Source organism: Halpernia sp. GG3 (assembly GCF_052976925.2).
This window is the reverse complement of record NZ_JBRIIR020000006.1, coordinates 57,672-115,342: the sequence shown is the minus strand read 5'-3', so window position 1 is coordinate 115,342 and position 57,671 is coordinate 57,672. Positions and strand designations below refer to the sequence as shown.

Below are 57,671 nucleotides of genomic sequence, written 5' to 3'. Positions count from 1 at the left end.
TTTTGCAATTCATCAATGCTTCGGACTTGAGAATTTGTTAACGTTAAATAAAGAAAATTAAAATCAGAGGAGTAACCGTTTGACTTTATAAAATTAGTTTCATTGAGTGCCGTTTCAATATCTTTGGGGTTTAAGCCCAATCTTGTCATTTTTCCCTGATCTAAAATCGCCCAATATTCTTTGTCTTGGCCGCCAATTATTCTGATATCACTTACACCCTGAACTTGCGAAAGAAATGGTTTGATCGTGTAAAGTGCCAATTGTTTCAGTGCAATCGGTGAGAGCGAAGTAGAATTTAGCGTATAACCCATCACCGGCAAAATAGAAGGATTCATTTTTTCTACAGTGATATTGATGTTGGCTGGAAGTTGATTTTTTATTTCATTAATTTTCGCCTCAATTTGCTGTTGACTTAGATCAATATTAGAATTCCAATCCATAAAAGCAGAAATCTCACAACTACCGCGGCTTGTGGTACTTTTCAGCATTTGCAGATCCGGCACGAGTTTTACGGCATTTTCTAAAGGTCGAGTTACTGCAACTGTCATTTGGTCAACAGGCTGTTCGCCCGCATCTGCAATAATTTTTATTTTTGGGAACGTTATTTCGGGGAAAAGTGAAGATTTAATTTTAGTGTAAGAAAAAACGCCGCCTAATAAAAACAGCAGAATCATCACAAGGAGTGGGTTTTTATATCTTACAAAAAAGGATTTTTTCATTCTATTTTAGTAGATTTACGCAATTTAGGGGGTAACTTTTACTTTCGCATTGTTTTCTAAACCATAATTTCCAGAAGCAATGATCTTATCTTTCAAGGTAACATTTCCCGAAACTATCTGCACAAAATTATTATTTTCCGTGCCTTTTACGATATCAATTTTTACCGCGGTATTATTATTTTTTAATTTCATTACCCAAAACTTAGTTTGAGTTTCATCAGTTAAAACTGCACTTTTCGGCACATATAAGCCGGTTTCATTTTGTTGATGTTTTAAATTAATACTGACAATTAAATTTTCTGGAATAGACACTTGATCATTTGGTTTTACCAAAACTTTTTCTGTTTGAGAAATCGGATCAACCGAAGGCAGTAATTTTGCAATATGACCTTGAATTTTTTTTCCGTCTGGCAAATTAATCTCTAAATTTTTATTATTAACGAGCATCTCGTGGTATTCATACGGCACATTCATTACAAATCCAAAACTGGAAGAATCTGTAATTCCCGCTAAAATTTCACCTTCCTGAACATAATCCCCAACTTGATGATTTAAAGAATTTACATAACCACTTGCCGGACAAGTCACTGTTGTAACACCTGAAAAGCGAAAAGATTTATCTAATTTGTTGATTGTATTTCCCAAAGCGCGCGATTCTTTTGTTTGCACAGAAAACAAAAACTGACCTTTTCTTACCGCGTCGCCGAGATTAATTTTGACGTTGGTGATATAACCTGTCGCGTTGGCTTTTACATCAGATTTTAACAAATAGGTCGCGGTTGCATTAATTGAAATCGCGTTGTCAATCGAAAGTGTATCCGTCGGAAATACCACTGAAACCGGCGTCGCAGAGTTTACTGCGGTTTCTGTAGGAACGGGATCTGCACTTTTTTTACACGAATTAAGTATAATTGCAAATACGAAAACTATAAATATTTTGAATAAGTTCATTAGGGAAGAATTATATTTTCATATTGATTTTCTAATTTTAAAACTTGCATTTTGTACTGTAAAAGTCCACTTTTTAAGTTGGTGAAATTGGTAATTGCTAAAATAAAATCAACCATTTTTACATCGCCAGTTGGTAATTGTTTGAGGTTGGCTTCAATCAAAGTTTTTGAATATTGCATTTGAGTGTTCGCAAGATTTACCATGTTTTTATACTGCGAAATTTGATTTCTAATTTGCGTTTTTTGTTGCTCAAATTGTTTCTGATAAAACGCTGTATAATTTTTTCGCGTGTCCAATTCTATTTTTTTCTGAGAAATAGACAATTCTCTTTGATGACCATCATAAATGGGAATATTTAATGAGAAACCTGCGCTTATTCCAAAATTTTTATAAGGCGTTCCGATCAAAGCAGAAGAATAACCGCCGTCCGTATAAAGAGATATTTTAGGTTGATAACTAAAGTTGATCAGTTGAATATCATTTGCTAATTTCAAACTATCTGTTTTGAAAGTTTGCGCGTAGATACTTTCTTTAAAACCATTCTCACTAACTAAATTGAATGTCGGGATTTTTAAAGGTGAAACTTTTTCCTCATTATTTCCAGAAAGATATTGTAGCAATCCGAAGTTATTTTGCAAATCTGCTAAATGTTGCTTTTGCAGCAATTCGGTTTGTTGCAGCGTTACTTTAAATGTTAAATAATCCGTTTGGCGAAAGACAGATTTTTGGGTTAATTTTTTTAAAATTAAATCTTCTTGCGAGAAAATATTAATAATTTCCTGATCAATTTTAGTCTGTTCCTGGTTTTCGTAAGCCAGAAGATATTGTTCGGTAATCGCTTTGTTTAAATTTAAGACAGATAAATTTTTCTGATTTAGAAGTTGCTGAATCGCCAGTGAAAAAGAATTTAGTTTAGTCGAATAATTCTTATTACTGATAAAGTCCCGGGAAACTCTGCCTACTAGCGTTGCATTTTTTCCATTAATAGTTGTATTTCCATCATAGCCATAACCGTTAAATTGCGGTGAATAAGAAGCGTCTGCAATTCCATTGATTTTAAAACCATAATCACGGCGCGTCTTTACACTGTCTAAACCAACAATGCTGATTTGATTTCTAAAATCTTTTAAATTGGGACTATTTCTCTTAGAAATGTCCAGATAATAATCTAGGGTATTTTCGCTCTGGGCTTTGATGAGTAAGGTATTGATGAGCGCAAATATTAATAATAGAATTGTTTTATATTTTTTAATCATGCGCGTTGACTTTCCTTAGAGAAAAATCAAAATTAAAATTAAATTCTGTATAAAACCTGAATTTTAGAAAGTTTCTTTTTACCAAATTAGTTTTTGTTTAATGTGAAAAAGTGACGGCTATCTTTAAACTGATACTTTAAGTTCAAATTGAAAGAATCAGCTATTTTTTTTGCAATTTCTAAGCCCAACCCGGTTCCATTTTCCTTGCGATTTTGACGATGAAATCTCTTAAATAATTCTTCGTGATTTAATGAATTTTCTTCTGCGGCGTTGGAAAGTTCGATTGTATTTTGATCAATTAAAACTTTTACATTACTTTCCTTTGGCGAATATTTTAAAGAATTAAGTAATAAGTTTCCCATTAAGATTTCCGCTAAATTAAAGTCAATTTCAGATGTAAAAATTTCTTTAAAATCAGTCTCTAGTCTTAAATTCTTAAACTTGATTTGCTCCTGATAATTTGAAATAAATTGATTTGCAATATCATTAAAATTCACTATTTGAGTTTCTGAAAACTGTCTATTTTCAATTTTTGAAAGTAACAATAAAGACTGATTAAGTTTAGTCATTCTAACTGTCGCATTGGAAATATCATCTAAAATTGTTGCCTGAGACGCTGAAATTCCTTCAGTTTGCCAAAATAATTCAACATTATTTTGAATAATTGCAAGAGGAGTCTGCAGTTCATGTGATGCGTTTTCAGTAAATTCCTTCTGAGATTGATAGACCTTTTTATTATTTGCGGCAAGCTCATTTAAAGAAGCATTAAGATCACTTAACTCATTTATTTTACTGCTTTTTAAATTTAAATCTTTAGAATTATCAACTCTAAAATTCTTTAACTGTTCAATAGTTTTATAAAATGGTTTCCAAACTTTTCTCTTGATCTGGTAATTAATAATAAGTAAAGTTCCTGTAAGAATAAGCAAAATTGAAATAAGGAGATAAAGAATTGTTTTCATTAAATCATCACTTTCTACTAAAGATTGTCTCACACGAACGTTGAAATTATTATGAACCGTTTTTACAGAAAACTGTAATATGCGGTAAGATTCCGTTTCCTCATCCTTCTTGTTATAAATATTATCAGTGAAAAGCTTTTCCGGCTGAGTCACCTTTGCACTTCTTTCGATATTAATTCGGTCTTCAAAATTTACAAAATTTTCTGTCGGTAAATTTTGGAGTTTTTCAGTGATCAAAGTTTTTTGATCCTGTAAGCTTTCATCTATATTATTGGTTAAGACGTTTTGAAGCACAAAGTAAAAAATTGGTAAAGAAAAGAGCATCACGAAAACGGTAACACCAATGTAGCGCAGAGAAATATATTGTGTAAGCCTCATTGCTCTTCAATTTTATAACCCATTCCATAAACTGATTTTATGAAATCTTGCGCCCCAATTACAGCTAATTTTTTTTTAATGTTTTTTATATGAGCATAAAGAAAATCAAAATTATCAAAAAAATCAATGTTGTCTTCCGCTATATGTTCTGCAATGGCATTTTTAGAAATAGTCCGATTTTTATTAATAGAAAGATAAAGTAAAATATCAAATTCTTTTCTGGTCAAATCAATCGGTTTTCCTTTAAATGAAATACTTTTCGAAACCGTATCAATTTCTAAATCATTAATTAAAATACTTGAATTTCCTTTAAATTGACGCCTTCTAATGACCGAAGAAATCCGCGCACCTAGTTCCGCAAGATGGAAAGGTTTTGGCAGATAGTCATCAGCGCCCAATTGTAGTCCTTCAATTTTATCATCCAAAGAATTCTTTGCTGAGATAATTATTACGCCGTCTGATTTTTTCTCACTTTTTAAAAATTTAAGTAGATTTAATCCATTCCCGTCGGGTAAAGTAATGTCTAATAAAATGCAGTCGTAATCAAAAAAATCTAATTTTTCTTTTGCAGTTTCAAAATTTTGCGCAAGATCACAAGTGTATTTTTCATTTTTTAGATATTCGATAATACTTTTACTAAGCTGCGTTTCATCTTCAATTAATAAAATCTTCATTGAAATTTTTTAGAAATTTACTTTAAAATTCTGATTAAAAACTGAATTTAAATTTAATTCCACAAATATGAAAAACAGTTACAAAAATTTCGACATTAAAAATAATTTTAGATACCACAAACTTTTTCTTATTTAAAAGAATTATATTTGTTATAACAAAAACAGAACTATAATGAAAAATTTATTGATAATACATTGTTTAATGGCATCTTTTGTAACAGTTGTGGCACAACAAATCAGCAATTTGGATAAATCATTTTACACTATTGAGGGTAATAAACTTTTACAAAGCAGCGTAAGTATTGATGGAACTCCTTACCTATATCCATTTATGAATGCAAATGTAGAAGGGGTGCAGGGAAGTACGAAGATGCGCTACAACGCAAATAATGACGAAGTTGAATATGAGACGGCAAATGGTAATTTAGCACTTCTAAAACAAGCTAAATTTAGTGATATTTATTTTCTGGAACAGAACATGCACTTAAAATTAGTTACTTATAACTACGATAAGGCCACAATTACCGGTTATCTTTATTTACTGGTTGATACGCCAAATCTTAAAATCTTTAAGCGGGAACATATTAATTATTATCCAGAAAAAGTAGCAAAATCTTCATATGATACTTCTTCTCCACCAAGTTTTATTAAGGCTGATGCGGCGTATTTTGTACAAAGAGGAACTTCAGGTATTGTAGAATTACCCTCAAATAAAAAACAATTAATTGAGTTATTTCCTGATAAAAAAGAAGAGATAAAGAATTATTTAAAAGATAATAAATTAAATTACAGCAATAAAAATGATGTTCAAAAATTAGCAGCGATTCTCTAGTTACAAATTTAAATTCTGCGCTAATTAACCAAACAACTAATAAATTATTTAAATTAAATAAGAAGAGCCCGATTTAAAAATTTCTTAGAAAACAGTACCATTATTCTGGCCTAAGCCTTCGGTTTTCTTTTTTCTCACCTAATTTCTTTTTATCATTCAATCTCTTTTGGATTTTTGATTTAGATGGTTTTGTTTTCAACCTTTTTTTGGGGATTATTAAAGCATCATTAACTAAATCCAATATTTTTTGCGTGGCTAATTTTTTATTTTGATATTGGTTTCTCGTTTCGGAAACTGTTAATTGTAAAACGCCTTCCAAATTAATTCTATTAACTAATTTGTCATAAATTCGAGATTTTTGGTATCCCGAGAAATATTGACTTTCTCCCCCTTTCCACATCACTGTAACCGCAGTTTCTACCTTATTTACGTTTTGACCACCTGCACCGCTGCTGCGGGAAGTTTTATAAAATAATTCTGTACTGAAATCCACCATTTTACAGCTTTTCAATTAATTTTTTAATATCGAGGCGCATTATTTTTCCAGTTTCTGTCCGTGGAAAAGATTTTAGAAAATAGAATTCTTTCGGTCTGTGATTTTTAGTGGGAAAGTTTATCAAATCTAGTTTTTCTGAAATCAGATCCTGCTTTTCGCCTTCAATTACCAAAACTAATTTTTCACTTAAAATTTTGTCGAAAATACCTACGAAAATCAGTTCAGAATTAATTTCTTTTTTCACCAGTTTTTCCAGAATTTCCGGGGAAATTTTCAAACCACCGGAATTGATAATAAAATCGGTCCGACCTATAAATTGAAACTGTTTATCGTTTACTAAATCAACAATGTCATTCGTTTGCAATACTTCAGAATTTAACATCGGTGCTGAAATTTGAAGGCAGTTTCGCTCATCAACAGTAATTTTAACCTCATCAAAAGCTGTAAAATAAGTGTCCTCATTCGGGGCGATTTGCCTCAAAGCAATATGCGATAAAGTTTCGCTCATTCCATAGGTTTCATAAACTATAGTTTTCGCTTGCTCTTCGAGTATTTTTTTTTGAATTTTTAATTTTAATTCCGTTGACACTTTAGCACCACCAATTATAAGTTTATCAATTCTTGATATTTTATCTAAAGTATTTTCTACCTGTAAAGGTGTCATTGCACAAAAATCTACCTTTTCGCTAAAATCTTCAAAAGGTTTTAAACTGGAATTTTCAATATTTAAAATTAATTTTCTTTCAATTGCACGAACTATGACCATTTTACCAGAAATATATTCTACAGGCAAACAAAGGACAGCTGAATTCCCTGACTCTAATTTTAAAAAATCACAAGTCATCTTAGCAGAGTTCCTCATTTTTTCCTTTTCAACTCGAATATTCTTGGGTATTCCCGTAGAACCTGAAGTTTGTACGGAAATATATTTTTCATCTGAAAACCAAAACTTAATAAAATCTAAAACTTGCTGCTCAAAATCATTTTTGGCAACAGTTCTGTAAAGATTAAAATCATTAAAATTGAGTCGCATTTTTTTAATTGATAGTTGATAGTTGATAGTTGATAGTTGATAGTTGATAGTTGATAGTAAATTAACTCTCTTACGTTACTAACTCCAAATTAGATGTGACACATTTATAAAAAATTTCTCGCGTGAGAGCAGAATCTAAAATATCGGAATGAAGGCGCGAGCGAAGCGAGCGCCAAAATGAGACATTTTAACTGTAGACCAATCGTTTTCTTGAAAAGGAAAACCAACAGATTTTAGATTTCAAGAAAAGGGATCGGCGCCAATTTTTCTACATTCTATTTACAACGCCAATTCCCAATAGTGCCAAACATTTTTTGATTGTCTTTGCTGTAACCGCTGATAATTTTAGTTTAAATTGTTTTTCATTTTCATTTTCCAAATTTATGATATTATTGTTTTGATAAAATGAATTGTAAGTTTTAACTAAGTCATAAGCATAGTTTGCAATCTGTGCCGGACTTAATGTTTCAGCCGCCTTTGCGACAACTTCTTTATAATTAGAAAGCTGAAGAACCAATTCTTTCTCAAAACTATTTATTTCAATCTCTTTATGAAATTCTGTATTTTCAACATAATCAGCTTTATTTAGTAAAGAAAAAATTCTGGCATAAGTATATTGAATAAAAGGACCTGTATTACCGTTAAAATCAATACTTTCAGCTGGATTAAACAGCATTTTCTTTTTAGGATCAATTTTTAACATGAAATATTTCAGCGCACTCAGGCCTACTTCTTTATAAGAAAATTCTTTTTCTTCACTCGATAAGTGCTCCAATTTACCTAATTCCTCTGCTTTTTCTTTTGCTGTCCGATACATTTCAAGTAATAACTCATCAGCATCTACAACTGTTCCTTCTCGTGATTTCATTTTACCATTTGGTAGCTCCACCATTCCATAGGATAAATGGTACAGATGATCTGCCCAATTGTACCCTAATTTTTTTAAAATTAAAAACAAAACCTGGAAATGATAATCTTGCTCATTTCCAACAGTATAAATTAATTTTTGCAGATGATTTTCTTCAAATCTTTGCACAGCAGTTCCCAAATCCTGAGTCATATAAACCGAAGTGCCGTCTGAACGTAGCAATAATTTTTCATCTAATCCATTTTCTGAAAGATCACACCAAACTGAACCGTCAATCCTTTTATAAAAAACTTTTTTATTTAAACCTTCTTGAATAATATCTTTACCTAAAATGTAAGTTTTGCTTTCATACTGAACTTGATCGAAATTTACACCTAAGCTTTTATAAGTTTCCTCAAATCCTTTGTAGACCCAAGCATTCATTTTCGCCCAAAGTGCTCTTACTTCGGGATCATTTTTCTCCCATTTTAAAAGCATTTCCTGCGCCTCCAAAATTAATGGCGCCTGTTTTTTTGCAGTTTCGTCATCAGTTCCATCTGCAACTAATTGTGCGATTTGGTATTTGTATTCCTGGTCAAATTTTACGTAATAATTGCCGACTAATTTATCGCCTTTTAAATTTTCAGTTTCGGGGGTTTTGCCTCCACCAAATTTTTCCCAAGCCAACATTGATTTACATATATGTATTCCTCGGTCATTTATAACTTGTGTTTTTATTACGTTGTAACCATCTTCTTCTAAAATTTTTGAAATTGAAAATCCTAAAAGATTATTTCTAACATGTCCTAAATGTAGTGGTTTATTAGTATTTGGAGATGAGTACTCCACCATCACGGTTTCTTCTCTATCTTTAACAATGTCTAATTCTGCTGCGATAAAGTTTAGCTGATTTAAGAAAAAAGTTTCTTTAATGTTGACATTTAAAAAACCTTTAACTACCGTAAAACTTTTAATTAAATCTGTTTTAATTAAAAGTTCATTACCTAAAATAATACCGATTTCTTCCGGTTTTTTCTGAGCGATTTTAACCAACGGAAATATAACAATAGTATAATCACCTTCGAAGTTAGTTTTGTTATCCTGCACTTCTAGTTTTACTGACTCTACCTGAAAAACAGAAATGGTAATATCTGCGAGACTTTTCTGCAGGTGTGCTTTAATATTCATAGTTTAAAATTTGCATTGCAAAGATAGGGAAATAAAAAAACCGCCCGAAGGCGGTTTAGAAATATAATTATAAACAAAGTTTAAAATTTATCCCAGAATAATTTTGTTGTTGCTTTATCACCTCCAATTTTAGAAGCTGCAGCATTAACATTTTTCGCGTTAAGAACATATTCCTGATCAGAGTATGGTAACCTAACTGGAACACCGCTGATTCTAGAACTTGTAGGATTAACAAAAACTGGATAATCTAATCTTCTTGAAAAATTCCATTCTGCAAAAGCTCTGTTATGTAATGCAACGTAAACTTCTTCACCAATAGATTTTTTATAGTTAGAAGAATCATAAGGATGTGCTGCTAAATAAGTTGCAGTATCTGCCGCTGCTACTCCATAAAAATTCATAGAGTTTGTAACGGCCATTGTATACAATGTTGCAGCAGTGCCGCCTACATTGTAACCTCTTGCAGCCGCCTCCGCTCTCATAAATAACACTTCTGTATATGTTAAGAGATTAGCTGGTAACGTAGCATCAGTCCAGGTTGCATCTTTATAATGCGAATAATTAGCATAAGGATTAAGTTCTCCAAAAACACCACCTTTATAAACACCACCTACAGTAGTCCAATAAGCAGGTCTTCTAGGGTCCATTTTACCATTCATCAGGTTAACAATCAATTCTGAGGGCACAAAATCTTTTCTACCTGAGGCTACGAAATCATCGTAGAAAGGGTTAGAGAAAATACCACCTGGAAATGAAAGTGAATAATTATCTGAATTAGCAGTCATTACGCCACTTGCGATAGCAGATTCAGCGGCAGCTTTTGAAGTTGCTGGATCGACATCTGCTAAATTAAGCGCCAATCTCAATTTAATTGAATTTGCTACTTTCGCCCACTTCGTCATATCTCCACCATAAACTTGATCAGCCGAATACCCAGCACCAGCTGTGATAGTTGGTATTACTGCATTGATTCTTTTAAATAAATCTGCATAAATTAATTTAGCATCATCATATGCAGGTGCAAATTGACCTGTACTTGCTTGCAATGCATTAAAATACGGCACATCACCAAAAGTATCAACAATAGTTTCCCACATCGTAATTTCGGCGATCTCAATAGAAGCTACTTTATTAGGAGTAGAACCTTCGGTTGCCAAATTTTTCCTAGCTTGTTCATAGTTATTTAAAACGCCATTGTAATATCTATTGAAAGTATTACGTGGTTGGTTTCTAGTAACTATATCATAATTAGTTTCATCTGCATACGTAGTTTCTGCCCACATTTGTGTAAAGTACACATAGTTATTATTATTTACATTACCTGTGTAAGTATAATAAAACTGCTGCTGTTGCCCTCTAACAAATAAGTTAGTAGAAGGCACTGAAGTTGGGTGTTTCGGATCAACGTTGAGCCCTGTAAGATCACTTGTACAAGAAGACAAGGTCATGGCTGCGACTACCGTCCCCAAAAATATTTTTGATATATTTTTCATTTTCTAAATATTAATTATTAAAATTTAACGGTAACATTAACACCAAAATCTCTTGTAGTTGGAAGAGAGCCGATGCTTAAACCTGCATTACCGGTTGAAGTACCGTTCGCAACATTACCACCTACTACAGCTTCTGGATCTGCATAAGGTAAGTTTTTGTGAATGATCCACAAGTTTCTACCCACTAACGATATTTTAGCATCTGTAAGGAATGTTCCACTAATTAAAGACTTTGGTAATGTCCATGAAATACTTGCTTCTCTTAATTTCACATAACCACCATCATACACAAATCTCGATGCAGGCATTCTAGCGTATCCATCTAGGGAACCGAAAGCTGTAGGATTTATAGTATTTGTTTGGTTGACTTGACCATTTGGATTAACACCCGGCCAAACGATACCCTTTTCTCTTACTCCATTAGCAGCCGTTTCTGGATATAAACCTGTGGCTAAACCATAGTATTGATCCACAGAAAATATATCGCCACCTTTTCTTACATCAATCAAGAATGACATTGCAAAACCTTTGTAACTAACAGTATTTCTTACACCTCCCACCCAGTCAGGTGTCGTGTTTCCAATAACGTGTTTATCTGCAGATTTTAAATATCTACCAGTAGTTGCACTAATTACAGGCTGACCATTAATAAATTGGTAATCTTGGCCAACAATTGCACCCCAAGCTTGACCTTCAGTTGCATTAATAGAAACACCACCTTGGAAAGAGTTCAATAGAATGTTAGACACATCTGTCACACCATTATGTAACAATGAAATAACCTTATTTTCATTTTTCGAAAAGTTAGCATCAATAGACCATGTAACATTTTGTGATCTGATTGGAACCAATCCCAACTGAACCTCAATACCTTTATTTTGAATCTCTCCCGCATTTACAGAAGCGGTAGTTAATCCACTGGCTGATGAAATAGGAAGATTAATAATCTGATCAATAGTTTTAGTTCTATAAGCTGCAACATCCAAAGTAATTCTATCTCTCAAGAAATGAATTTCAGTTCCAACCTCAATTTCTTTCGATCTCTGTGGTCTTAAATTAGTATTCGGCTGGTTAGTTTGATTTAAAAATAAACCTGTACCATTAAAGCCACCTGCTGAGGTATAGCTGCTTGATGTTTTGTAAGGATCCGCAGTACCACCCACTTCGGCGTAATTGGCTCTTACTTTCCAGAAATTTAACCAAGAAGGTTTTACTAACTCAGAAAGTATTAATGCACCAGTTATTGAAGGATAACCATAAACATTATTTCCTTTTGGTAAAGTTGAACTTTTATCAACTCTATAAGTTCCATCTAAATAAAATAATTTGTAAAAATCAAAAGATGCTGTTGCGAATAATGAGTTTGTTTCAGTTGTAGATTCATTTTCATTTGGAGCTAAAGTCTGCGCTGCAGAATTACTCAAAGCATATAATCCTGGTAAAATTAAACCTCCTTCCGTAGAATTATAAATTGAACTAACGTAATTTCTTCTCACATTTCCACCCGCTACACCGCTTACATTAATTTTATCTGTAACATCAAACTTATAGTTTAATAGTAAATCATAATTAATCTCATTTGAATCAACATTGGTCCGTGCATACCCAGAAGTTGCAGGATTTTGTGACTGACCAAAAGTTTGTGCAATAGCGCCAACTGCTAATCTGTTCTCAGCATAAAGTTGAGTTTTATCATAAGATACCTTTCCTAATACAGAGATATTTTTTGAAACATCGTAAGTTATTGAGGCATAACTGAAATTTCTTGTTCTATTATCAGTTGTTTGGTTTTCAAGCGCCTGAAAATAAGGATTATTCCAATAAATTGCAGTACCATCATCAAAAGCATTTCTATTCCAAGAAATATTTTGATGCCCACTTTGCTCATAAGCTCTTTTTTGTTGTAAGATGTCAACATTTACCGGCCACCATTGTCTGAAATTACTTAATGTATTATCAGAATAGTTGGTTGTTGCTCTACCTTTAGTATTTTGTAACGTTAAGGTAGTAAATACCGAAGTATGTAATTTATCGGTTAAATCATAATTAATTTTTGTACTGAATGTATTTTTATTAATTTTTGAACCCGGATAAAGACCGTTTTGCTGTAAATTGTCAAAACTAAGACTGATATTCTTACCTTTTGTTCCTTTATCTAACGAAACACTGTTACTGAATGAAAAGGGTGTATCAAAAAATTTGATTGGACCATTTTTCGCAGCTACCCAAGGCGTCGTTTTATTAAAATTTGGTGAAGTTGGATCAAAATAATCCCATGCGTAGGTTTGAAGATTTGGATCAAATTTTGGTCCCCAAGAAGCATCATCGGCATAATTCACGTAAGGAATTCCGCCAGGTCCTGTGTAAGAAAATGAAGGATCGTAACCTCCACCATACTGAGTTTGATATTTGGGGAAAGTTGATTTATCTATTTGTCCACCTTGTATCGCACTCGATAGTGTTACACCCCATGAGCCATCATCTTTTCCTCTACCATTTTTTGTAGTAATAACGATAACGCCATTCAAACCTCTTTCACCATACAAAGCAGATGCTGCTGCACCCTTCAGTACATTGATAGATGCAATATCGTCCTGATTTATATCAGATAATGCATTACCATAATCTACATTAGAATAAGTGCTATAAGTTGTAGTGTTATTAACGGGAGACCCATCAATAACAATTAGAGGATTTCCACCACCTAAACTTTTTACACCTCTAATTAATAAATTAGATGCACCACCAAAGTTATTCGTGGTGTTTACTTGTAAACCGGCAATCTTACCGGATAACTGAGAAGCAATGTTTCCCGTGTTTGTTGTCCCATCAGAAAGCACATCTGCTTTAATTTCCTGAGAGGCGTAACCTAGAGATTTTTTTTCTCTTTTAATACCTAAAGCTGTCACTACAACGCCTTCGATATCTGTTGTAGAAACAGTGTCTTTTTTTTGTTGAGCATTTGTTATTACAAATGTTGAACTCAAAACCACTGCTAATACGCTTGTTGTTAGTTTCTTCATATCAAATTAAATTTTTCATTGTTACAAATTTGCAAAACTTTTATAAGATGACCAAATCTTTTGTTAAATAATCTTAATAAATTTGCAACTTATGGACCTCATAAAATTGAATACTATTTTTAGTCTAAAATTATGGAATTGATAAAAAAACATTCACTGAAACGATTTGAAGCAGGTTGCGATGAAGTTGGCCGTGGTTGTTTGTGCGGTCCAGTAGTCGCAGCCGCAGTAATTTTGCAACCAGATTTTAAACAAAATTTTGTTAAAGACTCAAAATTATTAACATTTAAGAAAAGACTGGAATTGGACTTTTATATAAAAGACAACTGTCTCGCGTTCGCAATTAGTGAGGTTTCAGCAGAAATTATTGACGAAAAAAATATATTAAATGCAAGTATTTTAGCCATGCATAAAGCGCTTGAAAACTTAGATATTACACCAGAATTTATAATCGTTGACGGTAATAAATTTCATCCGTTTAAGACCATTCCTTTTGAATGTATCATAAAAGGCGACGCAAAATATCTAAGTATAGCTGCCGCGTCTATTTTAGCAAAAAATTACAGAGATGAATTAATGATCAACCTTCACGAAGATTTCCCACGATACGGCTGGAATAAAAATATGGGTTATGCCACTAAATTTCACAGAGAGGCGCTTACAGAATTTGGACCTACCGTTCACCATAGAAAATCTTTTCGTCTGATTTACGATTAGTTTATAAATTAAAAAGCGGGTCTATCTTTTAAATTGTTATAATGTTATACTTTTTCTTTTAAATTATCAAATCGCTATCTTCGTCACTTCAAAAAACAAAATTGACCCAAAAAGAACGAGAATTTTCTAAACTGATTGATGATAACCAAGGTTTGATCATCAAGGTTTCTCGGCTTTATACGAATACTTTGGAAGACGAAGAAGATCTATTTCAGGAAATAGTGTTACAATTATGGCGAAGCTACGACACATTTAAGGGTCAATCTAAAATTTCAACATGGATGTATCGCGTAGCATTAAACACAGCGATTACCATTTTTAGAAAGAAAAAAAAATCTCCTGAAACAGACGAGTTACAAGAATTTCATCAGGGGAAAATTTTAGAGGATGATGATGAAAAACAACAACAGATCTCCGCGCTTTACAGAAATATAAAATTATTGCCAAAAATAGAGCGGGCCATTGTCACTATGTATTTAGACGATCTACCTTATAGAGATATCGCAGAAAATTTAGGGATTTCAGAGGTTAATGCAAGAGTTAAAATGAACCGTTTGAAAAAAGTTTTAAAAGAATTAATGGAAAAAAATGTCTGATTTTAATCTTGACGATTTAAAAAAATCTTGGCAGGATCAAGATACGCAATCAAAATATGCTCCATCTGAAATCTCTCAGATGCTGCACAAAAAATCTCGTAATTATGTGAAGTATATCTTCTGGATTTCCGCGGTTGAATTTTTTATATTTTTCAGTTTAAGCGTTTTTTATATTTTTCGAGCAGAAAATGACACTAGTTTTTTAAAAATTCTAAAAAAATTAGGAGTTCAGCAAACCGTTCAGTTGCAGGAAAGCTTTGCGCATCTTTACATAGGATTAAAAATCGTGAGCCTCTTGATAACCGGCTTTTTTGTAGTGCAGTTTTATTTAAATTATAAAAAAATAAAAGTGCAGGATAATCTCAAACTTTTAATTCTTCAGATCGTAAAATTCAGAAAAACGGTGAATGTCTTTATTTTTACTAATATTGCTTTACTTATATTATTTACGGCAGTTTTAACGGTATTTATCTTCAATATATTTACCGCGCAAAATATATCTCTTACGCATCCCACTCTTATTGGTTTCATTGTCGGTTTATCTTTAACTACGCTCTTCAGCGTCGGATTAATCTGGCTTTATTACAAGATTGTCTACGGTATCATCCTAAGAAGATTGGGACAAAATCTCGCCGAATTACAAAAAATAGAAGAAGAATAAATCGCATCTTTTTCATTCTAATTAGGAGCTATTTCCCGCTTTCACTACTCGCTCTTTTTAAAATTTTTGACAAAAATTTTAAAAAGAGCTCAAACAGACCGTTTAATCGGGGCTATTTTATATTTCGTTTTTTATCAGGCATAATAATAATTTTATAAGATGATAATATTTTACTAAATATTAGGGGTGTATTGTTGTTATTTTATATAATTTATTATCATACCCCATAAAATATTGGGGCTTATAATATTTTTTTATATTTTTACGATAAATTACACAAAATTATGAGAAAATATGTTTTATCTTTTGCCTTGGTATCAGTTTTACTTTTAGGTGTTTTTTCACAATTTATTTTCCCCGAAGATTTAATATCAAAAAATAAAATCCCCAATTTTAATAGCGCAGACATTTCCTGGATGCTCGCTGCCTCTGCAATGGTTTTAATTATGACACCCGGACTGGGTTTTTTCTACGGCGGTATGGTTCAGAAAAAAAATGTCATTAGCACCATTTTACAAAGTTTTATCGCAATGGGGATTATTTCTGTTGTTTGGGTCATCGTTGGTTTCAGTTTAGCTTTTGGCAAATCTATCGGCGGCATTATCGGTAATCCACTGGATTATATATTTTTTAAAAACGTGGGAACTCAGTCAGCATGGTCTTTGGCGCCCACCATTCCACTCGCTTTATTTGCAGTGTTTCAAATGAAATTTGCAATTATTACACCTGCTTTAATTTCAGGCGCATTTGCAGAAAGAATTAGATTTTGGGGCTACTTATTATTTATTATCTTATTTTCATTATTCATCTACGCACCTCTAGCACACGCGGTTTGGCATCCAGACGGTCTATTGTTTAAGTTTGGTATTTTAGATTTTGCGGGTGGCGCCGTTGTCCATATGAGCGCCGGCTGGGCCGCTTTGGCAGGCGCATTATTTTTAAAAAAAAGAGTAAAACCCGTTCACGATCCAAGTAGAATTACATACGTAATTTTAGGAACCGCGTTACTTTGGTTTGGTTGGTTTGGCTTTAATGCAGGTTCAGCTTTCAGCAGTGGATCTATTGCTGTACAAGCTTTTGTAAATACAACCACCGCATCTGCCACTGCAGCAATTTCTTGGGGATTTATAGAAAAAATAAAAGGAAAAAGATTATCCGCGATGGGCGTTTGCATCGGCGCAGTAGTTGGTTTAGTAGCCGTAACTCCGGCCGCAGGTTACGTTTCCACAGCGCACGCGCTTGTAATTGGGATTATTGCAGTAGCGGCAAGCAGTTGGGTAGTAGATTTACGGGCAAAAACCAACATTGATGATACTTTAGATGTATTTCCCTGCCACGGAGTAGGCGGAATTGTAGGTATGATTTTAACCGCCGTTTTTGCGGATCCGCATATCAATTCTGCGGTAACTGAACCAGGATTAATGTTTGGCGAAACATCTTTATTTATCAAACACATTGTAGCAATCATCGGAATATCAATGTTCACATTTTTCGGTTCCTACTTTTTATTATTTATTACCAATCTAATTACGCCACTTCGTGTAACGGAAAATTATGAAATGGAAGGTTTAGATAAATCTCAACATGGGGAATCACTTTAATTAAAACTTAAATTTAAGTTTAAGTTTAAGTTTAAGTTTAAGTTTAAAAGTACAATGGATTATTCACAAGGCCCTTTTTACCTTAAACTTTGTTTATCATACTTTTTACATTATTTTTGAAGTATGGAAATTTCAACTTTAGGAATCGGACTCCTGATTGGTGCCATTTTAGGCGCAGTGATTATTTATTTGTTTTTAAAATCTTCTCATATATTAAGGAAGGATTTCGATGAGTTAAATGGCAATTACATAAAATCGAATTCAGATTTAGAAAACGCGAACCAGAAAATAAATGAAATCATTGGTTTTTTAAGTAATGAAAAAGAATCAAACCGTCTGCAATCGTCTGATATTTTAGTACTAAAAGAAAATTTGTCAAAAATTACCGCAGAACATTCTTCACTAAACACGCAATTTTCGGAACATCGACAAGTCCATTCTCAACAGACCCTAAAACTTGAAGATTTAATTAATGAGAATAAAAATATATTTTCTAATAATTCCCAGTTAAGCGCCATCAATGAAAATTTAAAAAAATCTTTAGAAAATCAAAAAGTAGAAATTGAAAAAATGCAGGAAGTGGCTAAAATTGAATTTCAAAATTTAGCAAATAAAATTTTTGAAGAAAAAACCGAAAAATTTACGGCAATCAATTCCGATAAATTAAAATTGATCTTAGATCCTTTTAATGAGAAAATCATTGAACTTAAAAACCAGGTCTATGAAACTTATGACAAAGAGAGCAAAGAACGATTTTCTTTAGCGGACAAAGTAAAAGAATTGGCGTTGCTTAATCAACAAATTTCCGAAGATGCCAAAAAATTAACGAGCGCTTTAAAAGGTGAAAGCAAAACCCAAGGTAATTGGGGTGAAATGATCTTGGAAAATATTTTGGAAAAATCCGGTTTGGTAAAAGGACGAGAATATTTTTTGGAACATGAGCTTCGGGACGAAGACAATAAAGCCCTTTTTTCCGAATTTTCTGGTAAAAAAATGCGTCCAGATGCCGTAATAAAATACCCGGATGCAAGAAATGTCATTATAGATTCTAAAGTTTCTTTAACGGCTTTCGTAGAATTAGTGGACGAGACTGACTCGGAAACGCATCAAATTAAAGTAAAGCAACATTTGGATTCTATTAAGAATCACATCAAACAACTAAGCGATAAAGCCTATGATGATTATGATAAATCTTTAGACTTCGTCATGATGTTTATCCCAAGTGAAGCTGCCTATATTGCCGCGATGCAAGCCGATCAAAATTTATGGAATTTCGCATATGAAAAAAGAATTTTACTTTTAAATCCGAGTAATTTAATCACTTCGTTAAAATTAGTAGCAGATCTTTGGAAGCGAGAGTACCAAAATAAAAATGCCACAGAAATTGCTGAACGCGGTGCAAAACTTTACGACAAATTTGTCGGATTTTTAGAAAATTTGGAAAAAGTCGGTAAAAATATTGATTTAGCAAAAAATGTTTATGAAAATGCTTATAAGCAACTTCATACTGGTAATGATAATTTAATTATGCAGACTCAGAAATTAAAAAATCTCGGTGTTAAAAATAAAAAAGAAATCTCTCAAAGTTTGGTGGGCCAAGCTGAAACTCTAAATCTAAATTATAATGATTGAAAGTTTTCAAAACGAGAAGATAAAATATCTGAACCGACTTTTAACGGACAATCGATTTCGTAAAAAAGAGCGTGTCCTCACTGTTGAAGGAGTTCAAGAAAATGAAAGAGCAGTAAAATATGATTTTAAACCAATTACTTATTTTATCTGTGAACCTATTTTTACTGGAAAACTGCCCACAAATTATGAGACTGTTTCCCTGAAAATTTACGAAAAATTAGCCTATCGAGGCAGTTCTGAAGGAATCATTGGCGTATATAAAACTAATGAAAAAGAGTTGGAAAATTATTTTCCCACAGAAAATGCTGCTGTAATTGTTATTGAAAGTGTAGAAAAACCTGGTAATCTAGGTGCAATATTGCGAAGTTGTGAAGCTTTCGGGATAGAAGCTTTAATTATTACTGATACAAAAGTGGATTTATTTAATCCAAATGTTATTCGGTCTAGCGTAGGTTGTCTTTTTGGGATGACTATTTTTCAAAGCGATAATGAAATGACTTCAAAATTTCTGAACGAAAATAATTTTCAAATTTTCACCACCAACATGCACCATAATGCAGTCGAAATATCCAAAAAGAATTTTACGAAAAAAAGCGCTTTAGTATTTGGAACTGAACACAGCGGACTTTCTGATTTCTGGACGCCAATTGGAGAAAACATTAATATCCCAATGTCCGGCACTATAGATTCACTAAATCTCAGTAATGCAGTAGCAATTTCCTGCTACGAAATTCTTCGGCAAAAAAAAATAAATTAAATTTTTAATTTTAAGCATAAAAAAACCCACTCGAAAGTGGGTTTCAATTTACCTGAGAGATAAATTATTTTTTTACAGCGTCTTTAACAGCTTTGTTAGCGTCAGCAGCAGCTCCTTTAGCAGCATCAGCAGCTCCTTTAGCAGCAGCACCTGCACCTTTAGCAGCATCTTTAGCAGCAGTTGCACCAGCAGCAGTAGTTGCAGAAGCAGCATCTTTAGTAGCATCAACAGTTACTGAAGCAGCAGAATCAACTACAGCAGCAGCAGAATCAGATACCATTGCAGAAGAGTCAGACATTGCAGCAGCAGTAGAATCTGTAGCGTTAGCTGTTTCAACAGTTTCAGTTTTTTTACAAGCAACTAATGAGATAGCAGCGATAGCAGCTACGAATAATGATTTTTTCATAATAAATTAAATTAAATTGTTTTACTTTGTTTTAAATTGTTTTGTTGTACTGACTATTACATCATTTCAACGGTACAAAGATAGAGTGAGCAAAAAAATTTTATTAGCAAATTAATTGTATTATCTTTGTAAAACAGTTTTACAAATTTATATAACTGATAATCAAAACATTAACCGCATTATTGTATTTTGACAGATTTAGATTTATTACATTTTGAGCAACTGAAATCAGAAGTTCAAGCCAAATACATAGAGAATCACTCCCCTTCGTTTGATGAAATTTCAAAATGGAAAGGTATTGACATCATTTACTTTCAGGAAGATCTTCGGAAACTAGCCAAAGGGAACATTAGTGAGAAGTCTTTTTATACCTATTTTAAAAATTCGCCCGTAAGCAAATTACCACGCATTGATATGCTTAACATCCTTGCTGTTTACGCGGGTTACGATACTTGGTATTGTTTTAAAAAAGAGCATCTTTTCGCCAATGAAATTCTTCATGACAACGAAGATGTGGAAACTTTAAATGAAACTGAAGTCGAAGGTTTGGAAGAAAATTTAGGTAAAAATGAATTAATTGCAGTTTCTTCCTATATTACACAAAAAAAAGAGGTAGAAAATTCTATTTTACAAGATTATGATACTGATAAGCAAATAGTTAATGCAAAAGTCTCTTTCAAAAACATTGAAGAAGATCAGGACTCAATATCAAATAATTCTTTTGTAAAAAAATACCTTTGGCTTGGTATTTCAGCGATTTTATTAATTTTAGTCGGTCTGCTTGTTTTCAAAGATGAAATTTTTAGTAGAAAATATTATTACAGTTTTATTGATGCTGACCGAAATTCAAAAATTAACGCAGAATTACAGGTTCAAATTTTGAAAGATAATGAATCCCCTATTCTTTACGTAGCAAAACCCAATGAACCATTCGTTTACACCACTAAATCTAAAACTCTCACGATGGTAGTTTCATCCCCTTATTATAGAACAGATACTATCCAAAGAAATCTTGATACTGCGCCAGACGCCGAAAACATTGAACTAAAACCGAACGACTACGCTCTTATGCTTTTTTACTATTCAAAATCTCTCAAAGATCTGAAAAGAAAAAGAGAGAATTTAAATAATCTGATAAGTGATAATGTTTTAATATATCAAGTTTATGATAATGAAAAATATGGTGTAGAAACAATGGACAAACAACGATACATTAATCTGGTAACAATCCCTTCTACCTCTTTAGAAAAATTAGAAGTGATAGATACACGAACAAACAAAGATGGTAAAATTGATATGATAAAATTTAAAATAGCAAAAGATGAAATTCCTAAATAATTTAATTTTCGCTCTACTTTTAGCAACATTACTTTTTTCCTGTAAAAAAGAAAATTCTTCCGTAAGCGATTTAGAAACTTTGCGAAAAAATAATAACAAAATAAGTTATCCCGTTACAAAAATGGACAGTGCACAGGCAATTTCGTTCATTACGAAACAAAAAATTCAGGAATTATTTGATCTTTCTACGCTTTACACTTCCGGAAATCGCGATACAGAAATAGATTCTGTCATTTATTCACAAATTAATAATTACTTTCTAGTACAGGATTCTCAGAAATTAAAACTAATTTTTCGCCAGTTAGACAGTTTAAAAGTAAAAACGGCAAAAGTTGGAAATATTGAAGTCCGAAAGGAAATGAAAAACAATGACACTTTGGATTTTGCCAAATTTAATGTAGAATATTACGATAGGAATAATAAATTAATAGGGAATTTTGATAAAAATGCGCAGTATATTTTAAAAGCATACCCTGTAAAATTCAAAAAAGAATTTAAGTTTTATTTTGTAAATTTTGATATTCCTACAAAAAAAGATAGTATTTCTGTGGGCGTAACTAAATAGTCCAACTTAATATCTGCATCGGAGACATCTTCAATTTGCTGACTTGGCGCAAATAAATTTAATCCAATCTTTATAGAATCCAAGTTTATTTTTGTGAAAAACTTATCATAGAACCCTTTCCCATAGCCAATTCTATTTCCTTCACTGTCACAATAAACTAAAGGCGTAATAACTAAATCAAAGTGATCTTCGGACTGATCGTCATTAGATTTTGGTTCTAAAATTCCCCAAGAATTCTCCAGCAGTTCTGTAGATCTGTCAAATTTTACAGAGATAATTTCTTCACCAATGATTTTTGGGACAAAAACCTCAATATTTTTTTCCCAGAGATGCTTTATTAACGGTAGTGTTTTTATTTCATTAAACTTCTTGATTGGCAAAAAACAATGGATTTTTTTTACTTCAGATAAATCAAAATGTCTTAAAAAATTTTCAAAAATGGTTTCAGAATATTTCTTAATTTCTTCTTCAGAAAAAGATTTTCGTCCTTCCAAGTAAAACTTTCGAAGTTCTGATTTAATTAAAACTGAAGAATACATTTTTTTTATATTTTATTATTCTAAAATTTTATATAATTTGTCTGACAACCGGATTCTATAAGGTATTTTAAAAGTAATTTGGTCGCCTATTTTTGTAGTGTAACAAAAATTTTCATTCGCGAAAATTTCAGTAATTGTTAATTCCTGTTCACCCGTTGTTGGTCCAGAAATCAACACTTTATCGCCAATTGACAGCTCACTATTTTCAATTAAAAACTGGGCAATTTTTGATTTGGTATAATAATGTTCTGCTTTTCCAATGAAGACTTTTTTAACTTTTATTTTTTTAATAATGTTAGTTATCACTACTTTTGCCGAAGTTGTTTTAGTTAAATCACCCGAATTTTTAAATATCAAATCCTCTGATTTTCCTTTTCTAAACACTTTATTTCCCACATCTTTTCCTTGTCTCAATTGCAACTGTTCCGCTAAAGACAAATGAATTATTTCTAAACATTTCGTAGAACAGCAATTTTCCATACCTGTTTTGCAATCATCACATTGAATAAATAATAAATGACAAGCATCGTTTGCACAATTCGTGTGATTATCACAGGGTTTTCCACATTGGTGACATTTCGAAACAATATCATCTGTAATTCTTTCACCTAATCTTTGGTCGAACACAAAGTTTTTGCCAATGAATTTACTTTCAATATTTTCCTCTTTTATTTGGCGCGTATATTCAATAATTCCTCCTTCCAATTGGAATACATTTTTAAAACCCTGGTGCTTAAAATAAGCGCTTGCTTTTTCACAACGAATTCCGCCGGTGCAATACATTAAAAGGTTTTTATCTTCTTTAAAATCCTGTAATTGCTCTTTAATAATCGGCAAACTTTCCCGAAAGGTTTCTACATCCGGCGTGATTGCACCTTCAAAATGACCAACTTCACTTTCATAATGATTTCTAAAATCAACCACAATTGTATTTGAATCTTCCAGCAACTTGTTAAATTCCTTTGCTTTAAGGTGAATTCCTTTATTGGTCACATCAAAAGTGTCATCATTCAAACCATCGGCAACAATTTTATGCCGCACTTTTATGGTCAATTTTAAAAAAGAATGATCATCTTGCTCTACCGCAACATTCAATCTAATGTCCTTCATAAAATCATAAACTTCCAAAGTTTCCCGAAAAACTTCCAGATTTTCCGCAGGAATACTCATTTGCGCGTTAATGCCTTCATTCGCCACGTAAATTCTACCAAGAGCATCGAGTGCATTCCAAGCTATAAATAATTCGTCGCGAAATTTTTTGGGATCCAGGATTTTGGCGTACGCATAGAAAGACAAAGTGAGCCGCTGTTTTCCGGCTTCATCAATAAGAATCGCTCTTTCTTCTGCGCTTAATTTGTTATACAGTTGCATGCTATCAACGTTTTAAGTGAGAAAAATATTTTTGCAAAGATAAGAAATTCAGAGTTGAAGATAAATGTTTATTGATTTATTTGGGCAGACATTTGACTGCGTCGAATGCTTATTTATTATTTTTTTATGGCAGCATTTCCGCCTTCCGTTCCCAATCTTTTTGCTAAGAAATAGGTTTTTTAAAAGAAATTTTTTCGCAAGCAAAAAGGATTTCCACTCAAGTCGGGCTGCAATTATCGTTGTTCACAAACTAATACTTTTGATAAATGTATTTCAAAATATCCTTATCAACATCTTGTAAAGGCAATTTTCTTCTTTCCATCGCTTTTTCGGCAACTTCATAGGCTTTTTCTAAATTAAATTTTGGATCGCCTTTCATTCCACCCCAAGAAAAATTTTCTATTAAATTCGGTGGAAAACCAGATTTGAAAATATTTGCGCCAACTCCAACTACAGTTCCGGTATTAAACTGTGTATTGATTGCGGCTTTAGAATGGTCGCCCATAATTAAACCACAAAATTGTAAGTCTGTACTTTTAAAATCATTTTCTTTAAAATTCCACAATTTTACTTTTGCATAATTATTTTTCAAATTACTAGAGTTAGTATCTGCGCCGATATTACACCATTCGCCAATCACAGAATTTCCGATGAAACCTTCATGTCCTTTATTAGAAAAACCAAAGATCACAATGTTATTCACTTCACCGCCCACTTTACATTGCGGACCGATCGTGGTTGCGCCATAAATTTTTGCGCCCATATTTATTTTAGAATTGTCGCACAAAGCCAAAGGTCCACGAACGTTTGAACCTTCCATAATTTCTGCATTTTTACCAATATATATTTTTCCGGTTTTGCAATTGATGGTCGTAAATTCTATCTCCGCGCCTTCTTCGATAAATAAATCTTTTTCGTCACCCAAAAATCCGTTGGTTGAAGATAATTTTTGAGATGTTTTATTTTTAGTTAAAAGGTCAAAATCAAAATTGATGGCTTTTTCATTTAAAGAAAATAAATCTGTAGAATTTTTAAAGAAAATTAACTCTTCAGTAATATCCGTCATTTTCTCAATTTGTTTTAGAGAAAAATCTTTCATATTTATTTTCGCTGCTAAAAGTTCATCTTCGTAAACCAATGCTTCACCCAATTTTAATTCTTTAATTTGGTTTAAAATCGTTTTACTTGGTAAAAAATTTGGCACTAAAAATAAAGATTCTACGTTTTCTGGTTTCTGGAATTTCTCCTGCAAATAATCTTCCGTAATAAATGAAACTTCGGAACAATCTAACAGTTTTTGCCATCTTTCATTAAAAGTTAGAATTCCGCATCGCATTTCTGCTGTTGGTTTTGTGAAAGTGAGTGGAAGAAATTCTTCCCAATATTGAGCATCAGAGAAAACGAGTTGCATAGAATTAGACTTTAAGATGATAGATTGATAGACAATAGATTTATAATATATATTTAATAATGTAAATCTTTTCAAAAATACAAAGAAATTTCTTTTTAAAATCTTGAGTCTTGGGTCTTTTCTCTTGATTCTAAAACTAAAAAAAGTCTTCCATTAAAAAATGAAAGACTTTTCTGTATTGTAAAATTCGAAAATTATTTTGCGAATTTTTTGTATTTATTCATGAATTTATCAACTCTACCTGCTGTATCTACCAATTTTACCTTACCTGTGTAAAATGGATGTGAACTAGAAGAAATCTCCATTTTTACCAATGGGTATTCAGTTCCTTCAAATTCGATAGTGTCTTTTGTATCTGCTGTAGATTTACAAATAAACATCTCTTCATTACTCATATCTTTGAAAGCAACAAGTCTGTAATTAGTTGGGTGGATATCTTTTTTCATAAGAAAATTTTTATTGTTTTTTTGTCTTATGTAATCACAAAGTGATTGCATAATCTTAATATTTATTTTGATTTAAACTTTTCTTAAGAACAGTAATGGCTGTTTCTTTGGTAAAATTTTAGACCGCAAAAATAAGAAATTATATTTAATCTGCAAAATCTTGTTTTGTATTTTTTCATTTCTGTATTCAACTATTTTAATTAAATTTGAAATCATATAAATATAGATGAAATATAACGTCATAATTGCCCTCTGTTTTTGGCTTTCACTCTTTGTGATCTCTTGTAATAGGGATACTATTAACTTTGACGCGCCGAGCCAAACCTTAAAATTTTCCGCAGATACCGTTTTTTGTGATACCGTTTATGCTCAAGCCCGGTCTGAAACTTACGCTGTAAAAATTTACAACAAGGAAGATAAAGATATAAAAATCCCTAAAATTTATTTAGCTGGTGGCGCTTCCTCTCTATATAGAATCAATCTAGATGGCAAACCAGGGACTAATTTTACTAATATTCCACTTCGTAAAAAAGACAGTTTGTATATTTTCGTTGAAATAGCACCTGTTGCAAATGCACCACAAGCTATTGCAGAAGATAGGATCCAGATAGAAACACCAGCAGGAAATCAACACATAACTCTATTTTCCGTCGTTCAGGATGCGCAATATTTTATTCAAAATAAAACAAATCCGAATGTTCTAACAGATAACACAACCTGGAAAAATGATAAAGTAAAAGTAATCTTTGGTAATTTAACTTTGGCGGCAGGAAAAACTTTAAATATTGAAAAAGGCACAAAAATATATTTTCATAAAAATAGTGGTTTAACAATTTCAAAGAATTCTACTTTAAATGTAAATGGTGATTTGGGCGCGGAAGTCACTTTTCGTGGCGACAGAAGTGATACAAAGTACGATACAATTCCTGTAAACTGGAAAACAGTTGATTTCCTTGACGGTGCGAAACTAAATATGAATTACAGCAAAGTTTTCGGAGGCACTTCTGGTTTATCATTTAACAATGGAACTGCGACAATTAAAAATTCAATCATTCATACCTTTCAAGATTATGGGATTTATTCCGTAAACTCTAGCATTACCGCAGAAAATCTAGTGATGAATAATTGCGGACAGGCAGATTTTGGTATTTTTAAAGGTGGAGCTTATAATATTTCGCACTCTACTTTTGCGGCTTACAAAAATTTTGATTCAGGCTCTTTGCCGTTTTTGTCAATTTATGCAACTAATGAATTTCAAAATCCTACGGGCGGAACTCAGAGTAGCGCGTTAACTTTAAATATCAAAAATTCCATTTTATATGGTCAAGCTGATAACTCCGTTTTTTTCAAGCCAATTGCCGGACAGACTTTTTCTTACACTATTTTAAATTCTCTGTTAAAATATAAAGACGCTGCTTCGGCCGGTTTTGCATTTGAAGGGAACCCGAGCATTACAAATTCTTTACAAAACCAAGATCCAAAATTTATAAATTATTTTACTCAAAAATTAAATTTAAGAGTTAAACCAGATTCACCGGTTCGAGGCAAAGGAAATCTGGCTGCAGCAGTTTCGGTTCCTTTTGACATTCAAAAAATATCTAGAACTTCTAATCCTACTTTGGGCGCTTATCAATAAATAGTACAGATATTATTTAAAAAGAAAATCTTAACACTAATGAATAAATTTTAAAATCATGAATTTAATAGTTGTAAACCCTGTAGGAATTTTAGTTTCTATCGTAATTTTTGGAATTTTAATCTTTGTTTGGTTACGTTTTCGCCGATTAACAAAAAGTTATGCAAATTACACAGAACAAAGAGGCGAAATGACAAATGAAATCTCAGAATTAAAAGACGAGATAAAAATACTAAATGAAAAATTGAATAAGTTTCAAAAATCCTAAAATTGGAAATCACAAAACTGCAAAAAGAAGTTGATAATTGGATAAAAACCGTTGGTGTTCGTTATTATAATGAACTGACGAATATGGCAATTTTGACGGAGGAAACGGGTGAAGTTGCACGGATAATAGCCAGAAGATACGGCGAACAATCTGAAAAAGAATCAGACAAAAAGAAAGATCTAGGTGAAGAACTAGCAGATGTATTATTTGTCACGTTATGTCTAGCAAACCAAACTGGAGTTAATTTACAGGAATCTTTCGATAAAAAAATGAAACTCAAAACAGAACGCGATTTTGAGCGCCATCAAAATAATAAAAAACTAAAATAACTGAAATTTCATCAATGCTTAATCTTCAAAAGAGAATCTTAAAAGGAAATATAGATGTAAAAATTAGCGGTTCAAAGAGTATCTCGAATCGTTTATTAATTTTAAATCATATTTTTTCTCATTTTAAAATCCATAATCTTTCAAATTCACAAGACACGCAACTTTTACAAAAAGCTTTAGAAAGTGAAAGTGATTTAATAGACATTCACCACGCTGGAACTGCAATGCGTTTTTTAACTTCATATCTCGCAATAAGACCCGACAAAACAACGGTTTTAACAGGCTCTAAGCGAATGAAACAAAGACCGATAAAAGATTTAGTTTCAGCTTTGCAAAGTTTGGGTTGCGACATAGAATATTTAGAACAAGAAGGATTTCCACCTTTAAAAATAACAGGGAAAAAAATTGTGAAAAATTCCGTTTCTATAAATGCGAGAGTTTCAAGTCAATTCATCACTTCTCTGATGCTAATTGGTGCGAAATTAGAAAATGGGATCCGGATCAATCTTGAAGGCGAAATTACGTCCAGACCTTATCTCGAAATGACAAGGGAAATTTTAAATGAACTGGGAATTGGTTGTGAGATTTCTGATACTTTAATTGTTGTAAAAAATCTTTCAAACAGAACAGAAAATCTATCTAAGAAACATTTTACGGTTGAAAGCGATTGGTCTTCCGCGTCATATTTTTATGCTTTAGCGGCGATCGGACGAAAATCAATAGCGTTGCAAAACTTTATGTCAGATTCTATACAAGGAGATTCCATTTTACAAAAGATTTACTGGCAATATTTTGGGATCGATACCATCTCAGAAAGTGGCGAGCATCAAATTTCTCTTTTGCCAAACCGCAATTATAAAAAACCGGAAGAAATTAATTTAGATTTAAATGATGCGCCGGATATCGCACAAACTATTTGCGTCACTGCAGCTGCGATGAAAATTGCATTTCATCTAACGGGTTTGGCAACTTTAAAAGTAAAAGAAACGGATCGATTAGAAGCCTTAAAAAATGAATTGTTCAAAATTGGATGCCTCGTAGAAATCACAGAAACAGAAATAAAATCAGTTGAGTTTTTTGAACCTAAAGAGAATATTTACATTAAAACTTATAATGATCACCGAATGGCGATGAGTTTTGCGCCTTTTGCTTTGATCAAGACTTTAAATATCGAAAATCCGGAAGTGGTTGAAAAATCTTATCCGCAGTTTTGGGAAGATTTAGAGACTCTCACAGAAACGGTTCTTTAAATTCTATAAAAACTTTTAAATAAATATTCTAAAAAAAATGAAAACTGTAAAAATTACATCTTTAGCATTATTACTGGTTTTGATGACTTCCTGTAAAATTTCAATTAATACTTTACCGGAGACAAATTCCAACCAAACACCAAACAACATTTCCTTAAATGGAAAAGTTTTTTCTGCACTTTGGCAGCAAAATTCTGGCGAATTTCGTGCGCTTTGTTACCAGGCCTACAATCTTGCGCAGTTAAGAATTGATGAAAATGTAAGAACAAATTCAAAAAAACCTTTGGCAATTATCACCGATATTGACGAAACTTTTTTAGATAATACACCTTATGCTGTGACAGAAGCAAATAAAGGAAAAGATTTCGACGCAAAAACCTGGATGAACTGGACGGCAAAAGCTGAAGCAAAAGCGTATCCTGGTTCAGTAAATTTATTTAATTACGCTGCTTCTAAAAAAGTAACTGTTTTTTACATTACAAACCGTGACGAAAACGATCGAATCGGGACATTGAAAAATCTACAAAATTTAGGATTTCCTTTCGCAGATGAAGCACATTTAATGTTGAAAAGTAAAACTTCTGATAAAGAAGCGCGGCGTCTAGAAGTTTTAAAAAATTACGATGTCATCCTTTACATGGGCGATAATTTAGCAGATTTTTCAAAAATATTTAATAAAAGACCACAGACTGAGCGCAATGAACTGGTAGATCAAAATTCTAATCAATTTGGAAAACTTTTTATTATGTTACCTAATTCTGGTTACGGTGATTGGGAACCGGCTCTGCCAGGCTATAATTATCAATTGACGCCGGCTGAAAAAGATAAAGTAATTCTGAATAATTTGCGTGGTTATTAATTTTAGGTATTAAATAAATGACAATAATTATCACAGGAAGTTCGTCGGGAATTGGATTTGCTTTAGCTGAGTATTTTGGGAAAAAAGGGCATCAGGTGTTTGGTTTGAGTAGAACTTTAAATAATAGTCCGTTTTTTAAATCAATATCTGCGGATGTTACTAAAAAAGAATCTATTGATTTTGCAATTTCAGAAATTTTAAAAGAAAATTCCATAATAGATTTGCTGATTAATAATGCCGGAATGGGGATGGTTGGTCCCGTAGAAGATACGACGCAGGAAAATATTTTAAAATTATTTAGTCTCAATTTATCTGGTTCTGTGATGCTCATGAGCGCAGTTTTGCCAAATATGCGTAAGCAAAAAAGAGGTAAAATCATTAACGTTTCAAGTATTGGGTCAGAAATGGGTTTGCCGTTTCGCGGATTTTATTCTGCATCAAAATCAGCTTTAGACAAAGTAACAGAAGCAATCAGATATGAAGTTTCACCATGGAATATTGATGTTTGCAGTTTGCATTTAGGCGATATTAAAACTAATATTGCTGAAAACAGATTAAAAACAAAAGTTTCCGAACCTTACAAAAAAATATTTGATAAAGTTTACGCGCATATGAACGGCCACGTGAAAGATGGAATAGAACCCATCGATGTGGCAGAATACGTGGAAAAATTGTTGATAAAAAAACATTGGAAGGCTCACTATTATTTTGGAAAATTTGGGCAAAAAATAGGCGTTCCTTTAAAATGGATATTGCCACAAAATTATTATGAAAAACTGATGCGTAACTACAATAAATTAGACTAAAACTTGTTAGAAACTAAATATCGTTATTGAAACAAATATTATTTTTTCTACTAATATTTAATTGCATTTTTTACCAAGCGCAAAAGAAAAAATATATTCTGATCGATATTCAAAATAATCAGAAAAAAGAAGTTTCAGACTCCCTTTCTGCCGTAAAATTTTTAGATTCTCTTTCGCAGAATTCGTTTTATTTAACGGAAGTCACCAGCGTGAAAAAGCAGGGGTACTCAACCGAAATTTACTTCGATAAAAAGCAAAATTTTAATAAGGCCGCGGTTCATATTTCGGATTCTTTAGCTAAGCAATTAAAATTATCTCAAAATTTTACCACTGAAAACTTAGATTCTTTAAAGGTAAAAATCAATCAGATTTACCGCAACAAGGGCTTTGCTTTTAATAGAGTTAAAACTAAATTTAATGGTTTTAAGAATGATATCCCACAAATCGATTTAGATGTTTCTAACGCTGGGAAACGAACTATTGATAAATTTGTACTTAAAGATTATAACAAAGCCCCGAAACGTTTTGTTAAAAGTTTAGAAGAAGATTTCCTGCACAGAACTTACAATGATAAGAATCTTTTGCAAATAAATAGAAGTCTACAAAATCACCCTTTTGTTCTGCTGGAAAGGCCGCCGCAAACATTATTTAAAAAAGATTCTACAGAAATATTTTTATTTATAAAAAAGAAAGTCAACAGTACATTTGATGGAATTGTTGGTTTTGGAAATGATAAAACCAATAAATTTACACTTAACGGTTCATTAAACTTAAATTTAAAAAATATTTTTAACGGCTTTGAAACAATTGGTTTGTACTGGCAAAGAAATCCGGACAGCGGGCAAACTTTTAATCTGGGAACCGACATTCCCTATCTTTTTAATTCTAAAGTTGGTTTCAATCTAAATGTGAATATTTACCGTCAAGATTCTACTTATGCAACCGTGAAAGCCATCCCGGGATTTTACTACCATATTTCAAGCAACCAAAAAATCGGACTTCGTGGCACTTTTGAAACTTCAGCAATTTTAGATTCTCTTTACACTGGTGGGAAAAATTACACAAAACAAGGAATTGGACTTTTTTATGAATACACAAAACCAACAGAGATTGAAATCTTTCAGTATCAAACGCGCATTAACACGACGGTTGATTATTTGAGAGCAAATTATACTGATCAGAAATTTAATCAAATTCAATACTTTTTAAGTGCTGAAAATAGCATTCATCTTACCGGAAATCATTATCTTAATATTAATGGCGAATCTGCGTTGATCAATGCCAAAAATGAATTAAATACGAATGAATTATTCCGCTTTGGCGGTTGGAATTCCCTCCGCGGTTTTAATGAAAACTCATTATTTGCGGATTTTTACGCTTATGGTGGCGCCGAATACCGCTATCTAGTAAATCCACAAACATTCTTTGATGTTTTTGGTCAATATGGCATTTTAAATAATCCAAATTTAACTTCTCAAATAAAATTATACAGTTTGGGATTTGGTTTTAAATTCTTTATTCCATTAGGTTTGATGAGCGTTCAAATTTCTAACGGTTCACAGTTTGGCGAGGCTTTCAATTTTAAATCTACCAAAATATCTTGGGGCCTCTTAAGTCGTTTTTAAGCTTTATCCTTTTGATTTTTATAAATCCTAACTTTTAAAAATAACGTAGTTTATGAAACGCGCTTCTGATTTTAGGTTTTTGCAACTCCATCCTTTCCAAACCATCACGCATTTTTGCGGTCCAAATATCAAACATCAGGATTTTATACTCAACATTATTGGAAATATTTTTGTTTTCTCCCCGTTCGGTTGGATTGGACTTTCGCTTAAAAAGTTTAATAAAATCGGTGTCCTATCTTTTGGATTTTTAACTTTTATTTGTTTAGTAGAATTTGCTCAATATTTTACTTGAAGAGGAACTGCTGACATTGATGATGTTGTCCTCAATACCTTTGGGATGCTTTTAGGATATGGAATTTTACAGGCCACCACTCAATTTAATATATTTAATATTTTCCTGCATTTAAATGAGAAAGAGACGAATCCAATTTCTGCGTAGTCAATATCTTCCTTAAAAATAAGGAGCCACCATATTTTAGCTTTTTTCTGAATCTGGTCCCGCTTTCCGCTCTATTTTTTCTTCCGATTAAAAATCGGCAAGAAAAAAAAACCACTTCAATCGGGCTAGAAGTTTTTTCAGTTCTTCTTTCCATGGATGACAAGGCTATTGTTTTAAATAAAAAAATAAAAAAATCGTAAAGTAAATTGCAAAGGTTTTTTCATTTATGCAATCAATCTTGAAATAACTTTTTAACTTTAGCAAATGATAAAATTTTTAGTCTGCATTTGCTTATTTCTATCCATTCAGTTTTCTGCACAGTCCGTTTCTAGCAGTTCTTCCCAAATTTATGATGACATGCTCCGGCTGCAAAACAATACCACTGTGATGTATTTGGCGGCGCATCCTGACGATGAAAATACTAAGATCATTTCTTGGTTAACGCACGAAAAACATGTTGACGCAGTTTATTTATCACTTAACCGTGGTGGTGGTGGACAGAATTTAGTCGGTACAGAAAAAGGTGAATCATTGGGTTTGCTTCGTACACAGGAACTTTTACGGGCGAGAAAAATTGATAAAGGAAGACAATGGTTTACCAGAGCGATGGATTTTGGTTTTTCTAAAACGGCCACTGAAACCTTGAAACTTTGGGATAAACAGAAGCTTTTGGCAGATGTTGTTTGGGCAATTCGTAAAAATAGACCCGAAATAATCATTACCCGTTTTGACCCTGATTCGAATGGGAAAACGCATGGCCATCACACCGCATCAGCTATTTTAGCAATGGAAGCATTTGATTTAGCAGGCGATAAAAATGCTTTTTCCGAGCAACTAAAATACGTAAAAATATGGCAGCCAAAACGATTATTTTGGAACACAAGTTGGTGGTTTTACAGAAATAAAGAAGATTTTGACAAAGCGGATAAGAAGGATCTATATTCCATCAATGTCGGAAATTATTACCCAAATCTTGGAATTTCAAATAATGAAATTTCTTCCAAAAGCCGAAGTAATCACGCAAGTCAAGGTTTTGGAATGGCTTTGGAACGCGGAAATGAGACCGAATATTTAAAATTATTAAAAGGTAAAAAATCGGAAACCAGCGATATTTTTGAAGGAATTCCTTTAAATTTTGAAAATGTGGCTATTAACGATAAAATGAAGCAATTAATCTCTAGTTATCAGTTTAAAAATCCAGAATTATCTTTAAATAATCTACTTCAATTATATGATTTATTTAAAAATGATCCCACGCAAAAATTAAAATTAGCGCAAGTAAAAGATCTGATTTTAAAAACCCAAGGCATTTATTTTGAATGGACGACATCCAATGCATTTGGAACAAAAGGTGAAGATATTTCAACCAATCTGGAAATTTCGAATAGAAGCCCTAAAAATCTTACTTTTTCAATTTCCGAAAACAATATACAGGAAATTTTAGCGGGTGACTCTTTTAAAATATCACAAAAATATAAAATCGACACTGATACTTATTCAAATCCTTACTGGCTGCAGGAAAAGCCCATCAATAATTTATATGTCGTTAATGATTTGGAAAATATTGGCCAGCCAGAAATCTTAAATCCTTTAATGAAAAGCCTTTCAATTAATTTTGGTTCTACAAAAATAGATTTCGAGATCTCTTTGCAACAAAAAACGATAAACCCTTCTATTGGTGAGCGTTACGAACCATTTTACAATGTTCCGGCTTTCATTGCTAATTTTGAACAAGAAAATTATATTTTCAGTAATAAACCAAAACAAATAAACATTGAAGTAGAAAGTTTTGTTGAAAATTCAACAGCGAAAGTTTCTATTAAAGCCAATCAAGACTGGAAAGTTTCGCCGCCGCAAACTATTGATTTTAAAGAAATCGGTGAAAAGAAAAATATAATTTTTACGATTGAACCACTTTCAAAAAACGCCAATTCTAAGTTAGAAGTAAATATTGAATCTGAAGGAAAAATTTATGATCAATCATTAGATGTGGTAGATTATCCGCATATTGATCGTCAAATCTGGCTTAAAAAAGCAGAAGTAAAAATCCAAAATTTAGATTTAAAAATTCCCAATGTTAAAATTGCTTATATCAAAGGTTCAGGTGATGATGTTCCTGCCTCGTTGCGAGCCATTGGTTTAACGGTGGATGAACTCGATCTAAAAAACTGGAATCCCGCACTGTTAAAAAATTATGACGTTCTGATTTTGGGTATCAGGATTTACAATACTCAAGCGGAAATGAGTTTGATCAATAAAGACCTCTGGAAATTTATTGAAAATGGTGGTTTGGTCATTAATCAGTATAACGTAAATCGTGGTTTGCTGACTAATGAAATTGCGCCTTTTGACCTAAAATTAGGCGGAAACAGAATTTCTGAAGAAGACGCAAAATTAAAATTCTTAGTTCCAAACAGTCCTGTTTTTAATGTTCCGAATAAAATCACTCAAAATGATATGGAAAATTGGATCCAGGAAAGAGGATTGTATTTTGCAGATTCTTGGGATAAAAATTTAATTCCACTTTTGGAAGGAAATGACACAGGCGAAACACCGCAAAAAGGAATGTTATTGGTTGGAAATTATGGAAAAGGCACTTATGTTTATACCGGCTTATCATTTTTCCGGGAATTACCGGCTGGCGTTCCGGGTACTTATAAATTATTTATGAATCTATTGGCTTTGGGGAAAAGGAAATAGTTTTTGGTCAATAGTTGTCGGTTGATGGATTATTTGAGATAATATTTTAAAAAAAAGTATATATCACTAATCAAAAAACAGTTTTCAAAAAAGTAATTTTTCTGCAGCCCGACTTGAGTGGAAATCCTTTTTTTTGCATTTGAAAAAAAAGATTGGGAACGGAAGGCGGAGTTGTCTGCCCAAAAAAAAGAAAAATATATGAATCAGGGGGGAAATACAAACTGGAAAAAACTTTATATTTCACTTTTGGTGTTTATATTTTTGTTGATTGTTGCAATGCTCGTCTTTCAAAATCACTATAAATGAAGGGTTTAGATTGGGTAGTTTTAGTTTTCGTGCTCCTTTTTATTGTCATATACGGCATTTATAAATCGAGAAAAGTAAAAACTTCAACATCTTTTTTAGGTGGCAAAACCAATCCTTGGTGGATGGTGGGTTTGGGAATTATGGCCACACAAGCCAGCGCCATTACTTTTTTATCTACGCCTGGACAAGCCTTTAATGACGGTTTGGGATTTGTTCAGTTTTATTTTGGTTTGCCGATCGCAATGGTAATATTGTGCGTCTGGGTACTTCCGAAGTTTTTCAAAATGAACGTTTTAACAGCTTACGAGTATTTAGAAAATAGATTCGGTCTTTCTACCAGAATTTTAACGGCCATTTTATTTTTAATACAAAGAGGTTTGGCAGCGGGAATTACCATTTTCGCACCGGCCATAATTTTATCTACCATTTTAGGCTGGAATTTAATTTTCACCAATATTTTGATTGGCGGTTTGGTGACCATTTATACTTTGGTTGGCGGCACGGAAGCTGTAAGTCAAACGCAGAAACAGCAGATGATCGTGATTTTTATCGGCATGTTTCTCGCATTTTTTCTGATTTTGCAAAAATTACCTTTAGATTTAAATGATGCGCTACTTTATTCAGGTTCTATGGGGAAAATCAATCCCGTTAATTTTGAATTTAATCTGCATAGCCGGTACAATATCTGGTCTGCATTTCTAGGTGGTACATTTCTGTTTTTGAGTTATTTTGGGACAGATCAAAGTCAGGTTCAAAGATATTTAACAGGGAAAAGTTTAAAAGAAGCAAGATTGGGTTTGCTTTTCAATGGCTTACTTAAAATTCCAATGCAGTTCTTTATTCTGTTTATTGGCGTGATGGTTTTCGTCTTTTTTCAGTTTGAAAAAACACCGTTAAATTTCAACCCTTTATCTAAAAAACTTCAAAATAACACCGAATACCAAAAATTAAACGCTGACTTTAACAAAAATTTTGAGCAGAAAAAAGAGAAAATTGCGGAATGGAAAAATGGCCATTCGGAAATAGTAATGGCGGAGCTGAAAACGCTTCAGGCGAAAGAAGTGCTTATTAGAAGTGATGCAAAAAAAATTATTGACAAAAAGGCGCCGGAAATCGAGTCTAATGATAAAGATTATATTTTTATTTATTACATTTTAAATTATTTGCCGACCGGAATTGTAGGTTTACTGATCGCCGTTATACTATCTGCGGCGATGAGTTCTACATCCTCTGAACTCAATTCTTTGGCAACAACAACCGTTGTAGATATTTACAAAAGAAACTTCGCACCCGATATTTCGGATAAGAAATACTTAAATGCTTCCAGGCTTTTCACTTTAATGTGGGGAATAGTAGCCGTTTTTTTTGCTATAAATGCGAGTTTGTTTGAAAATTTAATTCAGGCGGTGAATATTATTGGTTCATTATTTTACGGAACAATTCTGGGCGTTTTTGCCATTGCATTTCTCTTTCCAAAAATTGGCGGAAAAGCGACCATGAGGAGTATTTTAATTGTGGAGCCTGTGATTATTTTGCTTTACTTTTTAGACTTTAAAGGATTTATTAACCTGGAATTTTTATGGTTGAATCCAATTGGCTGTTTGTTGATGATTTTAGTGGCGAGTTTATTACAAAAACTTTTAAAAGATGACAAACTGCGAACGCTTTAGATTTTTAAAATAAATAACTCTAATGACTTGTTTTATTCCTAATTTAGATACATAAATTATAAGACTCACTTTTAAAATATAAAAATAATTCATACCATGAAAAAACTAATTTTTCTCTTCTTATTTTTCTTAATTGGATCACAATTTGGCTTTGCCCAAAATTACCCAAGCAGCTACACCGACGGAAAATATGTCGAAGTAAATGGCGCAAAACTTTATGTAGTAGAAGTTGGAAAAGGAGATCCAATGATCATCATTCCGGGCGGACCTGGTGGAAATCATCTTGGTTACCGTGCCTTCGATGCTTTAGCAAAAGACAATGAAATCATTTATTATGATGGATTCGGCAGAGGAAAAAGTGACACTGCAAAAGTGGTTACGGAATATACATTAGCTCGCGACATTGAAGACATCGAAGGTTTGAGAAAAGCGCTTCATCTTAATAAAATTAATGTTTTAGGACATTCCTACGGTGGATTAGTTGCGCAAGGTTATGCAATAAAATATCCCGAAAATGTAAATCATCTGATTCTTGCAGACACTTTTCACAGTTATTTAATGTGGCAGAAAAATGATGACAATTCTAACCACGAAATTAAAACCAATTACCCGGAAGTTTGGAGTGAGTTAATGGCGATCCGAGAAAAAGGTGCCGTTTCAAGTGATCCGGAACACCAAAAAATTTACGGCAAAGTGCCTTACGGATTTCTTTACGCTTATAATCCTGATAATTTTTTGTCACATAACGCAAAACCCTACCCAAATCCATTCAACTCGAAACTCTATTATCAAATGGTGGGAAGAGATGGCGATTTTATCGTGGGAAGTGATATTGGAACTTTTGATTTTCGCAAAGAACTGAAAAATTTAAAAATGCCCGTTTTAATTTATGGTGGTAGATATGATCACGTTGCAGTTCCTGAAATGATGGTGAAATATAAAGACTATTGTCCGCAGGCAAAATTTGTGATGTTTGAAAAATCTGGGCATAATCCGCAAGTGGAAGAACCGGCGAAATTATTTCCGATTATTGAGGGGTTTTTGCATTAGAGAGTTTTTTAATCATTCGCATAAAATTTAACCAATCCTGCTACTTTAAATTGTTGGTTTTAGCCATCGCATTTCTCTTTCCAAAAATTGGTGGAAAGGCGACGATGTGGAGAATTTTAATTGTAGAACCAATTAATATTTTACTTTACTTATTAGATTTTAAAGGAATTATCAAACTGTAATTTTTGTGGCTTAATCCGATCGGGTGTTTGTTGATGATTGGGGTTGCGAGTTTGTTGGAGAGAATGATGCAAAAATTATTTAAAGGGAAAAAATTAAATTAGTATATTAACGCTCAAATTTTTCTTAATTCAATACTAAGAATCTAAAATAGAAAAAATATAATTCAATATGAAAATAAAAATAACTTTATTTGATTTTTACTTCTCTGGATCATACATTATTTTGAAATTTTTTAGTTTAAAAACAAAGTTTTCGTTTCAGTTTTGAACTTAAAATAAATAATATTATGGCTATCGAAAGAAGAAATTGGACGAGAGAAGAATTGATTGTTGCATTCAATTTGTACTGCAAGATACCATTTAGCAAAATTAATTACAAGCATCAACTTATAATTGAATTGGCAAATGCTATTGGAAGAACACCTTCCGCAATAGCATGGAAATTAGCAAACTTTGCAAGTTTAGATCCAACTTTAAAAGAAAGGAATATTAAAGGTGCTTCCAACACAGGAAAATTAGACAAAATAATTTTTGAAGAATTTTATCAAGATTGGAACAATCTTGCTTATGAAAGTGAATTAAAAATATCAAAATTATTAAATAAAACGATTGAAATAGAGGAAGACATAGACTTTGAAATTAAAGAAGGTAAGGTCCGAGAGTCAATAGTAAAAGTTCGGGTAAATCAATCTTTTTTTAGAAGTACAGTTTTGGCCTCGTACGAAAATAAATGTTGTATTACCGGTATTTCTATTTCTGATTTTTTAATTGCAAGTCATATTGTACCTTGGTCTAAAGACGAAAGGAATAGATTAAATCCTGAAAATGGCTTATGCTTAAATTCTATGCATGATAAAGCGTTTGACAAAGGTTTCATTACTATTGATTTTGATTACAAGATAAAAACATCAAAATATTTCAATGATTATAATAATGAAAAAAATATTAAAAAATTTTTTCTAGACTTTGATAATAAAGTGATTGAATTACCAAAAAGATTTTTACCTAATAGAGAATTTTTAGAATATCATCATGAAAATATTTTTAAGAAATGAAAAATAAAGTAAAATTACCATTATATGCCATATTTAGAAAAAATAAACATATTAGTAATAGGAGAGGTAAGTCAGAATCCGATGCAATTAAAAGGTTTTTAATAGACGCAGATCTGGGAGAATTCACAGAAGACACTGAATTAATAAGTCTTTTTTCTGCTTCTAAAGCAAAAATTGGAGTTCATTTTTATTACAGTCATTTAGATCACGATATCTTTGGACAGAAATATCTAGATTCATTAAACTTGAATTTATAATGAACTCATTATTGCATACTCAGTCAATACAAAAGCAGTTTTCACTATTTACAACCATCTCTATACACTCGAAATTATGAAAGAAATTATACGAGGGAAGAAACTCTTTAAATTATAACGATATATTATTAGAAATTTTTGATGAAGAAATTGGAAATAAGGATATATTAGCAAACTCAATCAAGTCATATTCACCGATTATTACTGTAGAAAATGGGAATGTAAGTTTAATTGTAGGTAAAACTTATGATGAATTAATTCCCTACATTAACGTTGACATAAATATAAACAGAAATAATAAGGAATATTTCTTTGACTTATTCTCTATTCCAAATATTCTAGAAAACAACCTGTACAAATTAGTTCAAGACATAAATCAACAAGAAATCGAATTAATAAATCAAGTTCAAGATCTTCCAAATCTAACACAAACGGAAAAAAATCAAATTGTAGCCGCACGAATTGGACAGGGATATTTTAGAAGAACTTTGATTTTAGAATGTGGATTTTGTCCAATCACACAAGTAGATGAAACCCCACTTTTAATTGCAAGTCACATTAAACCGTGGAAAGTTTCTGACAATATTGAACGTATAAACCCAAAAAATGGTATTTTATTAACTCCAACATATGACAAACTATTTGACAGAGGTTATATTTCTTTCACTGATGACAAAAGATTGTTAGTTTCAACAATACTTTCAAAAGAAAATAGGCAAAAACTAAATTTAATAAATGACACCTTATATCCTTCACTACCGATAGATGGACGGCAGCAATTTTTAAATTTCCATCGAAACGAAATTTATAAGGGATAAAAACTAATGCCAAATTTTTGAAACTGATTTTAGCAGAGAAAATGGAACGATTTATCAGAGGCTTAGTTTTATAAATGCGATTGTTCAAAATAAAAATTTTGAGGAAGTCGTTCAAAAAATAATTACCAATCCAAAAACCAATTGGAATACTGAGGACGAAATTGCGGGTATAAGAAAGATAACGGTGAAATTCTTAAAGAACCAATGCCAAAGTACTTTGACATAAAAAAATCTATTAAATTAATTCCCGACGATGCTTTCGTTTTAGTTGGATATTCTAAAACTGAAAAAAGATTCAAATGCTATGATGATCGAGGAAAATATATCTTCCGAATGGATGGAGCGAAAGGTTCTGTAGAGTTAGATAATGAAGTTGTAAATGCGAAGTATTTATTGTTACGAAGAAATGGTAAAGAAACCGCTTCGGATTTATATCGAATAAAAAGCAAAGGACCAAAAGTTTATTCCACTGCTTATTTAGATTCTTTAAATTATCCTAAATCTGATAATCCAAAAGATTATTACTTGTCTATTGAAATTGAAAAATTAGATGCGAAGGATTTTATTAATACTAGTTTTAATTTCAAGGAATTAGAAGAATATAAAAAGGTAACGTCGATTGAAAGAAATCCAAGAATTAATGTAGGTATGCCTTTTACAGTTACTCTTACTGAATTACTACGAAAAAAAACTATAGATTTTTAAAAATATTTGTATAAATAACGACCTAGTTTTTGCCAAAAACAATATTGCTTGATAACTTTGCTTTAACCTTTTCCCAAAACATAGAAGGGATTATCAAAGAATAATATATTAGAGGACATTAAACTGATTATTATTTTAATAAGCTTTTACAATTATCTTCAAACCTAAAGCATTAAAATTCCTCAATATTTTCAACATTATTTTTATCTTCTAACTTGTTTCTCGTCCAATAATAATAAAATGGCAAGCCTGAGAAAATAAACCCAATTCCTACTAAAGATTTTATGGGAGATTCAATAAGGGAAATAATTAATAAGATGATACAAAAAATGACAAAAACAATTGGAACGATAGGATAACCGGGCGTTTTATAACGACGGACAAGATGGGGTTCTTTTATCCGAAGTATCACCACACCCAGAACTATCATCCCAAAGAAAATGAATCCGGTGATAATCAGCAGATCAGTAAGTGTATCAAAAGAACCAGAAAAAATTAAAATACAAGCCCAAATACACTGGTATTTTAAAGCAAAATAAGGTGTTTTATTGGTAGTATGGATTAGCGCGGCGCGTTTAAAGAATAATCTCTTTTTTGCCATGGCATAATATATTCGGGATGAGACTAGAATTGTGGCATTGGTACAGCCCAAAGTTGAGATCAAGATCATACCGCTGATAATATAGGTTCCGCCACTACCGAATAGTTTATCTGTTACAACTACGGCTGCAATACTGTTTTCATTTTGACTCAACAAAGAAAGCATCTCGTCTATAGGCATAATGTATAAATAGGCCATATTGATCAGGAGATACGTTAAAATAACCAACGAAATACCGATAGTAAGTGCTCTTGGTAAATTCTTAGTGGGATTTTTTATCTCTTCACCTATAAATCCTAAGGCAATCCAGCCCTCATAACCCCAAAAAGCATTACGCATCGCGAGAACCATTGCCATAAATAAACCAACTGCCGTAAAACCGGAAGATGGATAGTTGGTAGAAACAGTTTCAAAGGTTTTCATACTTCCCTGAGATCCGCCAAAAGAAGCAACAATGATGAGCAGTATCGACGTTACAATCAGGAGTGTAAATATTAAGCTTAATTTACCGCTACTTTTTGCACCTTTTATATTAATTAAAGTCAATGTAATGATAAGCATACAGGCTACTACTTTAGCACCAAAATTAGAAAAAGGTTGCAATCCAATAAACTGAAATGACTGGAAATTTTCTGGGAGCTGCGGAAGAGTGACAAAAGTATTAAGTGCTCCAGCAAAAACGAACGCAATAGAAGATATGGCTGCAGTCTGTATCACAGCGAAGCAAGACCAGCCATAAAGGAATGCCATTGTTCTACCGTAGATTTTTTCTAGCCATCGAAATGGTCCCCCAGAATGAGGAAACATAACTGCCAACTCTGCAATACTTAGGACGCCGAATAAAACGATAATCCCCGCGAATAGCCACGCGAGCAAAACTAAATATGGAGCATGCAACAATTCACTCATTGGCGCTACTTTCTTAAACACCCCGGAGCCAATTATTGAACTCATCAGAATTATAATCGCCATCTTTAGGCCAAATGATTTAAGTAATGATGTTGGTTTTTTTTCTGATGGCATAATGGTTATTAAATAGTTGCAGCTTACGATCGCTTATAAATTTTGATCAATAATACAATTGAGATTTTAGAATGCGTAACTTATAAATATATATGAAGATTAAAAATACTTTTTAGCAAGCTGTGCTGACAATATACTTATTTTATTTTTAAACAAAAGTTGAAAAAGAAGCACTTTTCTTTGCTATCTAAATTTAAAAAAAATAAACTATAATTTCAATTAATAAGATTTCATTAATACGATTAAAAAAGCTTTAAATGGTGTTTGGTTTTTGGTCACAAAAAAGCCTCAATCTAGTAAAAGATTGAGGCTTTAAAAAAAACTGGCGGCGACCTACTCTCCCGCGTTAGCAGTACCATCGGCGCTAGAGGGCTTAACTTCTGTGTTCGGAATGGGAACAGGTGAGCCCCTCTGCTAAAACCACCCTAAAGGCTGTTAAAGTTGTACAATGTAAGATGTACAAAGTATATGGGTATTAATTAGACTGAAGATTGAAGAGCAAGGAGTCAAGACTTTAAAGTCTTGGTTCTTGGTTCTTTTATCTTGATTCTAATTAAAAAATCGATAAAAACGTTCACAAAGAGCAAACCAGTATTGCACTTTTAAGCAGCTTAAAGTATATTAAGCTATAAATCTACGGGTAATTAGTACTACTCGGCTATGACATTACTGCCTTTACACCTATAGCCTATCAACGTTGTCATCTCCAACGACCCTTAAAAGATGTCTCATCTTGAGGCAGGTTTCGCGCTTATATGCTTTCAGCGCTTATCCCTTACCAAACGTAGCTACTCTGCGATGCCACTTGGCAGTGACAACAGATACACTAGAGGTTTGTCCAATTCGGTCCTCTCGTACTAGAATCAGATCCTCTCAAATTTCTTGCGCCCACAGTAGATAGAGACCGAACTGTCTCACGACGTTCTGAACCCAGCTCGCGTGCCACTTTAATGGGCGAACAGCCCAACCCTTGGGACCTTCTCCAGCCCCAGGATGTGACGAGCCGACATCGAGGTGCCGAACCTCCCCGTCGATATGAGCTCTTGGGGGAGACTAGCCTGTTATCCCCGGAGTACCTTTTATCCTATGAGCGATGGCCCTTCCATACGGAACCACCGGATCACTATGCTCTACTTTCGTACCTGATCGACCTGTATGTCTCTCAGTCAAGCTCCCTTATGCCATTGCACTCTACGCACGGTTACCAAGCGTACTGAGGGAACCTTTAGAAGCCTCCGTTACTCTTTTGGAGGCGACCACCCCAGTCAAACTACCCACCAAGCAATGTCCCCCGTATTAGGGGGTTAGGCCTCAGATAAACAAAGGGTGGTATTTCAACAATGACTCCACAACGCCTAGCGACGCCGCTTCACAGTCTCCAACCTATCCTACACATCATTTATCCAAGGTCAATACTAAGCTATAGTAAAGGTGCACAGGGTCTTTTCGTCCCATTGCGGGTAATCGGCATCTTCACCGATACTACAATTTCACAGAGCTCATGGTTGAGACAGTGCCCAGATCGTTACACCATTCGTGCAGGTCGGAACTTACCCGACAAGGAATTTCGCTACCTTAGGACCGTTATAGTTACGGCCGCCGTTTACTGGGGCTTCAGTTCAATGCTTCTCCGGATAGATCCCTAAGCATCTCCTCTTAACCTTCCAGCACCGGGCAGGTGTCAGGCCCTATACTTCATCTTACGATTTAGCAGAGCCCTGTGTTTTTGATAAACAGTCGCCTGGACCTCTTCACTGCGGCCCAGCATTGCTGATGGGGCGACCCTTCTCCCGAAGTTACGGGTCTATTTTGCCTAATTCCTTAGCCATGATTCTCTCGAGCACCTTAGGATTCTCTCCTCGACTACCTGTGTCGGTTTGCGGTACGGGTACTTCTTACCTGAAGTTTAGAGGTTTTTCTTGGAAGCCCTTAGGCGCACTATCTCTTTGTCCGAAGACTCCGAGTACTATCGTATTTCCCCAAGCCGCGTAGGATCTTGACTGCGCAGCTTATAGGTAGGTACTTCAACGAACTATTCCGTCAGTTCGCGGCGCTTTCATCACTCCGTCACCCCATCACAGTAATGAGCTAGTACGGGAATATTAACCCGTTGTCCATCGACTGTCCCTTTCGGGTTCGCCTTAGGTCCCGACTAACCCACAGCTGATTAGCATAGCTGTGGAAACCTTAGTCTTTCGGTGTGCGGGTTTCTCGCCCGCATTATCGTTACTTATGCCTACATTTTCTTTTCTAACCAGCTCCAGCATACCTTACGATGCACCTTCTGCGCTGTTAGAATGCTCCCCTACCAGTTAACTCAAACTTCTAAATCCATAGCTTCGGTAATATACTTATGCCCGATTATTATCCATGCTCGTCCGCTCGACTAGTGAGCTGTTACGCACTCTTTAAATGAATGGCTGCTTCCAAGCCAACATCCTAGCTGTCAGGGCAGACAAACCTCGTTCTTTCAACTTAGTATATATTTGGGGACCTTAGCTGATGGTCTGGGTTCTTTCCCTCTCGGACTTGGACCTTAGCACCCAAGCCCTCACTGTTACGAAACATTATATAGCATTCGGAGTTTGTCAGGAATTGGTAGGCGGTGAAGCCCCCGCATCCAATCAGTAGCTCTACCTCTAATAAACTATATCGCAACGCTGCACCTAAATGCATTTCGGGGAGTACGAGCTATCTCCCAGTTTGATTGGCCTTTCACCCCTACCCACAAGTCATCCGAAGACTTTTCAACGTCAACCGGTTCGGTCCTCCACTTTGTGTTACCAAAGCTTCAACCTGCCCATGGGTAGATCACAAGGTTTCGCGTCTAATCCTACTGACTAAAGCGCCCTATTCAGACTCGCTTTCGCTACGGATCCGTGGCTTAACCACTTATGCTTGCCAGCAACGTTAACTCGTAGGCTCATTATGCAAAAGGCACGCCGTCACCCCACGAGAGGGCTCCGACCGCTTGTAAGCGTATGGTTTCAGGATCTATTTCACTCCGTTATTCACGGTTCTTTTCACCTTTCCCTCACGGTACTGGTTCACTATCGGTCTCTCAGGAGTATTTAGCCTTGGCGGATGGTCCCGCCAAATTCAGACAGGATTTCTCGTGTCCCGCCCTACTCAGGATACCACTTATCGTTATCTTCTATTACTTATACAGGGCTATCACCTTCTTTGGCTTTACTTTCCAGAAAATTCTAATTCTATCCGCAACAAATGTCGTGGTCCTACAACCCCAATATTGCCGTAACAACATTGGTTTGGGCTAATCCGCGTTCGCTCGCCACTACTTACGGAATCACTTTTGTTTTCTTCTCCTCCGGCTACTTAGATGTTTCAGTTCAGCGGGTTTGCTCTCTAAATAATCGAGTGTACTATGTCTTCAACATAGCCGGGTTGCCCCATTCAGGATATTTACGGATCATATTCGTGTGTGCCGATCCCCGTAGCTTTTCGCAGCTTACCACGTCCTTCTTCGCCTCTGAAAGCCTAGGCATCCGCCATACGCCCTTAACGATTTCTTTCCTAATATTTTTATTTTCTTAAAGCACTTAAAAGTGCTTTGGTTTTCTCTTTGTGATGTCTTTATCGTTATTGTCAATGATCTTTTAGTTTAAAAGTCATCTAAGACGCAGTGTTTCTTTTGCTACCGCAACTTTAAAATAGATTCCTAAATAGTGAAAAATAATGGTACGAACCTTTCTACTTATAAATTATTAGCCTTTTGGCCCGTAATTCTTAATTCTCAATATGTCAATGCTAATCTTCGTCTATGTAATGGATATTTTTAAATATCTTCTTCGCTGTTACTTTTCGTAACTATTTTTTTGTCTTTATTCTATTACTTTCGTAATTGTGGAGAATATCGGAGTCGAACCGATGACCTCCTGCGTGCAAGGCAGGCGCTCTAGCCAGCTGAGCTAATCCCCCAATCTAATTATGAATTGTGAATTATGAATTATAAAATACTTAATAACTCTCAACTCTAGAATTTCTTCTTTTCTTTAAGTCTAAAATAGTTGTCTCGGACAGACTCGAACTGTCGACCCCTACATTATCAGTGTAGCACTCTAACCAGCTGAGCTACGAGACAGTCTTATTCTTAAATGGTATTCATTTGAATTAACAGCAAGAGTAATAAAATTGTCTTGAACTTGGCCTTTCCTACTCGAACTTTCGTCTTCTTTCCCTAGCGTTTATTTTATAAAATACAACCGAAGTAAAAAAAATAAAGCGACTAAACTTTTTTGTTAAAATGTTTGACTATTTAAAGTACTTTTTGTATACTCATCCTAACACTAAGGCTCTAGAAAGGAGGTGTTCCAGCCGCACCTTCCGGTACGGCTACCTTGTTACGACTTAGCCCTAGTTACCAGTTTTACCCTAGGCAGCTCCTTGCGGTCACCGACTTCAGGCACCCCCAGCTTCCATGGCTTGACGGGCGGTGTGTACAAGGCCCGGGAACGTATTCACCGGATCATGGCTGATATCCGATTACTAGCGATTCCAGCTTCACGGAGTCGAGTTGCAGACTCCGATCCGAACTGTGACCGGTTTTGTAGATTCGCTCCTGGTCACCCAGTGGCTGCTCTCTGTACCGGCCATTGTAGCACGTGTGTAGCCCAAGGCGTAAGGGCCGTGATGATTTGACGTCATCCCCACCTTCCTCTCAGTTTGCACTGGCAGTCTCGTTAGAGTTCCCGACATGACTCGCTGGCAACTAACAACAGGGGTTGCGCTCGTTGTAGGACTTAACCTAACACCTCACGGCACGAGCTGACGACAACCATGCAGCACCTTGAAAATTGTCTTGCGAAAGGTCTATTTCTAAACCGGTCAATTCCCATTTAAGCCTTGGTAAGGTTCCTCGCGTATCATCGAATTAAACCACATAATCCACCGCTTGTGCGGGCCCCCGTCAATTCCTTTGAGTTTCATTCTTGCGAACGTACTCCCCAGGTGGGATACTTATCACTTTCGCTTGGCCACTGAGATTGCTCCCAACAGCTAGTATCCATCGTTTACGGCGTGGACTACCAGGGTATCTAATCCTGTTCGCTACCCACGCTTTCGTCCATCAGCGTCAGTCGCATTAGTAGTAACCTGCCTTCGCAATTGGTATTCCATGTAATATCTAAGCATTTCACCGCTACACTACATATTCTAGTTACTTCATAATAATTCAAGATCTAGCAGTATCAATGGCCGTTCCACCGTTGAGCGATGGGCTTTCACCACTGACTTACTAGGCCGCCTACGGACCCTTTAAACCCAATGATTCCGGATAACGCTTGGATCCTCCGTATTACCGCGGCTGCTGGCACGGAGTTAGCCGATCCTTATTCTCACAGTACCGTCAAGCTAGATACACGTAGCTAGTGTTTATTCCTGTGTAAAAGCAGTTTACAATCCATAGGACCGTCATCCTGCACGCGGCATGGCTGGATCAGGCTTGCGCCCATTGTCCAATATTCCTCACTGCTGCCTCCCGTAGGAGTCTGGTCCGTGTCTCAGTACCAGTGTGGGGGATCTCCCTCTCAGGACCCCTAACCATCGTTGACTTGGTAAGCCGTTACCTTACCAACTAGCTAATGGGACGCGTGCTCATCTTTCACCGTTGTGACTTTAAATATTAAATTGATGCCATTCAATATACTATGAGGTATTAATCCAAATTTCTCTGGGCTATCCCTCTGTGAAAGGTAGATTGCATACGCGTTACGCACCCGTGCGCCGGTCTCTAGAATCCGAAGATTCTATACCGCTCGGCTTGCATGTGTTAGGCCTCCCGCTAGCGTTCATCCTGAGCCAGGATCAAACTCTCCATTGTATGTTTGTCCACCCTAACTCAAAGTTTATTAATTGACGCTTTAGTCTTTTTCTTACTTGGTTGTTATTTGTATTTTCAATGATCTGTTTCGCTCTTCGCCTCCTCGTATGAACTTCTGTCGTTGTTCTTAATCACGATTTGCGAGTGCAAAAGTATAAAGTTTATTTTAATCTCACAACTATTTTTGAAATAAATTTCTGAATAATTTTTCTGACTATATTATCGCTTCATCTTCGCTTCAATATCTTTCGATTTTGGTTTGCAAAAGTATAACTTAATTTCGAACTTAACAACTCTTTCTAAATAAATTTATAAAAAAATTTTTGCCCTTATTAATGCCTCTTCTTCGCCCCCTCTTCTTTCGATTTGAGAGTGCAAAAATACACCATCTTCTAACACCTCACAACTATTAATTATCCCTGCACACAAATTAAATCCTAAACACCTGTCAATCACCTCTAAAAATCTTCGCGTTCCTATCTCAGTTTTAAATTTAAACCCAACACCACTATCCAAACAGCAACATCAACAAAAAAAAACCCAACATAAAAAATAAATCTCTATTATTTATATTGCTAAAATAAATCGCGACCTTTACTTAACTAGGGTGTAAATTATAGATAAAAAATCACCATAAGATTTTTCCAATTTTAAAATATCTCCTGTTTTAATATTTATTCCCGCTTTTCCGTAAGAATTAGAATTTACTTTGAACGACGAAATTTGAAAATATTGGCCGTTTTCATATTTATCTGAAATAACTTTAACAGATGAACCCAAAAATTTCCGTGTAGAAATTGTGTAAATCTCCCCCGGCAAAAGTTTTTTTAAATTATATGATCTAACGGGCAATTCTATAACTTTATCATTGATACTGATTTTTTGCATTTTGGGTGCGGAAGAAATGACGTAAAGTAAATTGCTGTGATCAGGAAAATCGTCTCTCTTGACCTCATATAAATTTAATAAGTAATGCGTAGGGTTAAGTTTTTCTAAGATGCCGTCAATAGAATTAAAAGGTTTGTAGGAAAAAGCGTTTGCACCGATAGATTTTGCCTTCTTATATATTAAATCAAATACTTCGGTATCATTTCCTGAAAAGCCCTGAACTTCAATTTCTCCCAAATATTGAGATTTGACTGAGTCAGGATTAATTTTATAGAGAAATTTATCTGTGTTTTTTCCGGTCGCTTCCACTTTATTCAATAGAACGTTTTGCGCAAAAGAAATATTAATTAAAAAAAGTGCAAAACCCGTAATCAAATTTTTCATTGCGTTGTATAATTTTTAATAGAATTCTTAAGGCTGTTTTCCCAATGTTGTAATTCTACATTATAAGTTTTTTCAATTTTGTCTAAACACATTGTACTTCGAGCTGGTCTTTTTGCAGGTGTAGGAAAATCTGCTGTTGTAATTGGATTCAACTTTATTTTATTACCGGATAAATCTGCTATTTTCTGGGCAAAATGAAACCAGGTTGTTTCCGGATAATTAGAAAAATGAAAAATACCGGGCACCAATTTTTCTGATTTAATTATTTTCATAACTGCTTCCGCCAAATCATTGGCATTAGTCGGTTGACCAAATTGATCGTTTACAATATTCATTTCATCTTTTTGCGAAAATAAATTTAACATGGTCTTCATAAAGTTTTTATTAAACTCTGAGTAAAGCCACGAGGTTCTAATAACAACTGTATTTGCGTTTTCTTCTAAAGCAGCAATTTCCCCATCTCTTTTAGATTCACCATAAATACTTTCTGGATTTGTAAAATCCTCTTCATCATAACAGAGATTCGTTTTTCCATCAAAAACGTAATCTGTAGAAATCTGGATCAAGACTGAATTATTTTCTGCACAAGCTTTAGCCAAATAAGAAACGGCGACGCTATTAATTTCAAAGGCTTTTTCTTTTTCAGTTTCTGCTAAATCCACTGCGGTGTAAGCAGCAGCATTGACACAAAAATCCGGTTTAAAGTTGTAAAAGAAATCTTTAACCTGATTTTCATCCGTAATATCTAAACTATCATAGTCTTTAAAAAGAAACTCAAACTCGGGGAAACTAGCTGATAGTTTTTGAAAACATTGTCCCAATTGACCATTTCCACCTGTTATTAATATTTTTTTCATATAATTTGTAATAATGTTACCTTTTCTTGGTATTAATTTAATTTTGTTCTACGTGTTTTAATAATGAAAATCCTCTGCAGCCCGACTTGAGCGGAAATCCTTTTTACGAGGAGGAACGACGAGTAAAAAGATTGAGAGCGGAAGGCGGAAATAGCTGCCCAAAAAATCTAAATTACTATTTTTCTAAAGTTGCTTATTCTGTTTCCTAAAATACTTTACTCTACCTGCAAAATCGGATTCCTCAATATTCACCTTAAATTTAAGAAATAATTCCTTTACTTCTTGTGGCTGCACATCAGATTTCCGGGTTTTCATATTAAAATAAATGACTTGAACCCACAATACCGCGTGGATGATTTTTTCGTCTTCACTTTTCATAAGAATTTCTATAGTTGAAGTTCTGTCAGAAATAAATACCGTTTTACTACTAATAACCACCTTTTGATTGTAGCGCACTTCTTTTAAATACGCTATCTCGTTCTGAACAGTAATCCAGGTGCAACCTGTTTTTTTAGTCCAGGCTTCGTAGGTAAAGCCATAAAAATCTTCTACGTGATCTTCCCTAGCGTTAAACATATATTCCAGATATTTAACATTATTGAGATGACCGATTGGGTCGCAATCACTAAAACGAATCTTTACTTTTGTTGATATTTCTGTTTCCATTAATGCAAAAATACGATTGATTATGTAAAATAACTTATACAAAACAAAAAAAACCACTTCAAAAGAAGTGGTTTTGTTTTTAAGAACTGATTTCGTTTAAAGTCCCAATTCTTTTTTAACTAATGCAGTTGCATCTGGACCAGATTTATAAATCAAACTTGGGTTGTTACCATCAAAGATGAAGTCATAACCGTTAGCTTTAGCAACTTTTGAAACTGCAGCGTTGAATTTATCTTCAATTGGTGCGAATGCCGCACTTGTTTTCTCCTGCACATCTTTTTGAGCTGCTGCAGATTTATCCTGTAACTCAGCCTGCATTTTCTGTAATTCTGCCTCACGGGTTTTGTTCACTTCAGCAGTTTGCTTCGGTGCTTCTTCCTGATATTTTTGAAATGTAGCTTGTGATGCTTGGCCAGCTTTCAAAATTTCGGCTTGTTTTGCTTTTGAATAAGCATCTAACTGCTCATCAGCTTTTTTCTTTTCGGGCATCATATTTAAAATACCTGCTACATCTAAAGAAGCAACTTTCTGGGCTTTTACACCTACACTTAAAAGCATCACTACGGCTGCAAATAATACACTTAATTTTTTCATAATCTAACTATAATAATTTTAAAATTGTTTATTGGTTTATTTCCTGTTTTTGTTTATCGAGTGTTTTTTTATTTTGGAAAGAATTCATTGTTTTTTTTGATTGAACGCTTTCATTTTTTTTAGATTGGTTACCGCTTGAGTTTGGTTGATTTTGGTTTTTCAGTAGCAAATCTAAAACTTTATCTGTATAATCGTACTTTTTTTCTAAATAAATTACGCTGATGTTGTTACTTTTATCAAGAACTATACCCAAGCTATTTTTATCAGAGACGGTTTTTATGGCGTTCCATATCTGATCCTGAAAGGGTTTCGTAAGGTTTGAGCGGGAACTGTTGATCTCTCCCAAATTACCAAATCTTGAATTAAGTACATTTTTTATTTTTTTTCCTAAATCATCTATTTCCTTTTGTCTTTGCTTTAATTGCTCTCCAACCAAGAGCACTTTTTCATTTTCAAAAGCTGCATTTTTTTTGTCAAAATCAGTTTGCATACTCTGAATTTCATTTTGCCAAGAGGAAATCTGAGCATTTAAGCGAGATTCAGCTTCTTTATATTGCGGTAATTTTTCTAAAATGTAATTGGTATCTACCACACCGATTTTTTGAGCGCTGGCAAATGTATTAATAATTAAAAAAAAGACTGCAAAATATTTCATACCCTTTACTATTATAGTTGTTAAATATAATTACAAACTTTGATTTAACAAGAAGTGCGTTTTCCAACCAGCTGGATCATTGTTACCAATTGACTTATCAAAACCATAAGCGAAGTCAAAACCGATTAAACCAAAGGCCCCCATATAAACCCTGATGCCAATCCCAGCAGATCTTTTTAACTGGAAAGGATTATAGTTGTCAAAACTATTCCAGGCGTTTCCACCCTCTGCAAAAGTTAGTGCATATATTTTAGCAGTTTGATTCATTGAAATCGGGTAACGCAGTTCTAAATTGAAACGGTTATAGATTGTCGCACCGCCGTATGGTGTAATATCATTTGTTTGACCACCAGTAGAAGTAGCATTTTCATAACCACGCAACGGCACTAATTCTCTACCGTCATAATTACCACCAACCTGGCCAACACCACCAACGTAGAATCTCTCAAAAGGTGGTGGTCCTAGCTGTCTGTTATAACCATCTAAGAAGCCCATTTCCGCAGAACTTCTTAAAACTAATTTACCAATAAGCGTGTTATAAATGTCGGCTTTAAGTTTTACTTTATAAAATTCTAACAATTTATATTTCTGACTTGGCGTCTCTGTAGAATAATCTTTTTTACTGAAAAGAGAGTAAGGCGGGGTAAATTTAACCGTTGCTTCTATATTAGAACCCTGTGTTGGGAAAATAGGATCAATACCCGCAGAATTTCTACTTAAACCAAGATTAAAGCTAAAATTATTAGCAGAACCAAATTGCTCTGTGGTAGTACCAAACTGGAATGGGTAGTTACTGAATGTATATTTTTGATATTGAATTCCTGTGTAAAGCGAGAAATAATCATCCGGCCACTGAAGAAGTCTGTTTAGACCAACACTAGCGGAGAAAATATTTAATTTCTGATCACTGCGAACCCCCGTACTTGCATTAGATACAGCACCATAATTTACAAAAGATTGATTGATACTTAGAGATAAAGCTGTTGGTTTTGTTCCAAATAGCCAAGGCTCCGTAAATGACAAACCATAATTTTGAAAATATTGTCCTGCCTGTGCCTGTACAGATAACGTCTGTCCATCACCTTGTGGAACAGGTTTAAAATCTTTAAATTTAAAGAAGTTCTTAAGTGAGAAATTATTAAATGTTAAACCTAAAGTTCCGATAAAAGAGTTCCCACCGTAACCAGCTTGAAGTTGAACTTGGGAGGAGCCTTTCTCAACTAACTTCCAATGTAAATCAACCGTATTATCTTCTTGATGCGGCTGTATATCCTGCCCTATCTGTTGTGGATCAAAGAATGTCATAGACGCCAGATCAAAGTAAGTTCTTTTTATATCGGATTTCGCAAATAAATTTCCTGGTTTTGTACGTAATGAACGCAGAATAACGTGATCATGCGTCGTAGTGTTTCCAGACCATGTTATACGGTTCCAAGTGGCTTTTTCGCCTTCATTGATTCTAATCTCTAGACTAATGGAATCTCCTTTCACAGTTTTCTCAATTGGCGTAATATTAGAAAAAAGGAAACCATTATTCATGTAAACGGATTTAATATCCGAATCATCTTCTTTACCTCCATCGGCACCTACTTTTTTATTAAAACCAACCGCGTCATAAATATCACCTTTCTTGTATCCCAATACTTTTTGTAAAAAATCTGTGGAGAAGGTAGTATTGCCAAGAAAAGAAATATCTCCAATGTAATATTTTTTACCTTCACTTAGTTTCACATCGATCTGATAATTATTCTTTTGATCCCGATAAACTGAATCTGAAACGATTTTTGCATCTCTAAAACCTAATGAATTATAATAATTGATCAAGTTTTCTTTGTCGCCAACGTATTTGCTTTCAATAAATTTCGAAGGTTTTAAAATTCCGCCGATGCTGAATCTTCTCTGTTTTGTATCTTTAAAAGCTTTTTTACGCAATTTATTACTGGAAACCACAGTATTTCCTTCAAATTCAATGTGGTCAATTTTAATTCTTTTGCCCTTATCTAAATTAATCGTCCAGTCAATAAGATTTGGATCTTTTGCATTAACCTTATCCTCAATTGTGATATTTGCATCTGCAAACCCTTTTTTAACGTAATCTTTTGGGATATTAGTTTTTAAAGTTGATATTAAATTTTGAGTGATTTTTGTGCCAGGTTTTAGATTATTGTCCTTCGCCAATTTTTCAGCTTTAGATTTACCAATGCCTTTCCCCGTGAATTTCACTTCACCAAGTTCTTTTAAATCCTGAAGATTAAATTTTAAAATGACACTTTCTCCCTCTATACTTTCCACATAAACTTCTACTTCAGAAAAATTATCTGTTTCCCAAAGTTTCTTTATGGCGTTACTAATTTTTTGTCCGGGAATGTCTACAGATTCGCCTTTAGTTAACCCCGTAAATCTTAATATTTGATCCGCAGAATACTTTTTAACACCATCTACGACAATACTTTTCAGGATGTAAGTTCCTGCAGACTTTTCTGTTTGCACTGCATCTGCCCCCTTCGTTGGCGGCGGCGTAACCTGACCATAAATTTGCAGCGACGCTACAAAAATGATAATTGATAAGAATTTAAACTTCATTGAATTTATCCTAAACATTTATTTTTATTTAATATCTATTTGTGCACTTGTCTTTCCGTACCTTCTTTCTTTTAACTGGTAATCTAAAATACACTGAAAAAAGTGTTCTTTCGTAAAATCTGGCCAGAGAACATCTAAAAACTGTAGTTCAGCATAAGCAATTTGCCAAAGTAAAAAATTACTGATTCTTACTTCACCGCTGGTTCTAATTAGTAAATCTACTGGTGGAAAATTTTTTGTGTAAAGATGATTTTCAAAACACTCTTCTGTAATATCTTCTACTTTTAATTTACCGTCTTTCACTTTCTGGCTGATTTCTTTTACAGCTTTCAGCATTTCTTTTTGGGAACCATAGCTTAGAGCCAATATAAGATTTCCATTTTTATTATCTTTAGTAATGTCAACAAGACTTAGTAACTGATCTTTTACTAAATCTGGCAATAAATTAATATCACCGATCACATGCATTCTTAAACCTTTATTGTGAATATCTTCAGCTTCTAGTAAAAGCGTTTCTGAGAGTAAACCCATCAAAGTGTTTACTTCTTTATTTGGTCGGTTCCAATTTTCTGACGAAAATGTATAAAGCGTAAGATATGGGATTTGAATCTCGTTACAAGCGTTTATAGCATTTCTCACAGCATCAATCGCATTTTTATGCCCAAAAGTACGCTCCTCACCACGGCTCTCTGCCCAACGTCCGTTTCCATCCATAATGATGGCAACATGCTGTGGAAGTTTATCGAGGGATATTTGATCTTTAGCTGACGACATAGTTTTATTGTTCACAATAACAAGGTTGTCTGCCGAAAGAATAAGATACACCAAGAGTGACACTGTTTACCCAATCTTTAGAATTAATATTTCCTATTTGTCTATTTTTAATGAAATCTGCTTCAACCATTTTTGTAGCTGCGAAATATGGATCGCTTTGCAGAAGAGATTTTTTACCACTTGAATCTAGAATATCTTTATTATAAGTCGCTTTAACATCTTTGTTGGAAATCATACTGTAATCTAGACCGTCTGAGAAAGTTGGACGAAACATAAATTCCCCGAAAACTGCCCAATTATAATTATACTTGTATTTTAAACCAACACCGAACGGAATGGACATAGTAAATGATTGTGATTTTGAGTAGGATTGGCTGTAAACAAAATCATTTGGAGGTCCCGGTGAAATTGCCTTCCCATTAGGATCTCTATTAAAATCAAAGTTAAACTGTGCCTGCGCAACATTGATAATCATTCCGCCTAAACCACCAAAAATGTAGGGACTCAAAAGGCTTTTTTGTTCGTCATTAACGGGGAATAAATTATACTCAAATAAAGCATCTACCTCGTATATAGAATTTGTTCCGCTTAAGTTTCGGTTTCGCCTGTAATTTTCCTTGGCTTCGGAATCTTTAAACTGTATATGACTGTAACCTACATTAAACCGCAATGTTTGGTATGGGTTAAAATTCATTCTATAAACTATACCCCCGTAGAACGGAATGCCATAAGTTGTAATATCATTTAAAATAGGTTTCTGCAATACATAGGACGTATTCCCAATATCGCCCACAAGATTACTTATGCCAAGTTGCATACCAATTTCATAGCGTTGGGCTTTTACAAAAAAACTCAGTAGCAGCGCTGCCATAATAGAAAAGAAAGATTTCAAATTCATTAAGTAAGTTTGACCTATTTTAATATTTCAAATTTAATTTTTGCAAATATAAAACAAATTAG

General features: G+C 33.8%; 48 protein-coding genes, 2 tRNA genes and 3 rRNA genes (1 of these 53 only partly in view). 24 read left to right on the top strand and 29 right to left on the bottom strand.

The genetic code is table 11. The annotated features are described in order from the left end of the window. From ACVBED_RS01495 to ACVBED_RS01475, 5 genes are all read right to left on the bottom strand, one after another. Positions 1-719 carry the start of an efflux RND transporter permease subunit gene (locus ACVBED_RS01495; protein ID WP_473094391.1) on the bottom strand. The gene continues 2,338 nt to the left of window position 1, outside the view, so the window shows 719 of its 3,057 coding nt (coding positions 1-719); its start codon is at positions 717-719; the stop codon falls past the left edge of the window. Positions 720-743: 24 nt separating this feature from the next. Then, positions 744-1,670 carry an efflux RND transporter periplasmic adaptor subunit gene (locus ACVBED_RS01490; protein ID WP_473094390.1) on the bottom strand — a complete coding sequence of 309 codons (927 nt, stop codon included), beginning with the start codon at positions 1,668-1,670 and terminating at the stop codon, positions 744-746. After that, positions 1,670-2,926: a TolC family protein gene (locus ACVBED_RS01485; RefSeq protein WP_473094389.1), complete on the bottom strand. Its 1,257-nt coding sequence runs from the start codon at positions 2,924-2,926 to the stop codon at positions 1,670-1,672. Before ACVBED_RS01485 ends, ACVBED_RS01490 begins: the two co-directional genes overlap by 1 nt. Positions 2,927-3,012: 86 nt before the next feature. Next, on the bottom strand, positions 3,013-4,266 hold the full coding sequence (locus ACVBED_RS01480; RefSeq protein ID WP_473094388.1) for a sensor histidine kinase: 1,254 nt from the start codon (positions 4,264-4,266) through the stop codon (positions 3,013-3,015). Continuing rightward, entirely contained in the window at positions 4,263-4,940 is a 678-nt protein-coding gene (locus ACVBED_RS01475; RefSeq protein ID WP_447120805.1) for a response regulator transcription factor, read from the bottom strand. The genes ACVBED_RS01480 and ACVBED_RS01475 overlap by 4 nt, the downstream gene beginning before the upstream one ends. A gap of 172 nt (positions 4,941-5,112) precedes the next feature. On the opposite strand from ACVBED_RS01475, the gene ACVBED_RS01470 reads away from it, so the two are divergent. Beyond that, positions 5,113-5,772 (top strand): hypothetical protein, encoded by a 660-nt coding sequence (locus ACVBED_RS01470; protein ID WP_447120804.1) that lies wholly within the window; start codon positions 5,113-5,115, stop codon positions 5,770-5,772. Between the two features lie 100 nt (positions 5,773-5,872). Here ACVBED_RS01470 and arfB read toward each other — a convergent pair whose 3' ends face one another. The 5 genes from arfB to ACVBED_RS01445 form a co-directional block, all read right to left on the bottom strand. Then, positions 5,873-6,268, bottom strand: a complete 396-nt coding sequence (arfB, locus tag ACVBED_RS01465) for an alternative ribosome rescue aminoacyl-tRNA hydrolase ArfB (RefSeq protein ID WP_473094387.1) — start codon at positions 6,266-6,268, stop codon at positions 5,873-5,875. Between the two features lies 1 nt (position 6,269). Further along, positions 6,270-7,301, bottom strand: coding sequence for an AMP-binding protein (locus ACVBED_RS01460; RefSeq protein ID WP_447120803.1), 1,032 nt, complete (start codon positions 7,299-7,301; stop codon positions 6,270-6,272). Between the two features lie 268 nt (positions 7,302-7,569). Continuing rightward, positions 7,570-9,336 carry an arginine--tRNA ligase gene (argS, locus tag ACVBED_RS01455; RefSeq protein WP_447120802.1) on the bottom strand — a complete coding sequence of 589 codons (1,767 nt, stop codon included), beginning with the start codon at positions 9,334-9,336 and terminating at the stop codon, positions 7,570-7,572. Positions 9,337-9,416: 80 nt separating this feature from the next. Continuing rightward, the gene (locus ACVBED_RS01450; RefSeq protein ID WP_447120801.1) at positions 9,417-10,829 is read right to left on the bottom strand and encodes a SusD/RagB family nutrient-binding outer membrane lipoprotein; all 1,413 of its coding nucleotides are present in this window, start codon (positions 10,827-10,829) and stop codon (positions 9,417-9,419) included. Positions 10,830-10,846: 17 nt separating this feature from the next. Further along, positions 10,847-13,852, bottom strand: a complete 3,006-nt coding sequence (locus ACVBED_RS01445) for a SusC/RagA family TonB-linked outer membrane protein (RefSeq protein ID WP_447120800.1) — start codon at positions 13,850-13,852, stop codon at positions 10,847-10,849. 132 nt (positions 13,853-13,984) lie between these two features. Between ACVBED_RS01445 and ACVBED_RS01440 the strand changes: the two genes are divergently transcribed. From ACVBED_RS01440 to ACVBED_RS01415, 6 genes are all read left to right on the top strand, one after another. Continuing rightward, on the top strand, positions 13,985-14,569 hold the full coding sequence (locus ACVBED_RS01440; RefSeq protein ID WP_447120799.1) for a ribonuclease HII: 585 nt from the start codon (positions 13,985-13,987) through the stop codon (positions 14,567-14,569). A 101-nt stretch (positions 14,570-14,670) separates the two neighbouring features. Then, entirely contained in the window at positions 14,671-15,165 is a 495-nt protein-coding gene (locus ACVBED_RS01435; RefSeq protein WP_447120798.1) for an RNA polymerase sigma factor, read from the top strand. Further along, entirely contained in the window at positions 15,158-15,826 is a 669-nt protein-coding gene (locus ACVBED_RS01430; RefSeq protein ID WP_473094386.1) for a beta-carotene 15,15'-monooxygenase, read from the top strand. Before ACVBED_RS01435 ends, ACVBED_RS01430 begins: the two co-directional genes overlap by 8 nt. Positions 15,827-16,110: 284 nt before the next feature. Then, positions 16,111-17,427: an ammonium transporter gene (locus tag ACVBED_RS01425; RefSeq protein ID WP_447120796.1), complete on the top strand. Its 1,317-nt coding sequence runs from the start codon at positions 16,111-16,113 to the stop codon at positions 17,425-17,427. Positions 17,428-17,550: 123 nt separating this feature from the next. After that, the gene (locus tag ACVBED_RS01420) at positions 17,551-19,059 is read left to right on the top strand and encodes a DNA recombination protein RmuC (protein WP_473094385.1); all 1,509 of its coding nucleotides are present in this window, start codon (positions 17,551-17,553) and stop codon (positions 19,057-19,059) included. Beyond that, positions 19,052-19,816 (top strand): TrmH family RNA methyltransferase, encoded by a 765-nt coding sequence (locus ACVBED_RS01415; protein ID WP_473094384.1) that lies wholly within the window; start codon positions 19,052-19,054, stop codon positions 19,814-19,816. The genes ACVBED_RS01420 and ACVBED_RS01415 overlap by 8 nt, the downstream gene beginning before the upstream one ends. A gap of 64 nt (positions 19,817-19,880) precedes the next feature. On the opposite strand, the gene ACVBED_RS01410 is transcribed toward ACVBED_RS01415, so the two are convergent. After that, positions 19,881-20,222 (bottom strand): hypothetical protein, encoded by a 342-nt coding sequence (locus tag ACVBED_RS01410; RefSeq protein ID WP_447120793.1) that lies wholly within the window; start codon positions 20,220-20,222, stop codon positions 19,881-19,883. A gap of 189 nt (positions 20,223-20,411) precedes the next feature. Between ACVBED_RS01410 and ACVBED_RS01405 the strand changes: the two genes are divergently transcribed. Then, positions 20,412-21,560, top strand: a complete 1,149-nt coding sequence (locus ACVBED_RS01405; protein WP_447120792.1) for a hypothetical protein — start codon at positions 20,412-20,414, stop codon at positions 21,558-21,560. Next, positions 21,544-22,125 carry a hypothetical protein gene (locus tag ACVBED_RS01400; protein ID WP_447120791.1) on the top strand — a complete coding sequence of 194 codons (582 nt, stop codon included), beginning with the start codon at positions 21,544-21,546 and terminating at the stop codon, positions 22,123-22,125. The genes ACVBED_RS01405 and ACVBED_RS01400 overlap by 17 nt, the downstream gene beginning before the upstream one ends. Here ACVBED_RS01400 and ACVBED_RS01395 read toward each other — a convergent pair. From ACVBED_RS01395 to ACVBED_RS01380, 4 genes are all read right to left on the bottom strand, one after another. Continuing rightward, entirely contained in the window at positions 22,062-22,664 is a 603-nt protein-coding gene (locus tag ACVBED_RS01395; RefSeq protein ID WP_447120790.1) for a 5-formyltetrahydrofolate cyclo-ligase, read from the bottom strand. The genes ACVBED_RS01400 and ACVBED_RS01395 overlap by 64 nt on opposite strands. 15 nt (positions 22,665-22,679) lie before the next feature. After that, positions 22,680-24,035 carry an oxygen-dependent tRNA uridine(34) hydroxylase TrhO gene (gene trhO, locus ACVBED_RS01390; RefSeq protein ID WP_447120789.1) on the bottom strand — a complete coding sequence of 452 codons (1,356 nt, stop codon included), beginning with the start codon at positions 24,033-24,035 and terminating at the stop codon, positions 22,680-22,682. A 250-nt stretch (positions 24,036-24,285) separates the two neighbouring features. Continuing rightward, positions 24,286-25,446 (bottom strand): GlmU family protein, encoded by a 1,161-nt coding sequence (locus ACVBED_RS01385; protein WP_447120788.1) that lies wholly within the window; start codon positions 25,444-25,446, stop codon positions 24,286-24,288. A 194-nt stretch (positions 25,447-25,640) separates the two neighbouring features. Beyond that, positions 25,641-25,892: a type B 50S ribosomal protein L31 gene (locus tag ACVBED_RS01380; protein ID WP_447121147.1), complete on the bottom strand. Its 252-nt coding sequence runs from the start codon at positions 25,890-25,892 to the stop codon at positions 25,641-25,643. A 226-nt stretch (positions 25,893-26,118) separates the two neighbouring features. On the opposite strand from ACVBED_RS01380, the gene ACVBED_RS01375 reads away from it, so the two are divergent. The 15 genes from ACVBED_RS01375 to ACVBED_RS01305 all read left to right on the top strand — a co-directional run bounded on the left by ACVBED_RS01375 (position 26,119) and on the right by ACVBED_RS01305 (position 41,847). Then, positions 26,119-27,528 carry a hypothetical protein gene (locus ACVBED_RS01375; protein ID WP_473094383.1) on the top strand — a complete coding sequence of 470 codons (1,410 nt, stop codon included), beginning with the start codon at positions 26,119-26,121 and terminating at the stop codon, positions 27,526-27,528. A gap of 58 nt (positions 27,529-27,586) precedes the next feature. Then, a complete protein-coding gene (locus ACVBED_RS01370) occupies positions 27,587-27,796 on the top strand; it encodes a hypothetical protein (protein ID WP_447120785.1) in 210 nt (69 codons plus the stop codon). 2 nt (positions 27,797-27,798) lie between these two features. Beyond that, complete coding sequence (locus ACVBED_RS01365; protein ID WP_447120784.1) at positions 27,799-28,125, top strand: nucleotide pyrophosphohydrolase; 327 nt, start codon at positions 27,799-27,801, stop codon at positions 28,123-28,125. A 14-nt stretch (positions 28,126-28,139) separates the two neighbouring features. Then, positions 28,140-29,375, top strand: coding sequence for a 3-phosphoshikimate 1-carboxyvinyltransferase (locus ACVBED_RS01360; protein ID WP_447120783.1), 1,236 nt, complete (start codon positions 28,140-28,142; stop codon positions 29,373-29,375). A 37-nt stretch (positions 29,376-29,412) separates the two neighbouring features. After that, positions 29,413-30,234, top strand: a complete 822-nt coding sequence (locus ACVBED_RS01355) for a 5'-nucleotidase, lipoprotein e(P4) family (RefSeq protein ID WP_447120782.1) — start codon at positions 29,413-29,415, stop codon at positions 30,232-30,234. Positions 30,235-30,251: 17 nt separating this feature from the next. Next, entirely contained in the window at positions 30,252-31,040 is a 789-nt protein-coding gene (locus tag ACVBED_RS01350; protein ID WP_473094382.1) for an SDR family oxidoreductase, read from the top strand. A 26-nt stretch (positions 31,041-31,066) separates the two neighbouring features. Beyond that, on the top strand, positions 31,067-32,665 hold the full coding sequence (locus tag ACVBED_RS01345) for a BamA/TamA family outer membrane protein (RefSeq protein WP_447120781.1): 1,599 nt from the start codon (positions 31,067-31,069) through the stop codon (positions 32,663-32,665). 52 nt (positions 32,666-32,717) lie between these two features. Then, the gene (locus ACVBED_RS01340; RefSeq protein ID WP_447120780.1) at positions 32,718-32,957 is read left to right on the top strand and encodes a VanZ family protein; all 240 of its coding nucleotides are present in this window, start codon (positions 32,718-32,720) and stop codon (positions 32,955-32,957) included. A gap of 411 nt (positions 32,958-33,368) precedes the next feature. Continuing rightward, positions 33,369-35,804: a PIG-L family deacetylase gene (locus tag ACVBED_RS01335; RefSeq protein WP_473094381.1), complete on the top strand. Its 2,436-nt coding sequence runs from the start codon at positions 33,369-33,371 to the stop codon at positions 35,802-35,804. 302 nt (positions 35,805-36,106) lie between these two features. Further along, positions 36,107-37,780, top strand: a complete 1,674-nt coding sequence (locus ACVBED_RS01330) for a sodium:solute symporter family protein (RefSeq protein WP_447120777.1) — start codon at positions 36,107-36,109, stop codon at positions 37,778-37,780. A gap of 96 nt (positions 37,781-37,876) precedes the next feature. Then, positions 37,877-38,830 (top strand): alpha/beta fold hydrolase, encoded by a 954-nt coding sequence (locus ACVBED_RS01325; protein ID WP_447120776.1) that lies wholly within the window; start codon positions 37,877-37,879, stop codon positions 38,828-38,830. Positions 38,831-39,299: 469 nt separating this feature from the next. Then, complete coding sequence (locus ACVBED_RS01320) at positions 39,300-40,067, top strand: HNH endonuclease (protein ID WP_447120775.1); 768 nt, start codon at positions 39,300-39,302, stop codon at positions 40,065-40,067. Continuing rightward, positions 40,064-40,324: a hypothetical protein gene (locus ACVBED_RS01315; RefSeq protein ID WP_447120774.1), complete on the top strand. Its 261-nt coding sequence runs from the start codon at positions 40,064-40,066 to the stop codon at positions 40,322-40,324. Before ACVBED_RS01320 ends, ACVBED_RS01315 begins: the two co-directional genes overlap by 4 nt. Before the next feature lie 488 nt (positions 40,325-40,812). Then, positions 40,813-41,142 (top strand): HNH endonuclease, encoded by a 330-nt coding sequence (locus ACVBED_RS01310; RefSeq protein ID WP_447120773.1) that lies wholly within the window; start codon positions 40,813-40,815, stop codon positions 41,140-41,142. A gap of 204 nt (positions 41,143-41,346) precedes the next feature. Beyond that, the gene (locus ACVBED_RS01305; RefSeq protein WP_447120772.1) at positions 41,347-41,847 is read left to right on the top strand and encodes a hypothetical protein; all 501 of its coding nucleotides are present in this window, start codon (positions 41,347-41,349) and stop codon (positions 41,845-41,847) included. A gap of 172 nt (positions 41,848-42,019) precedes the next feature. Here ACVBED_RS01305 and ACVBED_RS01300 read toward each other — a convergent pair whose 3' ends face one another. From ACVBED_RS01300 to porG, 14 genes are all read right to left on the bottom strand, one after another. Next, a complete protein-coding gene (locus tag ACVBED_RS01300; protein ID WP_473094380.1) occupies positions 42,020-43,471 on the bottom strand; it encodes an APC family permease in 1,452 nt (483 codons plus the stop codon). Positions 43,472-43,791: 320 nt separating this feature from the next. Beyond that, positions 43,792-43,899 (bottom strand): 5S ribosomal RNA (gene rrf / locus ACVBED_RS01295). 196 nt (positions 43,900-44,095) lie between these two features. After that, positions 44,096-47,004, bottom strand: a 23S ribosomal RNA gene (locus ACVBED_RS01290). 332 nt (positions 47,005-47,336) lie between these two features. Next, a tRNA-Ala gene (locus tag ACVBED_RS01285) sits at positions 47,337-47,410 on the bottom strand. 89 nt (positions 47,411-47,499) lie between these two features. After that, a tRNA-Ile gene (locus ACVBED_RS01280) sits at positions 47,500-47,573 on the bottom strand. Between the two features lie 217 nt (positions 47,574-47,790). Next, positions 47,791-49,310 (bottom strand): 16S ribosomal RNA (locus ACVBED_RS01275). Together the 16S, 23S and 5S rRNA genes with 2 tRNA genes alongside form the textbook arrangement of a ribosomal RNA operon. 594 nt (positions 49,311-49,904) lie before the next feature. After that, a complete protein-coding gene (locus ACVBED_RS01270; RefSeq protein ID WP_447120770.1) occupies positions 49,905-50,582 on the bottom strand; it encodes a hypothetical protein in 678 nt (225 codons plus the stop codon). Continuing rightward, positions 50,579-51,439 carry a dTDP-4-dehydrorhamnose reductase gene (gene rfbD / locus ACVBED_RS01265; protein ID WP_473094379.1) on the bottom strand — a complete coding sequence of 287 codons (861 nt, stop codon included), beginning with the start codon at positions 51,437-51,439 and terminating at the stop codon, positions 50,579-50,581. The genes ACVBED_RS01270 and rfbD overlap by 4 nt, the downstream gene beginning before the upstream one ends. Before the next feature lie 183 nt (positions 51,440-51,622). Continuing rightward, positions 51,623-52,105 carry an acyl-CoA thioesterase gene (locus ACVBED_RS01260; RefSeq protein WP_447120769.1) on the bottom strand — a complete coding sequence of 161 codons (483 nt, stop codon included), beginning with the start codon at positions 52,103-52,105 and terminating at the stop codon, positions 51,623-51,625. 96 nt (positions 52,106-52,201) lie between these two features. Continuing rightward, complete coding sequence (locus ACVBED_RS01255) at positions 52,202-52,699, bottom strand: OmpH/Skp family outer membrane protein (RefSeq protein WP_447120768.1); 498 nt, start codon at positions 52,697-52,699, stop codon at positions 52,202-52,204. Between the two features lie 28 nt (positions 52,700-52,727). Next, positions 52,728-53,354, bottom strand: coding sequence for an OmpH/Skp family outer membrane protein (locus ACVBED_RS01250; protein ID WP_447120767.1), 627 nt, complete (start codon positions 53,352-53,354; stop codon positions 52,728-52,730). Between the two features lie 30 nt (positions 53,355-53,384). After that, positions 53,385-55,937 carry an outer membrane protein assembly factor BamA gene (gene bamA, locus ACVBED_RS01245; RefSeq protein WP_473094378.1) on the bottom strand — a complete coding sequence of 851 codons (2,553 nt, stop codon included), beginning with the start codon at positions 55,935-55,937 and terminating at the stop codon, positions 53,385-53,387. 24 nt (positions 55,938-55,961) lie between these two features. Next, positions 55,962-56,711 (bottom strand): polyprenyl diphosphate synthase, encoded by a 750-nt coding sequence (gene uppS, locus ACVBED_RS01240; RefSeq protein ID WP_447120765.1) that lies wholly within the window; start codon positions 56,709-56,711, stop codon positions 55,962-55,964. Between the two features lie 4 nt (positions 56,712-56,715). Beyond that, the gene (gene porG, locus ACVBED_RS01235; RefSeq protein ID WP_473094377.1) at positions 56,716-57,609 is read right to left on the bottom strand and encodes a type IX secretion system protein PorG; all 894 of its coding nucleotides are present in this window, start codon (positions 57,607-57,609) and stop codon (positions 56,716-56,718) included. Positions 57,610-57,671: the final 62 nt, after the last annotated feature.

Coding starts and splice junctions, on each gene's coding strand:
- ACVBED_RS01440 (WP_447120799.1), top strand. CDS start 13,985: ATGGAATTGATAAAAAAACATTCACTGAAACGATTTGAAGCAGGTTGC.
- trhO (WP_447120789.1), bottom strand. CDS start 24,035: ATGCAACTGTATAACAAATTAAGCGCAGAAGAAAGAGCGATTCTTATT.
- bamA (WP_473094378.1), bottom strand. CDS start 55,937: ATGAAGTTTAAATTCTTATCAATTATCATTTTTGTAGCGTCGCTGCAA.
- ACVBED_RS01250 (WP_447120767.1), bottom strand. CDS start 53,354: ATGAAATATTTTGCAGTCTTTTTTTTAATTATTAATACATTTGCCAGC.
- ACVBED_RS01305 (WP_447120772.1), top strand. CDS start 41,347: ATGCCAAAGTACTTTGACATAAAAAAATCTATTAAATTAATTCCCGAC.
- ACVBED_RS01335 (WP_473094381.1), top strand. CDS start 33,369: ATGATAAAATTTTTAGTCTGCATTTGCTTATTTCTATCCATTCAGTTT.
- ACVBED_RS01450 (WP_447120801.1), bottom strand. CDS start 10,829: ATGAAAAATATATCAAAAATATTTTTGGGGACGGTAGTCGCAGCCATG.
- ACVBED_RS01315 (WP_447120774.1), top strand. CDS start 40,064: ATGAAAAATAAAGTAAAATTACCATTATATGCCATATTTAGAAAAAAT.
- ACVBED_RS01260 (WP_447120769.1), bottom strand. CDS start 52,105: ATGGAAACAGAAATATCAACAAAAGTAAAGATTCGTTTTAGTGATTGC.
- rfbD (WP_473094379.1), bottom strand. CDS start 51,439: ATGAAAAAAATATTAATAACAGGTGGAAATGGTCAATTGGGACAATGT.
- ACVBED_RS01350 (WP_473094382.1), top strand. CDS start 30,252: ATGACAATAATTATCACAGGAAGTTCGTCGGGAATTGGATTTGCTTTA.
- ACVBED_RS01385 (WP_447120788.1), bottom strand. CDS start 25,446: ATGCAACTCGTTTTCTCTGATGCTCAATATTGGGAAGAATTTCTTCCA.
- arfB (WP_473094387.1), bottom strand. CDS start 6,268: ATGGTGGATTTCAGTACAGAATTATTTTATAAAACTTCCCGCAGCAGC.
- ACVBED_RS01330 (WP_447120777.1), top strand. CDS start 36,107: ATGAAGGGTTTAGATTGGGTAGTTTTAGTTTTCGTGCTCCTTTTTATT.
- uppS (WP_447120765.1), bottom strand. CDS start 56,711: ATGTCGTCAGCTAAAGATCAAATATCCCTCGATAAACTTCCACAGCAT.
- ACVBED_RS01490 (WP_473094390.1), bottom strand. CDS start 1,670: ATGAACTTATTCAAAATATTTATAGTTTTCGTATTTGCAATTATACTT.
- ACVBED_RS01370 (WP_447120785.1), top strand. CDS start 27,587: ATGAATTTAATAGTTGTAAACCCTGTAGGAATTTTAGTTTCTATCGTA.
- ACVBED_RS01300 (WP_473094380.1), bottom strand. CDS start 43,471: ATGCCATCAGAAAAAAAACCAACATCATTACTTAAATCATTTGGCCTA.
- ACVBED_RS01485 (WP_473094389.1), bottom strand. CDS start 2,926: ATGATTAAAAAATATAAAACAATTCTATTATTAATATTTGCGCTCATC.
- ACVBED_RS01325 (WP_447120776.1), top strand. CDS start 37,877: ATGAAAAAACTAATTTTTCTCTTCTTATTTTTCTTAATTGGATCACAA.
- ACVBED_RS01470 (WP_447120804.1), top strand. CDS start 5,113: ATGAAAAATTTATTGATAATACATTGTTTAATGGCATCTTTTGTAACA.
- ACVBED_RS01355 (WP_447120782.1), top strand. CDS start 29,413: ATGAAAACTGTAAAAATTACATCTTTAGCATTATTACTGGTTTTGATG.
- ACVBED_RS01320 (WP_447120775.1), top strand. CDS start 39,300: ATGGCTATCGAAAGAAGAAATTGGACGAGAGAAGAATTGATTGTTGCA.
- porG (WP_473094377.1), bottom strand. CDS start 57,609: ATGAATTTGAAATCTTTCTTTTCTATTATGGCAGCGCTGCTACTGAGT.
- ACVBED_RS01425 (WP_447120796.1), top strand. CDS start 16,111: ATGAGAAAATATGTTTTATCTTTTGCCTTGGTATCAGTTTTACTTTTA.
- ACVBED_RS01480 (WP_473094388.1), bottom strand. CDS start 4,266: ATGAGGCTTACACAATATATTTCTCTGCGCTACATTGGTGTTACCGTT.
- ACVBED_RS01380 (WP_447121147.1), bottom strand. CDS start 25,892: ATGAAAAAAGATATCCACCCAACTAATTACAGACTTGTTGCTTTCAAA.
- ACVBED_RS01395 (WP_447120790.1), bottom strand. CDS start 22,664: ATGTATTCTTCAGTTTTAATTAAATCAGAACTTCGAAAGTTTTACTTG.
- ACVBED_RS01460 (WP_447120803.1), bottom strand. CDS start 7,301: ATGCGACTCAATTTTAATGATTTTAATCTTTACAGAACTGTTGCCAAA.
- ACVBED_RS01420 (WP_473094385.1), top strand. CDS start 17,551: ATGGAAATTTCAACTTTAGGAATCGGACTCCTGATTGGTGCCATTTTA.
- ACVBED_RS01430 (WP_473094386.1), top strand. CDS start 15,158: ATGTCTGATTTTAATCTTGACGATTTAAAAAAATCTTGGCAGGATCAA.
- ACVBED_RS01340 (WP_447120780.1), top strand. CDS start 32,718: ATGAAACGCGCTTCTGATTTTAGGTTTTTGCAACTCCATCCTTTCCAA.
- ACVBED_RS01255 (WP_447120768.1), bottom strand. CDS start 52,699: ATGAAAAAATTAAGTGTATTATTTGCAGCCGTAGTGATGCTTTTAAGT.
- ACVBED_RS01415 (WP_473094384.1), top strand. CDS start 19,052: ATGATTGAAAGTTTTCAAAACGAGAAGATAAAATATCTGAACCGACTT.
- argS (WP_447120802.1), bottom strand. CDS start 9,336: ATGAATATTAAAGCACACCTGCAGAAAAGTCTCGCAGATATTACCATT.
- ACVBED_RS01410 (WP_447120793.1), bottom strand. CDS start 20,222: ATGAAAAAATCATTATTCGTAGCTGCTATCGCTGCTATCTCATTAGTT.
- ACVBED_RS01270 (WP_447120770.1), bottom strand. CDS start 50,582: ATGAAAAATTTGATTACGGGTTTTGCACTTTTTTTAATTAATATTTCT.
- ACVBED_RS01375 (WP_473094383.1), top strand. CDS start 26,119: ATGAAATATAACGTCATAATTGCCCTCTGTTTTTGGCTTTCACTCTTT.
- ACVBED_RS01400 (WP_447120791.1), top strand. CDS start 21,544: ATGAAATTCCTAAATAATTTAATTTTCGCTCTACTTTTAGCAACATTA.
- ACVBED_RS01445 (WP_447120800.1), bottom strand. CDS start 13,852: ATGAAGAAACTAACAACAAGCGTATTAGCAGTGGTTTTGAGTTCAACA.
- ACVBED_RS01360 (WP_447120783.1), top strand. CDS start 28,140: ATGCTTAATCTTCAAAAGAGAATCTTAAAAGGAAATATAGATGTAAAA.
- ACVBED_RS01475 (WP_447120805.1), bottom strand. CDS start 4,940: ATGAAGATTTTATTAATTGAAGATGAAACGCAGCTTAGTAAAAGTATT.